Annotated in this window: 39 protein-coding genes (2 of these 39 cut by a window edge); 17 read left to right on the top strand and 22 right to left on the bottom strand. The window is 34.3% G+C overall.

All coding sequences use genetic code 11. From position 1 onward, the window contains the following. Together GR162_RS02760 and GR162_RS02755 are read left to right on the top strand one after the other, a co-directional pair. Window positions 1–247, top strand: the 3' portion of a protein-coding gene (locus GR162_RS02760; protein ID WP_008466716.1) for a hypothetical protein. 11 nt of this gene lie to the left of the window's left edge; the window shows 247 of its 258 coding nt (coding positions 12–258); its start codon lies off the left edge, out of view; its stop codon occupies window positions 245–247. 151 nt (window positions 248–398) lie between these two features. After that, window positions 399–2,420: a hypothetical protein gene (locus tag GR162_RS02755; protein ID WP_160780899.1), complete on the top strand. Its 2,022-nt coding sequence runs from the start codon at window positions 399–401 to the stop codon at window positions 2,418–2,420. A 234-nt stretch (window positions 2,421–2,654) separates the two neighbouring features. On the opposite strand, the gene GR162_RS02750 is transcribed toward GR162_RS02755, so the two are convergent. The 13 genes from GR162_RS02750 to GR162_RS02690 form a co-directional block, all read right to left on the bottom strand. Further along, window positions 2,655–4,883 (bottom strand): glycoside hydrolase family 3 N-terminal domain-containing protein, encoded by a 2,229-nt coding sequence (locus GR162_RS02750; protein WP_160780898.1) that lies wholly within the window; start codon window positions 4,881–4,883, stop codon window positions 2,655–2,657. Between the two features lie 11 nt (window positions 4,884–4,894). Beyond that, the gene (locus tag GR162_RS02745) at window positions 4,895–6,319 is read right to left on the bottom strand and encodes a glycoside hydrolase family 30 beta sandwich domain-containing protein (protein WP_160780897.1); all 1,425 of its coding nucleotides are present in this window, start codon (window positions 6,317–6,319) and stop codon (window positions 4,895–4,897) included. A gap of 2 nt (window positions 6,320–6,321) precedes the next feature. Then, window positions 6,322–7,161 (bottom strand): endonuclease/exonuclease/phosphatase family protein, encoded by an 840-nt coding sequence (locus GR162_RS02740; protein WP_160780896.1) that lies wholly within the window; start codon window positions 7,159–7,161, stop codon window positions 6,322–6,324. A gap of 255 nt (window positions 7,162–7,416) precedes the next feature. Then, the gene (locus tag GR162_RS02735) at window positions 7,417–8,493 is read right to left on the bottom strand and encodes a glycoside hydrolase family 16 protein (RefSeq protein ID WP_160780895.1); all 1,077 of its coding nucleotides are present in this window, start codon (window positions 8,491–8,493) and stop codon (window positions 7,417–7,419) included. A gap of 139 nt (window positions 8,494–8,632) precedes the next feature. Next, window positions 8,633–10,102 (bottom strand): glycoside hydrolase family 30 beta sandwich domain-containing protein, encoded by a 1,470-nt coding sequence (locus tag GR162_RS02730; RefSeq protein ID WP_160780894.1) that lies wholly within the window; start codon window positions 10,100–10,102, stop codon window positions 8,633–8,635. A 28-nt stretch (window positions 10,103–10,130) separates the two neighbouring features. Then, on the bottom strand, window positions 10,131–11,582 hold the full coding sequence (locus GR162_RS02725; protein WP_160780893.1) for a glycoside hydrolase family 30 beta sandwich domain-containing protein: 1,452 nt from the start codon (window positions 11,580–11,582) through the stop codon (window positions 10,131–10,133). 91 nt (window positions 11,583–11,673) lie between these two features. Then, window positions 11,674–13,128: a glycoside hydrolase family 30 beta sandwich domain-containing protein gene (locus GR162_RS02720; protein ID WP_160780892.1), complete on the bottom strand. Its 1,455-nt coding sequence runs from the start codon at window positions 13,126–13,128 to the stop codon at window positions 11,674–11,676. Between the two features lie 144 nt (window positions 13,129–13,272). Continuing rightward, window positions 13,273–14,148, bottom strand: a complete 876-nt coding sequence (locus tag GR162_RS02715; RefSeq protein ID WP_160780891.1) for a hypothetical protein — start codon at window positions 14,146–14,148, stop codon at window positions 13,273–13,275. 33 nt (window positions 14,149–14,181) lie between these two features. After that, window positions 14,182–15,690 carry a RagB/SusD family nutrient uptake outer membrane protein gene (locus GR162_RS02710; RefSeq protein WP_160780890.1) on the bottom strand — a complete coding sequence of 503 codons (1,509 nt, stop codon included), beginning with the start codon at window positions 15,688–15,690 and terminating at the stop codon, window positions 14,182–14,184. A gap of 13 nt (window positions 15,691–15,703) precedes the next feature. Next, a complete protein-coding gene (locus GR162_RS02705) occupies window positions 15,704–18,814 on the bottom strand; it encodes a TonB-dependent receptor (protein ID WP_160780889.1) in 3,111 nt (1,036 codons plus the stop codon). 1,047 nt (window positions 18,815–19,861) lie between these two features. Then, window positions 19,862–20,650, bottom strand: a complete 789-nt coding sequence (locus GR162_RS02700; RefSeq protein ID WP_160780888.1) for a hypothetical protein — start codon at window positions 20,648–20,650, stop codon at window positions 19,862–19,864. Between the two features lie 27 nt (window positions 20,651–20,677). Next, window positions 20,678–22,384: a RagB/SusD family nutrient uptake outer membrane protein gene (locus GR162_RS02695; protein WP_160780887.1), complete on the bottom strand. Its 1,707-nt coding sequence runs from the start codon at window positions 22,382–22,384 to the stop codon at window positions 20,678–20,680. A gap of 16 nt (window positions 22,385–22,400) precedes the next feature. Then, window positions 22,401–25,625 (bottom strand): TonB-dependent receptor, encoded by a 3,225-nt coding sequence (locus GR162_RS02690; RefSeq protein ID WP_160780886.1) that lies wholly within the window; start codon window positions 25,623–25,625, stop codon window positions 22,401–22,403. Between the two features lie 345 nt (window positions 25,626–25,970). Between GR162_RS02690 and GR162_RS02685 the strand changes: the two genes are divergently transcribed. After that, window positions 25,971–28,850, top strand: a complete 2,880-nt coding sequence (locus GR162_RS02685) for a triple tyrosine motif-containing protein (protein ID WP_160780885.1) — start codon at window positions 25,971–25,973, stop codon at window positions 28,848–28,850. A gap of 37 nt (window positions 28,851–28,887) precedes the next feature. On the opposite strand, the gene murF is transcribed toward GR162_RS02685, so the two are convergent. Both murF and gldJ read right to left on the bottom strand, forming a co-directional pair. Beyond that, a complete protein-coding gene (gene murF, locus GR162_RS02680; protein WP_160780884.1) occupies window positions 28,888–30,171 on the bottom strand; it encodes a UDP-N-acetylmuramoyl-tripeptide--D-alanyl-D-alanine ligase in 1,284 nt (427 codons plus the stop codon). 116 nt (window positions 30,172–30,287) lie between these two features. Next, window positions 30,288–31,973: a gliding motility lipoprotein GldJ gene (gldJ, locus tag GR162_RS02675; protein ID WP_008466671.1), complete on the bottom strand. Its 1,686-nt coding sequence runs from the start codon at window positions 31,971–31,973 to the stop codon at window positions 30,288–30,290. Between the two features lie 212 nt (window positions 31,974–32,185). On the opposite strand from gldJ, the gene porU reads away from it, so the two are divergent. The 9 genes from porU to GR162_RS22215 all read left to right on the top strand — a co-directional run bounded on the left by porU (window position 32,186) and on the right by GR162_RS22215 (window position 44,314). Then, window positions 32,186–36,022 carry a type IX secretion system sortase PorU gene (porU, locus tag GR162_RS02670; protein ID WP_160780883.1) on the top strand — a complete coding sequence of 1,279 codons (3,837 nt, stop codon included), beginning with the start codon at window positions 32,186–32,188 and terminating at the stop codon, window positions 36,020–36,022. Window positions 36,023–36,062: 40 nt separating this feature from the next. Then, the gene (gene porV / locus GR162_RS02665; protein WP_160780882.1) at window positions 36,063–37,268 is read left to right on the top strand and encodes a type IX secretion system outer membrane channel protein PorV; all 1,206 of its coding nucleotides are present in this window, start codon (window positions 36,063–36,065) and stop codon (window positions 37,266–37,268) included. Between the two features lie 81 nt (window positions 37,269–37,349). Then, window positions 37,350–37,832: a cytidine deaminase gene (gene cdd, locus GR162_RS02660; RefSeq protein WP_008466668.1), complete on the top strand. Its 483-nt coding sequence runs from the start codon at window positions 37,350–37,352 to the stop codon at window positions 37,830–37,832. A gap of 160 nt (window positions 37,833–37,992) precedes the next feature. Further along, window positions 37,993–38,991, top strand: a complete 999-nt coding sequence (gene pdhA, locus GR162_RS02655; protein ID WP_160780881.1) for a pyruvate dehydrogenase (acetyl-transferring) E1 component subunit alpha — start codon at window positions 37,993–37,995, stop codon at window positions 38,989–38,991. 4 nt (window positions 38,992–38,995) lie between these two features. Beyond that, a complete protein-coding gene (locus GR162_RS02650; protein WP_160780880.1) occupies window positions 38,996–40,636 on the top strand; it encodes a pyruvate dehydrogenase complex dihydrolipoamide acetyltransferase in 1,641 nt (546 codons plus the stop codon). Between the two features lie 91 nt (window positions 40,637–40,727). Then, on the top strand, window positions 40,728–42,575 hold the full coding sequence (locus GR162_RS02645) for a hydrolase/aminopeptidase (protein ID WP_160780879.1): 1,848 nt from the start codon (window positions 40,728–40,730) through the stop codon (window positions 42,573–42,575). Between the two features lie 233 nt (window positions 42,576–42,808). Beyond that, entirely contained in the window at window positions 42,809–43,339 is a 531-nt protein-coding gene (locus GR162_RS02640; RefSeq protein ID WP_160780878.1) for a carboxymuconolactone decarboxylase family protein, read from the top strand. A 96-nt stretch (window positions 43,340–43,435) separates the two neighbouring features. After that, a complete protein-coding gene (locus tag GR162_RS22220) occupies window positions 43,436–43,840 on the top strand; it encodes a hypothetical protein (RefSeq protein WP_237421275.1) in 405 nt (134 codons plus the stop codon). Then, window positions 43,841–44,314 (top strand): helix-turn-helix domain-containing protein, encoded by a 474-nt coding sequence (locus GR162_RS22215; RefSeq protein WP_237421274.1) that lies wholly within the window; start codon window positions 43,841–43,843, stop codon window positions 44,312–44,314. Here GR162_RS22215 and GR162_RS02630 read toward each other — a convergent pair. Then, window positions 44,311–45,555, bottom strand: coding sequence for a glycosyltransferase (locus tag GR162_RS02630; RefSeq protein WP_160780877.1), 1,245 nt, complete (start codon window positions 45,553–45,555; stop codon window positions 44,311–44,313). The two genes, GR162_RS22215 and GR162_RS02630, sit on opposite strands and share 4 nt — an antisense overlap. Window positions 45,556–45,668: 113 nt before the next feature. Between GR162_RS02630 and GR162_RS02625 the strand changes: the two genes are divergently transcribed. Together GR162_RS02625 and GR162_RS02620 are read left to right on the top strand one after the other, a co-directional pair. Continuing rightward, on the top strand, window positions 45,669–46,250 hold the full coding sequence (locus GR162_RS02625) for a tRNA-(ms[2]io[6]A)-hydroxylase (protein WP_066032854.1): 582 nt from the start codon (window positions 45,669–45,671) through the stop codon (window positions 46,248–46,250). Between the two features lie 47 nt (window positions 46,251–46,297). Further along, a complete protein-coding gene (locus GR162_RS02620; RefSeq protein ID WP_160780876.1) occupies window positions 46,298–49,054 on the top strand; it encodes an AsmA-like C-terminal region-containing protein in 2,757 nt (918 codons plus the stop codon). A 108-nt stretch (window positions 49,055–49,162) separates the two neighbouring features. Here the strand turns inward: GR162_RS02620 and GR162_RS02615 are convergent, their stop codons facing one another. The 3 genes from GR162_RS02615 to rplU form a co-directional block, all read right to left on the bottom strand. Continuing rightward, window positions 49,163–50,455: a hypothetical protein gene (locus GR162_RS02615; RefSeq protein ID WP_237421273.1), complete on the bottom strand. Its 1,293-nt coding sequence runs from the start codon at window positions 50,453–50,455 to the stop codon at window positions 49,163–49,165. 130 nt (window positions 50,456–50,585) lie between these two features. Next, a complete protein-coding gene (gene rpmA / locus GR162_RS02610; protein ID WP_008466657.1) occupies window positions 50,586–50,846 on the bottom strand; it encodes a 50S ribosomal protein L27 in 261 nt (86 codons plus the stop codon). A 24-nt stretch (window positions 50,847–50,870) separates the two neighbouring features. Next, window positions 50,871–51,308, bottom strand: a complete 438-nt coding sequence (gene rplU / locus GR162_RS02605; protein ID WP_160780875.1) for a 50S ribosomal protein L21 — start codon at window positions 51,306–51,308, stop codon at window positions 50,871–50,873. A gap of 273 nt (window positions 51,309–51,581) precedes the next feature. Between rplU and GR162_RS02600 the strand changes: the two genes are divergently transcribed. Continuing rightward, window positions 51,582–52,904, top strand: coding sequence for a pitrilysin family protein (locus tag GR162_RS02600; RefSeq protein ID WP_160780874.1), 1,323 nt, complete (start codon window positions 51,582–51,584; stop codon window positions 52,902–52,904). A 12-nt stretch (window positions 52,905–52,916) separates the two neighbouring features. Next, window positions 52,917–54,965, top strand: a complete 2,049-nt coding sequence (locus GR162_RS02595) for a pitrilysin family protein (RefSeq protein ID WP_202393888.1) — start codon at window positions 52,917–52,919, stop codon at window positions 54,963–54,965. Window positions 54,966–55,116: 151 nt separating this feature from the next. Here GR162_RS02595 and GR162_RS02590 read toward each other — a convergent pair whose 3' ends face one another. After that, window positions 55,117–55,983, bottom strand: coding sequence for a DMT family transporter (locus GR162_RS02590; protein ID WP_160780873.1), 867 nt, complete (start codon window positions 55,981–55,983; stop codon window positions 55,117–55,119). 102 nt (window positions 55,984–56,085) lie between these two features. On the opposite strand from GR162_RS02590, the gene GR162_RS02585 reads away from it, so the two are divergent. Further along, the gene (locus GR162_RS02585; protein WP_066032860.1) at window positions 56,086–56,463 is read left to right on the top strand and encodes a heavy-metal-associated domain-containing protein; all 378 of its coding nucleotides are present in this window, start codon (window positions 56,086–56,088) and stop codon (window positions 56,461–56,463) included. Window positions 56,464–56,768: 305 nt separating this feature from the next. On the opposite strand, the gene gldD is transcribed toward GR162_RS02585, so the two are convergent. Beyond that, window positions 56,769–57,329, bottom strand: a complete 561-nt coding sequence (gene gldD / locus GR162_RS02580; protein WP_160780872.1) for a gliding motility lipoprotein GldD — start codon at window positions 57,327–57,329, stop codon at window positions 56,769–56,771. Next, on the bottom strand, window positions 57,322–57,671 hold the 3' portion of the coding sequence (locus GR162_RS02575; RefSeq protein WP_160780871.1) for a gliding motility-associated protein GldE. 955 nt of this gene lie beyond the right edge of the window; only the last 350 of its 1,305 coding nucleotides appear in the window; its start codon lies beyond the right edge, outside the window; it ends in the stop codon at window positions 57,322–57,324. Before GR162_RS02575 ends, gldD begins: the two co-directional genes overlap by 8 nt.

Here is a 57,671-nt window from a genome sequence, read left to right as displayed (position 1 = left end):
TCCTTTAAAAAATTTTAATCAAAAGATTAGAAGTAAAATTCTAAATTCTTTTGGATTTGTTTCTAAAACCTATCTCTTAGAAGCTTCATTGAAATACAGTGAAGAACAGGAAAGAATTTTCAATGAGATGATTATTGAAACTGATGCGAAAAACAAAAAAGAAAAGCAAGAAGCATTCGATAAAGCTTTGTATGCTTCTTATAAAGGAATTGGCGCTATGGATTTTGTAAATACTGTTATAAAATAACCCTGTCCTGTTTATAATTTATAATGCAGCCTCACTTTTAGTGAGGCTTTTTTTTATTATAAATTTCACATCATTATGAAAGAAAATCATTATTTATTAATTATTTTAGCCTTTTTTAAAAAGTAAGAATATACCCCTATAGAAAAAGTACATGGAAAACATCATTGAATCAGAAAGCTACAAAATTCAAAAACCAGAAAGCTGGGCGCCTACAATTAACGACGATCAACTTATTGAATATATAAAAGAATCGGATTTCTCTAATAAACAAGTTGACGAAGGGCGTGATTTCTGCTATTTCTTAGATAAAGTTTATTATACAAGTGATACTGAAAACAGCGAATATGCCTGCGTTGCCTATACACTTAACGAACCATCAAACCTAGAAAGCGCTTCGGTAAGAGATGTTGTTGTCGAAGAAAATGAGACATATGTTATACACCGAATCAGCGTTTTGAGAGATGGCATTTTGATTGATAAAATTGCCGATACCAAAATTAAAGTTTTAGACAGCGAAAATCAAAGTGAAGGCGGTATTTTAAGCAGCAACAAAAAAGTAAATATTACCATTAAGGATTTACGTTTATATGATGTTTTAATTACTGAAGATTCTCGCACAAAGGTTTTTACAGATCGCGATTTTATGCGAAAAGAGTTTCTTAAATATGTATACGTTACACCAAGTTCGTATTGGGCTTATGGAAAATATAAATTTTCATTTATCAATGATAGAAAAGAAACAATCGCTTACAAAAAAACATTTTTCAGAAATGAAGAGGGAAATGTCATAGAACCAGAAATCAATTACCTGAAAAAAGGAGAGCGATTTGTAATCGAAAAAGAAAATTACATTAATTCGTTTGATGTTAATAGAGAAATTGCGCCTTTTATTGATTTTGCCACAGATCGAAATTGGATTGATTTATCTAATTATATTTCTCCACTTTATGAAGAAATCTATAGTAAAGCTTCTCTAAAAGAATTTGCTCCAAATCTTGTTGAAAAACTAGATGCCATTGCAGATCAAGACGAAAAGTTACAGTTTGCTATTGACTATGTTCAGAGCCATGTTTATTATATTTTTAATGCTGATGAAATGAACGGCCACAAACCGCAGGAACCATCAGTAACTTATGAGAATAAGCAGGGGGATTGTAAGGCAAAATCGGTTTTATTGAAAGTCGTTTTAGATTATATCAATGTTGATTCTTCTGTAGTATTGGTAAACTTCAACTCAGATCATTACATCAAATATTATCTTCCTTCTCTATTGACTTTTAATCACGTTATTGTAAAAATCAATTACAAAGGCGAAACTTATTTTGTTGATGCGACTTCGAGAGATGAATTTGGATTAATTGAAAACCGTGGCTACATCTATTTTATGCATTATTTGGAAGTGAAACCAAATCAGGAATTGGCGATTAAAGAACCTCATAAATTTTCTTATTATGGCATAAATGAGAAAGTCGATTTTAGTGCTCAAAATAATACAGGAAAGTTAAAACTGGTTACGACTTACAAAGGAAATCGTGCCAATTATATGCGTAAATATTTCAAAAACACCAACAAAAGAGAAATAATAGACAGCTGGAATAATTTCTTGTTTTATACTTTAAATTATTCTAACGATCGAAACGGAACAGATATCAGAACCATTTTTAAAGATGCAACAATTGAGATTGTAAGCGATGACAAAAAGCTAAACGAGTTTACAATTCAGTACAACACTTCGATTGAAAATCCGTATTTTGTCGATGCAGAAAAAAATCGTTTTTTAATGTATTTTGATCGAAATGTGGTTAAAAATGCAGCACGTGATTTTATGCACAATGACCTTTCGTTCTGGCATAATTTTGATAACGAGAAATACGAAATCAATTTAACGACAGATCAGAAGATAGACACCCAGGAAAAATATACTATTCAAGAAAGTACTATTGTAAATCCGTATTTTGATTATATAAGCCGTAAAAAAGTGACCAAAAACGGCGCTTCTATAAGTATTGATTATAAACCATTAATCAATCTAGAAATTCCAAGTGAGGATTTTGAAGATTTTAGAAATGCGCATCATGAAGTTGCTGACAGTAATTTCGGAATTGGAATCGACATTATTGAAGAAGGCTTGTTGAATATGCTGAAATACAGTTTTAAGAAACGTCTTAAATAATAAACGAAAAAAAGCGGGATTTTAAAATCCCGCTTTTTTTTATGCAATTCATTGTCTATAATTATTTTTCAATACATAGAAACATAGGCTATTAAAGACTTAAAAAAGGCGTTTCGCTATTTTAAATACACATATAGTTGCTATGTGTGGAAACTTGTTTCTTTGTTTTTTTTACTACACAAAAAATCTATGCTTCTATGTGTTAAACTTTGTTTTTTTATTTTACCCAATGAATTAATTTACTAATTCAAAATCAGATTTTAATTTAATATCTGCTGACGAAGCTCCGATCATTACTTCGAAATCTCCTGGCTCAGCAACCCATTCTAATTTATTATTGTAGAAAGAAAGTTTCTCTTTGTCAATTATAAATTCGATTGTTTTAGATTCACCTGCATTTAATTTCAATTTTTGGAAATCTTTCAATTCTAAAACTGGTCTCACAACAGATCCAAATTTATCTTTCAAATACAATTGAACTACTTCTTCTCCAGCAACTTTTCCAGTATTTTTCAATTGGAAAGAAACTTTAATTGTTTCGTTGCTTTTTATTTTATTTGAAGATAATTTTAGACCAGAATAATCAAACGTTGTATAGCTCAAACCGTATCCAAAAGGAAATTTTGGAGAATTTTTCAAATCGATATAAGCCGAAACATAGTTAGTTGAATTTTCATCTTTTGCAGGTCTTCCCGTACTGAAGTGATTGTAATAAATTGGCACTTGCCCTACTTCTCTTGGGAAAGTCATTGGCAATTTTCCTGATGGGTTGTAATCTCCAAATAAAACATTTGCAATTGCATTTCCAGCTTCAGTTCCTAACCACCAAGTGTACATAATTGCAGGAACATTGTCTGCTGTCCAATTGAAAACAAGAGGTCTTCCTGCATTAATTAAAACTACAACTGGTTTTCCTGTAGCCATAACTGCTTTTATCAAATCTTCTTGAACTCCTGGCAAATGAATATCGCTTCGGCTTTTTGCCTCACCGCTCATATCGTGTCTTTCACCAACACTTAAAATAACAACATCGGCTTGTTTGGCTGTTGCAACAGCTTCTGCAAAACCATCTTTATTGTCACCTGTAACCTCACAGCCTTTTGCGTACAATAATTTAGTGTTTTTGCCTACTTTATTTTGCAAACCATCCCATTGCGAAACTACCCATTTATCGTAGTTTACTTCTGGCAATTCAACAGCCCAAAATCCCATATTGGCTTTGTATTCTTTTACCATTGGTCCGATAAAAGCAATTGTTTTCGTGCTTTTTGAAATTGGTAAAGTTTGGTTTTCATTCTTTAATAAAACGATACTTTTCTCAGCCATTTCAAGAGCCGCTTTTCTATGCTCTGGATTGCTTAATGCTTTTTCTTCTCTCTTTGGATCTGAATATTTATAAGGATCATCAAATAATCCTAATTCAAATTTCTTGCGAAGAATACGTCTTACAGCGTCATCAACCAAATCTATAGAAACTCTGCCTTCTTTTAGTAATTCTGCTAAATTCTTGCGGTATGCATTACTTTCCATATCCATGTCGCTTCCTGCAGTAATAGCAGAATATGCAGCTTCTTTAAGATCTTTAGAATAACCGTGAGCAACCATTTCTCCAATTGATCCCCAGTCTGAAACTACGAATCCTTGAAAGTTCCATTTTCCTTTTAAAATATCTCTTTGCAGATGCACATTTCCTGTTGCAGGAATTCCGTTAATATCGTTGAACGAATTCATGAATGTCGCCGCTCCAGCGTCTAAAGCTGCTTTGAAAGGCGGCAAATACGTTTCCAAAAGCATTCTTTCGCTCATATCAACAGAGTTATAATCTCTTCCTCCAACACCTGCTCCATAAGCCGCAAAGTGTTTTACGCAAGCCATAACCGAGTTTAAATCTCCTAATTTATTTCCTTGAAAACCCTTTACTCTCGCATAAGCAATTTTAGAACCTAAATAAGTGTCTTCTCCTGCGCCTTCCATTACACGTCCCCAACGAGGATCGCGTGCAATATCAACCATTGGAGCAAATGTCCAATGAATTCCACTTGCTGCTGCTTCGGTCGCCGCAACACGTGCACCCAATTCAATAGCCGCTAAATCCCAGCTTGCTGCTTCAGCTAAAGGCAACGGAAAAGTGGTTTTGTATCCGTGGATAACATCCTGACCAAACAACAACGGAATTTTAAGTCTTGACTGCATCGCCAATTCTTGATATCCTCTGGTATATTTTGTTCCGATAACATTTAGCATCGAACCGATTAAACCTGCTTTTATTTCCGCTTGTTTGTTTGGATTTATGGTAATTGGTCCCGTAGCCTGATTATCGCCAGTATATTGATTCAACTGGCCGACTTTTTCTTCAATTGTCATTTTTTTCAACAGATCATTGACTTTCTGATCTATTGTCTGCTGTTGTGCCGACGCCAAAAGCGAAATCATAAACAGCGTAATTGTGGTTACTTTTTTCATAGTTTAAGTTTTTACCAAACGAAAGTAGCAACTGCACCTGCGCTTAGAGTGGTTGTGGTTTGTTTTTGGTTGTATTTAATATTAAATGTTTCTGCCGAAGCGCCATCATTTTCTACAATTAAAACGGTTTGTCCTGATGGAGTTTTGAAAGCCACATTATGTAAGTTTCCTGCAATATTACTTCCAATTCTTACCGAACCTTCTGGAACAAATTTAGAAGCATGTCCAATAATATAATATCCTACTTCTCTTTTGATGTTCTGATTTTGGTCAATCATCAAAGCTCCTTTACAAGTTGAACATCCTCCTGGCGTAAAAGGTTTGTAGAACTCATCATTTGCCAATCCCCATGAAAGTGCATTTTTACTCCAGTTTCTCATAGAACCAATTACTACATTTTTCACGCTCCATTTCAAATCCGTTTCAAAATTAGTTCCTGAACCAGTATATTGTTCGGTAAAATACAAATCTTTATTCGGAAATTCGTTATGAACAGTCGTTAAAGCGCTAATGTCTCCTTCGTATAAGTGAAAAGCTGATCCTGTTACATATGGATTTGCTTTTGGATCTCTTAAAATCGTCAAAGGATATTCTGGTTTGTTGCAGTTATGGTCATAAACAATAATTTTGGTTTTGATTCCTGCTTTCGCGAAAGCGGGACCTAAATGATTTCCAATAAAATCTGCCTGCTGTTCTGCCAACATTAACATACTTGGATTGTTTCCTGGATGCAACGGCTCATTTTGAGGTGTAATGGCATCAATAACAATTCCGTGCGATTTCATTGCCTGAATGTATTTTACAAAATACTGCGCATAAACTCCGTAGTATTTTGGCTGTAAGCTTCCGCCTTTAGAACTTCCATTGTCTTTCATCCAAACTGGAGGTGACCACGGAGATCCCATTATTTTAATCTTCGGATTTATAGCTAAAATTTCTTTTAAAACCGGAATTACATCGTCTAAATCTGGACCAAGATTAAAGTGCTCCAAATTCATATCGGTTTGTCCTTCTGGCATATCATCATACGAAAAAACTTTTTCATTCAAATCTGATGCTCCAATACTTATTCTTAAATAACTTAGACCAATTGCATTGTCTTTTCTTGAAAATAATTCCTGAAGTAACGCTTCTCTTTTTGCCTTATCTAATTTTTTGATAGCCTGAGCGCTTCCTCCTGTTAACGAGAATCCGAAACCCTCGATGGTTTGAAATTTCTCAGCTGGATTTACTTCAATAGTCTGATTTGAATTTGTTTCTGAGCTAAAAGCCAAATCAGTTTGTTTTTTAAGTTTTGAAGTTTCATCTGTAGTAGTAATCCAAGATTCTACTTTTCCAGAATTGGCAGTAACACTTTTTGAAGATCCACAGTTTAACTGCATCGCAATTAATGGCAGCAAAACTAGGATTTGAAGTTTTTTGTTGATGTTTTTCATTTTTAATCTATTTCTATTAAGACAGGCAAATGATCCGACGGATATTTTAAATCTTTAGAATCACTTAACACTGCGTGTTTTTGAACTTTTAAACCACTATTTTTTGAAATAAAAATGTAGTCTAATAATAAGGTTACGGGTTGGTTGTGTTTGAAATCATTGAAAGTTCCAGAAGGTCCAAAAGGTTTTTCTTTTGAAATATCTTTAGTATCATCCATCACTTTTTTAATTTCGCCAATTTGCGTTGTGTTTGGTTCAGAATTGAAATCCCCCATTAAAAAAGTGGGATAATTTTTAGTGTTCAATTCTTTTATTTTAGAAAGAACAAGCTGTACGCCTTTTACCCTTGCTTCTTCACCCATATGATCCAAATGCAAATTGAAAACCCAAAATATTTTTTTAGTTTTTAGATCTTTAAAAAGTCCGTAAGTACAAACTCTATTGCAAGCTGCATCCCAACCTCTAGAAACTACATTTGGAGTTTCAGACAGCCAGAAAGTGTTAGATTGTTCGACTTTAAAACGATCTTTTTTATAGTAAATCGTACAAGCTTCTCCCAATCCGCCTTCTTCTCTTCCTAATCCAAATCTGTTATAATTTGGCAGAGCCGATGCAATATCTAAAACTTGATTTGGCGTTGCTTCCTGAACTCCAAAAATTTCTGGACTGTAAAAACCGATCTGAGCTGTGAAATAATCCTTTCGTTTTGGCCACGCATTTTCTCCATCTGAAGCAACATCCAAACGGATATTATAAGTCATAATTTTTAAATTCTGACCATAAAATGAGTTCACGGCTAAAAGCAGCATCACTGCAAAAACAAGTTTGTTTATCTTTTTCATGTTAAAAAATTTTAATCTTGTAAAGCTAGTGTTTACGAGGCTTTAAAGAAAAAAATCTATTTAAAAGTTATGTTAATTAATCCGCTGGGAATAATTCTTTTAAACACATAGAAACATAGTTTTTACAACCGCTAAAAGGCATTTTATTTGCATTAATACACATAGCAAACTATGTGTTTTTTGATTTTCTATTTTGGATAAAGTAATAGCTATGTTTCTATGCGTTTATTTTTTTTTATTACACTCAAAGGTTTGTTAATTGTACACCCTTACGTAATCAATTTCATAAGTGGCACTTTTGAAATTTGGATCTACGGCTCCTCCGAAATTTCCTCCCATTGCTAAATTTAAAATCACAAAGAATTTTTGATTGAATGGTGTTGTACTTGAGTTTTTATAAGTGTAAAATAAATTATCATCTACATAAAATTTGATGCTTTCGGCACTCCATTCGGCTGCATAAATGTGAAACTCAGTTGTCGAATTTGGAACTGTTGTTGTTTTGGTATCTGGCGTATTTCCTGAACGTCCTGGAGAATGCAGTGAAGAATGAATTACGTTTGGATTGTTTCCAACTGATTCTAAAATGTCTATTTCTCCGCATGCTGGCCAGCCCACAGTACCAATATTGTCTCCTAACAGCCAAAAAGCTGGCCAAGTCCCGCCTCCAGCTGGTAATTTTGCGCGAACTTCTGCTCTTCCGTATTTAAAAGAAAATTTACCTTTTGTCAGCATTCTTGTCGAAGTGTATTGGCTTCCTTGATAATTTTCTTTGATTGCTGTAATCTTTAAAAGTCCATTTTCAATTTTTACATTCTCAGATCTATCAGTATAATATTCTAATTCGTTATTTCCCCAGCCATTGCCAGTTCCCAAATCGTAACCCCATTTTGAAGAATTAGGAGCTCCATCTGTATTAAATTCGTCTGCCCAGATTATTTTTCTAGCCACAAAAACATTTACAGATGTTGAAGTGCTTATATATTTTGTTCCATTATATGCAGACACAATTATAGGGTAACTTGCGTTTCCCGACGCTGTAAATTCATAAGTTAAATCTCCTGTTGTGGTTTCTTTAAGCTCATTATTTATCAATACTTTATACAATTGTGCATTTGTTGCATTGAAAGTTAGCTTTACTTTTCCGCTTCCATCTCCATTTTGATTTTCTGCTGTTTTCCCTACCACATCAATCTGAACAGAAAGATTGGCTGGTACAGCACTTTCAGGAGAGTCTCCAGTTGTATCATTGTTGCTGCTGCAAGACTGAAATACAAATAATAGGATTAAAGTAAATACTGCTGCTCTATTGGCAAGATTGATTATTTTCATCTTTTTATTATTTAAATGGTTTAGTCAATAAATTGAATATCAAGATAAATATTATTTCTTCTACTTTTTGTTTTTTTTTAATAACGAAAAATTTCAGGCTAGAAAACGAGTTCAAAAAAAAATTGAAATAGTTTTGTCTTTATTTCCAAGTATAGGTTCCAACCGATCCTGCTTCAAGTGAAGTTGTTACCCATTTTCCGTTAAATTTAATATTGAAAGTTTCTGTTGCAGAACCATCATTTTCAACAATCAGTACTTTAGAACCTGAAGGCGTAATAAAAGCCACATTTTGCAAGCTTCCGCCAGAATTGCTTTCAATTCTAGTAGATCCCATTGGAACAAATTTTGAAGCATGTGCAATAATATAATATGCCACGTTTCGCTCAAAACTATCGCCAGAAGTTATAGTTATAGCACCTTTGCACATGTTACAGCCACCATCTGTATGAGGACCAAAACTTGCATTATTTGCTAGATTCCACTCTAATGCATTTTTACTGTAATTTCTCATTGAGCCGATAATTACATTTCGAAGATGCCATTTTAAATCGCCTCCAAATTGTCCATCAGAAGAAGTCCATTGCTCTGTAAAATATACGTTTTTAGTTGGATAAGAATTGTACACATTGGTTAAAGCACTGATATCACCTGCATATAAATGAAAAGCTGATCCATCTACAAATGGAAATGCATCTGCATCTGCTAAAATGGTTTTTGGATAATTTGGATTATCGCAATTGTGATCGTAAGCAATGATTTTCACGTTTAGATTTGCTGTTTTAAAAGCCGGCCCTAAACTGTTTTTTATAAAATTGGCCTGATCTGTAGCAGACATATACATACTCGGGTTGTTTCCGTCATGCAAAGGTTCGTTTTGAGGAGTTACAGCATCGATTGTAATTCCTTCTGCTTTCATCTGCTGAATGTATTTTACAAAATATTTAGCATAAACATTATAATATTCTGCTTTCAACTTTCCACCTTTAAAACTAGCAACATCTTTCATCCAAATAGGCGCAGACCATGGCGTTGCCAAAATTAAAATTTTCGGATTAATGGCCAGAATTTCTTTTAGCATGGCAATTAGATTTTTATCTTTTTCTAAACTGAATTTATCCAGATTTAAATCTGTTTCTCCAGCTGCAAGATCATTATAAGTAAAAGGCGTTGCATTTAAATCTGAAGCTCCAATACTGATTCTGATATAACTTACTCCAATTGAGTTTTCTCCATTCCCGAATAATTCTTGTAAAAGAGCAGTTCTTTTTGTTGCGTTTAATTGGTTTATAACGTCTACACTTCCTCCTGTCAAAGTATATCCAAAACCATCAACGGTCTGATATTTTTGAGCTGCGTTCACTTCAATATTAGCATAAGCATTTGCCGTTGTGCCAAATCCTAATTTTACTGTTTGTTTCTCTAACAATGCACTTTGATTTCCTTTTGTCAACCAGAAATCAACATCATTTGCAACTACTACTGGAGGTGTTACTGGTGGATCTACAGGCGGATTTTCTACAGGATCACTTGACGAAGAGCATTTTACCTGAGCCATTACGGCTGCCATGAAGAAAAACGCTTTTATAATATTCTTTAAATTAAATTTCATTTTTTGTGGTTTTTAGTTAGTCTGACAATTAGTATACAATAGTCTGTATAGCATGTGCCGGAATGGTAATTGTGGTTTTTTCCGTTTGATTTTCTAAAGAATAAACAATCTCTTTTCCAGATTGATTCATTACAATCGTAATCAATTGTCCGTCAGAATTTTTAAAAGAAGTACTCAATAAAGATTTATCGCTTATGGTTTCAAGCACTCTTTTTGCGTTTGGTCTAATGAATTTTGAGAAATGCCCAATATAATAATACATTGGAGTATAAATTAATTCATCTTTTGTTGTATCAGCATGGATTGGCGCAAAACAGAAATTCCCAACATGATTTGGGCCTCCGTTCTGGTCCAATAGAATATTCCAGTCTGTCCAACCAACTGTTCCGTTATTAAAATCATGAATCATATTGATTCCGTAACGTTCTGCATTTCCCCAGAATTGATATTTTGAAGCATCAAATTTTTCGTTACATCCTTCTGTAAAAAGCAGATTTTTGTTTGGAAATGCTTCATGAACTTTTGCTACCGATTCAAATTGAGGCGGACCTCCATTCCAAGTTTCATACCAGTGAAATCCAATTCCCCATGCGTATTTAGAAACTTCAGGATCTGAGAAAACAAGATTGGCTCTTTTAGTTAGCATGTCTCCGCGGTTATGATCCCAGATAATGACATTTTTAGAAGCAAGCCCTTCTTTTTCTAAAGTTGGACCAAGATGATTTTTAAGAAAATCTCTCTCTGCTTCTGGAGTATAGATGCAAGATTCCCATCTTTGTTTGGCCATTGGTTCGTTTTGAACTGTCATTCCCCAGATTGGAATTCCCTCCTTTTCGTATTCTTTTATGAATTTGGCATAATACAGTGCCCAAGCAGATGCAAATTCAGGCAATAAAACGCCGCCGTGCAAAATATCATTATTGTCTTTCATGAAAGCTGGGGGACTCCATGGGCTAACAAATAAAGTTAGTTTCCCGCCGGCTGTTTCAATTGCTTTTTTGATTAAAGGAATTCTATATTTTCGATCGTGATCTATATTAAAAGTCTTTAAGTCTTTATCTCCTTCAGAAACATAAGTATAGCTATCACTGCTGAAATCACAGCTGTGAATGTTTGTTCTTGCCAAAGAATATCCGATACCTTTATTTTTATCGTAATAAGCATTTAAGAATTCCTGCTGTTTTTTTGGAGATAATTTTGCAAAGACTTCCGCGCTTGCATCTGTAATTGCTCCTCCGATTCCGAGGAAGGTTTGATCTGTTTTTTCAGTATTTACTCGAATAGATACTGTTGATGTCTTTTGTTGTTGAGTGTTATTTTTTGAAATCAAATCATTTGATAATGACAATTTCAAGTTGGTATTTTCAGCAGTAGTATAAACCTTTATTTTATTATTTTTTTGAGCTGTTATTTTTGAAGTAAAACAGCTTAATTGCATTAATACAAAGGCTGATAGAAATATTTGAGAGGTAACTTTCATGTTGCTTAAATAATCGTTTTAAAATTAAAAGCAAGAGAAGACTAAAATGGATGATTCAAATTAGTCCTCTACATTACTTTACTACAAAATATTAATAAACAAGTGTTTGTATAGCGTGCGGCGGAATCTTTACTTCTGCCTTTTTATCTCCAATAATCAAATTGTAGATAAGGTCGTTTGCAGATTGGTTCATAACAATAGTTGCCATTGTTCCGTCAGCATTTAAAAAAGAGGTGCTCAATAGAGCGCTTTTGCTAACTGCAGTACTTACTCGAGTAGCATTTAGACGGATAAACTTTGAAAAGTGTCCGATATAATAATAAGATGGCGTATAGATTAATTCTCCAGTTGTAGTGTCTGCATGTATCGGGGCGAAACAGAAATTACCAACATGATTTGGACCACCATTTTGATCTAAAAGAATATTCCAGTCTGTCCAAGCCACCGTCCCGTTATTGAAATCATGAATCATATTAATTCCATAACGTTCTGCATTGCCCCAGAATTGATATTTCGATGCATCAAATTTTTCGATACAGCCTTCAGTAAACATCAGTTTTTTATCAGGATAAGCTTCATTTACTTTTCCAACATTATCAAACATCGGTGCTCCGCCAGACCAAGTTTCGTACCAGTGAAATCCCATTCCCCAAACATATTTTGATGCTTCAGGGTCTGAGTAAATTACGTTAGCACGATAATTCATCAAATCACGGTTATGATCCCAAACAATGATTTTTTTATTTCCAAGATTCTCTTTTTTCAAAGTTGGTCCAAGATAATTTTTGATAAAATCTCTTTCGGCTTCAGCTGTGTAAATACAAGATTCCCAAGTCTGTACAGCCATTGGCTCATTTTGCGTCGAAGTTCCCCAGATTGGAATTCCTTCTTTTTCGTAGGCCTTAATAAATTTCACATAAAAGTTGGCCCAAGTCTGATAGTATTCAGGAAGTAGAGTACCGCCTTTTAATACATTTTTATTGCTTTTCATAAAGGCATTTGGCGACCAAGGCGCAGCGTAGGTTATCAATTTTCCACCTGCTTTCTGTATAGCTTGTTTTATTAAAGGAATACGAAATTGCTTGTCGTGATCAATAGAAAAAGTCTTCAGCTCTTTGTCTCCTTCTTCGATATAAGAATAACTTCCACTGCTAAAATCAGAACTTTGAATTGTTGTTCTTAGCAAAGAATAGCCGATTCCCTTTTGTTTATCGTAGTAAGCATCTAAGAATTCTGCTTGTTTTTCTTTTGGAAGTTTCGCAAATATTTCGGCACTCGCATCTGTAATAGCTCCACCGATTCCCATAAAAGTCTGAAACTTTTTAGATGGTTCTACAAAAACAGAAGTTTCAGTTTCTAGAGGCTGTTTTGCAGCAGAAAAAGTCAAATTATCTGTAGTAGTTAATCGTAACTTTGAGTTCTCTGCAGTAGTATAAACGGTTATTTTTTTGCCGTTGGCTGTAAATTCTTTTTTTGTTTTTGGCTGTTGTGCAAATGCTGCTACTGCAAACAAAAGACATAAAATTTTTAGGCTATTTTTTTTCATTCGCTCCCAATTATTTTTTTTAAATTGAAGTTTAGAAGAAATCAAAATAGAGTTCTACCTATGAAGGATTTAAAAAATAGCCCATACTCATAATGATTATGGGCTATTTACAACCAAACTTAAACTTAAACTTAACTTAACTTTTTATTTTCCTCGGAATTCAATTTTTGAAACTGTAATTCCGTCTTTAGTGAAAGTATTACCGCCAGAGCGAATCAATAAATAGATTTTTCCGCTTTCACTGAACTTCACAACATTTGAAACTGTACCTGTTGCATCGTTTTTCACACATCCAATTCCAGACAATCTACCTGAAAATTTATCTTTTGCGCAACCATCCCATGTACTTAATCCCATTACTTTATTGTCTTTATATTCTACTCCTGGTTGAGGTACCGATTTACCAGCATAAACTTCAAACCAAGTTTCATCAGAACCGCTTGGACAAGAAACAGTCATATCAATAGTATATTCTCTATCTTTAACAACCTCAATAGCTTGATAAATACCTTCTTGAGCCCATCCCCCTGGCGAATGAATTGTAGCGCTATTATTAGCAAAAGACCAAAAAGCTGCACCTGATGGACTTAATTGTGCACTAGTCCATTTAGCTTGATCTGTGGCTGTAGCAAAAGTTCCACCTTGTACCAAGTTTCCTTTCGCTGGATCTGTTTGTGCTACTACAATCTGTTGAGAAGAACTTGCCATTGCTGCTCCTGCACCAACAGCTGTATGTGTAACGGTATAGGTTCCCGCATCAGGTAAAGAAATCACTTGATTCATTTTTCCATTAAAAGCACCATCTCCAAGGTCCCATTTTGAAAAAATAACTCCTTTCGGCTGAGCAGTTAGCAAATAAGTATTCATAGCGCCAGCAACTGGTGTTATAGTAAAGGAAGCATCAACATTTGTTGCTACAAGAGGATTCTCATTAACATCTTCAGTACAGCTATTTAATGTTCCTAATGCTAAAACTAACATTAGGTATACACTTTTTCTGAAATATATATTTAGGTTCATTTCTTTTTGTTTTGGTTAATTGGTAAATAACTACTATTGGTAATTAGGATTTTGTTTCAATTTAGTACCGTTAAGTTCTGTGTACGGAATTGGGAAAATCTCATCTGTTCCGGCATCAAAACCTCTGTCAGATAATGCTGCTGCTGCATCTCCCCATCTTACTAAATCGAAAAATCTATGTCCTTCACCTGCTAGTTCCATTCTTCTTTCATGCTTAATAGCCGCTAATGTTACAGGCACTGAAGGCAATCCAGCTCTTTCTCTTACTGCATCTAGTAATGCTTGTGCTCTTGGTCCAGATCCTAAAGCTTCTGCTTCCATTAGATAAGTATCTGCAAGTCTGATTACATAAGAGTTTTGTTTGTAGTTCAATTCTGAGTTACCTCCTCCAGTACTAACATCTGACTGTCTTGGAAGATATTTGTTCAAGAAATATCCTGTATCTTGATAAGCTGGAATATAATCTGCTTTTCCTGCTGCTTTTAACGCTTTTAAATCAAGAATTGTAGCCGCTAAACGTGGATCACCTTGCATTGCATCATACAATTTTTGAGTCGCAACGTTGAAAGCCCATCCTGAAGGAAGATTTGGTGCATCAGAACCTGTTGGTCTAGAATAACCTCTAGGTCCAACCATAATGTTTAATGAGTTTCCTTCATCTCTACCAGATCCCCAGAATGACCAATCAGAGTTACCTGCGCTACTGTGAGATACTTCGATTAATGACTCTGCATTAAATTTGTTAGATGTTACCCATAAATCGCTAAAATTATCCAGTAATTTATTACCATATTGGTTTGTCTCGCCTGGTGTACCATTTACTTCTGCCAATACAGCTGCTGCCTGAGGTTTTTTACCTTCAAATAGGTACACTTTTCCTAAAAGCGCCTGAGCAGCTCCTTTATTAAATCTTCCAGCTTCTGTGTCCTTAATTACATTATTTGGTAAAACTGCAATCGCCTCTGTTAAATCTTTCTCTATCTGAGCATAAATTACTTCTGGTGCAACTTGCTCAGGAGTGTAGATTGTTTCTGTACTTAATGGTTCTAAAACTAGTGCAATGTTTTTGAACATTCTTACTAGGTTAAAATAGTAAAGCGCACGTAATGTTTTAGCTTCGGCAGCAAATCTGTTTCTAACCGCATCATTCATTGAAGCTGCAGGCAATTTAGACAACAAAATATTTGCTCTAGAAATACCTTGATAGTGATCATTCCAGTAACTACCTGGGATGGTAATTGACGAAAGTGAGTGTGTAGAGAAATTCTGGATTCCAGTTCCATCTGTAGAACTACCTCCACCAGCATAGAAATCATCAGAACCAGCATTTAACATGGCCACCATGTTTTCAAAACCTCCAGTATTTTTTCTCATTGGATCATACACACCAATTAAAGCAGCGTAACATTGCTGTTCATTAGAAAAATATGTATCTGTATCAAATTTTCCTTGTGGATTAATGGTAACAAAATCTTCAGAACAAGATCCTAGGACTGCCATTGCCACAGCTATATATATATATTTAAATTTTATCGTTTTCATGATTCTTTAATTTTTAAAATTGAACGTTAGCTCCAAACAGAATAGATCTTGCTTGCGGATAAACTCCTTTATCTACACCATAAACCTGACCTCCAATTTCTGGATCAAATCCAGTGTATTTTGTAAAAGTGATTAAGTTCTCTCCTGTTAAGTAAAAACGAACTTTATCAGCTCCAATTTTAGATGATAAATTGGTTGGCATTGTATACCCAAGAGTTACCACTTTCAAACGTAGATAATTTCCATTTTCAAGATAAAAATCAGACATGTTGGTGTAGTTTTTATTCGGGTCATTATTTGTCAATCTTGGGTAATCGTTTGAAGTTCCTTCTCCAACCCAACGCTCTAAAGCTTTAGTTTGATAGTTTGCATTCAACACATCCAATCTTCTTAAACCTTGGAAAATTTTGCTTCCCGCAGATCCTTGAGTAAATGCCATAAAGTCAAAGTTTTTGTAATCCAAGTTTACTGTAAAACCAAAAGTATATTTAGGCAAGTTTGTTCCTAAGAATTGTTTATCATCATCAGTAATTTTTCCATCACCATTAGAATCTACCCAACGGAAATCTCCAGGTCTAGCATTTGGCTGGATTAAACCTCCTGAAGCATTTTTATATGCTGCAACTTCAGCTTCGTTTTGGAAAATACCCGCAGTTTTAAAACCATAAAATTCGTTAAACGAGTGACCAACTTGTGTTCTTGTTACTGGCCCCATAGATTGGAAAGAAGCATCTCCAACAATGAAATTTGTAGATGATCCTACATATGTAATTTCGTTTTTCAAATACGCAAGGTTTGCGTTAACTCCTAAATTGAATTCTCCAAGTCTTTTCTTGTATCCTAATTCAACCTCAATACCGCTGTTATCCATATCAGCAATATTTGCAGATGGTGCATCAACGACCCCAACATATCCTGGAATTACGATGTTTCTTAAGATTCCTTTTGTTGTTTTTTTGTAGTAATCAAGAGTAAGAGAAAAATCATTAAATAATTTTGCATCTAAACCAACTGTCGTCTGAGATGTTTCTTCCCATCCTAAGTTTGCATTTGGAAGAGTAGAGTTTCCGTAGCCTGTAGTAATGCCTCCTGAAGTTCCTACAGCATAGTTATAACCTCCAACAACTGTTGCTCTATATTTGAAGTCATCAATATTATCGTTACCTACGACTCCATAACCTCCACGTAGTTTTAAAGTATTAACTACGTTATTTTCTTTCCAGAAACCTTCTTTTGAAACCACCCATCCTAAAGAGAATGAAGGGAAAACTCCCCATTTTTTGTTTTCGCCAAAACGAGTTGATCCATCACGACGAACAATACCTGTGAAAAGATATTTTTCCATGTAATCGTAATTAGCACGTAAGAACAATGACGATAATTTGTGCTCTGTAAAATCGCTCGCTCTATTAACTCTATCCGTTTGCGGGATATCAAAGTTAAATGATGCATCTTTATAACTTGTAATTGGCAATCCGAACATTGTTACTCCAATAGAACCCCCAATATTTTCAACATACGCACCTTGCCCAGCTAACACACTTACATTGTGATCTCCAAATTTGTTAGCATAGCTTAAAGTATTCTCCAGTGTCCACGCTAAAGATTTGTTATTATTTTGGCTGTAGTTATTTCTATCAGCTTTCATGTTTGGGTTTAAGAAGAATACTGGAGTAAACATTTGATCTCCCCAATAAGCTAACTTACCACCAAGTGTAGTTCTAAATTTTAAGTGGCTTGTAATGTTAGCCTCTAAATAAGCATTTCCAACAAAATCATCTGACCAGCTGTATCCTCCTAATCTTGTTTGAATATATCCAAGAGGGTTTGTCATCTCTTGTTGTACTAAAGAAGATATTCCGTAAGGATTACCATTTGCATCTCTAACTACATTTGGATTAGTATAGAACCCTGAATTTGCTACAGCAGGATCGGTAACCACTAGCGGAGTCAATGGATCTAAGTTGATTGCAGAGCTTAAAGGTCCACCAAACTCACTGTTTGTATTACCAATACCTTTTGTCTTTTGGTGTGTGTATCCAAAAGTCTGTCCAAAAGTAAAGTAATCAGAAATTTTGTGTGTAGAGTTTAATCTGAAGTTTTTCTTTGTATAGTTAGAAATATCTGTAGTAACGATACCTTCTTGATCTTGGATTCCGAAAGAAGCATAGAAAGTAGATTTTTCTCCCCCACCGCTAATACTTAATTCATGTGTATATCTGAAAGCAGAATCGTTAAAGATTGCATCTTGCCAATTTGTACCTTTTCCAAATGCCGAAGGGTTTGCATATTTAATAGCGCCTCCGTCATTCAAAGATTTCTCATTCATTAAAGTTGCATACTGAGTCGCATTCAACATATCTAATTTTTTAGCTGGAGCTGATATACCAGCAAAACCATTATAGTTTACAGAAATTTTTCCTGATTTACCTTTTTTAGTAGTAACTAGGATAACCCCCGTCGCAGCACGAGTTCCGTAAATGGCAGCAGAAGCAGCATCCTTAAGAACCTCGATAGATTCGATATCACTTTGATTGATAAAACCAATAGCATTTGCATCTACAGCGATACCATCAACAACCCATAATGGATCATTTCCACCTTCTCTAAATGTAGTGATACCTCTTACTCGAACTTTCGAGTTTGCACCCGGCTGTCCAGAAGTAGCGGCAACAGAAACCCCTGCTACTCTACCTTGTAAAGTCTGTTCAACTCTTCCGTTAGGTACTTTTTCAAGATCAGCTGCTTTTACACTAGAAATTGCTCCAGTTACAACAGATTTCTTTTGAGTACCATATCCAACAACGACAACCTCATTTAAAGTTTGCGATTCTGGTTTTAATTGAACTGTAATTTTTGTTCTTCCGTTTATAGCTTCAGTTACTGTAGCATAACCAATAAACGTAATTGTTAATGATCCGTTTGAAGGCGCCTGAATCTGGAATTTTCCGTCAAAGTCCGACGCAGTAGATTTTGTAGTACCTTTTAATAAAATTGTTGCACCTGGAACCGGCATACCATTTTCATCATTAATTATTCCATTTACTGTGACATCCTGAGCCACAGCTATAACCGAGAATAACAAAGATGAAATACAAAAAACAAGTAGTTTTGTTAATTTCATTTTTCTAAAAATTTTGGTTAATTAATTAGTAATTTGATGCAATACTAAAACTAAATTTTCACTTTTCACATCTTAAAGTCACTACAAAAACACATCAAATTGAAAAAAATAATATTATAAAAACACATCAAAAAAAGCATAATAAATTGATTATTAAATTATTAAAAAAACAAAAAATAGTACTAAAGAAAAGTTAATTTTAAAAAATAACACTACACTATATTTCTGTCTGAAAAGTTTATTAAAAATTACTAAAACTACAACGTGATAGTAGTACTAAATAATACATAAACAACTATACTAAAGATAATTACAATAACATTAAGCTCAATTTTAACAAAAATCAAAAAATAGAGAATATCATATTTTTACCCTACTTTTTTTACATTATTGACAATATTTATTATAGAAAGAAAAATCTTATTTTTGATAAATTAATAGGAAATAATTTACTTTTTAAGCGATTTGTAAATAAAAATTTGAAAAAAAATCACTTCAAAAAATGAATAAAAAAGATGTTTTTTAGTGAAAATAATGAAGGGATGGCCTTTTCTATAATATTCCAAAATTTTAAGATCTCTCAGAACATTGATAAACTTATAAAACAAGAGATGAAACAATTTATAATAATCATTCAAGAGAGATAGCAAAATGATCCTGCTTACTTCCCAAATTCTTTAGTATTGCTCTACACGAAAAGAATATAGAATTGTATCAGAATACAGTGCAGAAATTGAATTAGAGAAAAGATTTTACCTCTTTACATTCCTTCTTTACATTCCTTCTTTACATTCCTTCTTTACATTCCTTCTTTACATTCCTTCTTTACAGGCATATTTCACAGTTATTTAACAATTCCAACTAGAACAAAAAAAATAGCCCATAATCGAAATTATGGGCTACCCAGGCAATAAACTTAACTTAAACTAACCATAGTTTAAATCTTAAAATATGCTCGCATATCATGTAACGAAGCATAAATTGTTTGAAATTCGAAAAAGGAATCTTTTAGTCTTCCTTTTTCGAAATAACTAACACAAAATATTATTATTCGGGTTTGAAAACAAATGTCCAGCCTGTTCCATATGTTTCACTATTACTTAAATAAAGAATCATTTTATCTTCTTCAAGTGTAACGATAGTATATACTCCATCAGCATTTCCAGCTGCATAACCTAACATTTTTGAATTTATGATAGTCAATTGTTTATTTTTAATATCTAGTTTAAAGTTTCCTTTTGTTGGCGTAGCGCTTGCTGTTTCATAATGATTATAATTGGCCGCTCCATTTAAATCAAAATGCATTTTTCCTAATGCATCACTTGGAGGGCAGCAATCTCCAGCATTCCACCAGAAGGTCATAGCACTTTCAGCACTTCCATTTGGAGACATAAACCACCAAAGTTTACCCGATCCTTGCGTGCCATCAAAAACCCAAGTTTTGCCAGCAGCTGTATTAGTTCCAACTAAATCATACCAATCCTGATCCAAAGGAGTATCCAACTTATCAATCTGAACGTCAATAGTTTTAGTAAAAAACTCAGCGCCTAGAGTACCTACATAAGTAAATGTGGCTTTCCCTGGAATAGGATAAACGAATGTTACTTCATTTGTTAGTGCTTTATCTAAGCCATAATCCCAATATCCTGTAATACCTGGACTTGTCATATTAAGCGTGATCTTATTTCCTCCTGGCGTACTTTGAGTAGCTACTAATTTAACTCCGGCAACATCAGTAGAATTCGTTAAATGCTGTTCATCAACTATTGGATCGCATGCTGAAAAAGTCAACGTAAAAAGAGCCAAAAGGAGATATAATATTTTATTTATTTTCATATTTATCTATATTAAGATTGTTAAATTTTACCACCCTGGATTTTGCGTATAGACTCCATTTGATAGTCTAAGTTCTGTTTCAGGCATAGAAACCAAACCTTTAGTCTCTGGTCTATATTTTACGCTGTAATTTGCGGCAGTTCCTGAGTTTCTAACTGGAATAACGCTGTTATATGCGTCATTAACATCTCCCCAGCGAATTAAATCAAACCAGTGCAATCCTTCGAAAGCAAATTCATGCAAACGTTCTGCTTTAATATTATCAAGAGAATAACCAACTGGATCTAATTTTGCTCTCGCTCTAACAGCATTTAAGCCTCCTGCTGTTTTAGTAATCTCAGAATGCATTAATAATACATCGGCATAACGCATATAGATAAAATCCTGAGCATGCATTAATTGCATATCGGTATTAGACCAGTTATACAATTGAACAAACATTCCGACCGTAGATCCTGTCGCATTAGGATATTGTAGAGAAATATATTTTTTATTAAAATATCCTGTTTCATGATCTCCTTTGTCAGGTGCATAACCAGCTGTTCCTTGGTCTGCTTTACCAACTTCAAGTATAGAACCTCTTTTTCTTACGTCACGTTCTTCCCAATTACTATATAAACTTGGATTTACTGTACACCAACCCCATCCTTCTCCAAAAGGAACTAATGAGTTACCACGTAATGCAGAAAACAGACATAATCTATTAGTATAAATATTACCATTTGTCCAAGACCAATCTCCAAAAGAGAAACGCTGAACAAACATTGTCTCATAATTTCCAGTCCCAAATGTTGGACTAGCACCGTCTTGTCCTACCCATGACAGACCTTCTGCTGCAGCCCATGGTAAAACATTGTTTCCAGAAGCTTTATTAACATAAGAATAAGGCCAAAGATTTCTAAAATCAGAAACAAGAGCGTGACCACTATTAGTCATACAGTCGGTTAAATAACTTGCTACTTGTGTTGCATTTAAAGATCCTCCTTCTGCCAAAGGCAATTCCTCAGTAGTTTGCTTCTCAATATTAGTCATATAACCTGTATAAAATAAAAACACACGTGCTATATAAGCTTCTGCAACCCATTTATTAGCATGACCATATCTAGATGTTGGAATATTGGGAAAAGGAGTTGCCGGCATTGTTTCGATTGCCTTTTTTAAATCTGACGCAATCTGTGCAAATGTTTCAGTATAAGTATTTCTTGGCCCGTCTTTTTTCCCATCAATACTTGTTATTAATGGAACTCCACCAAAAAATTTAGCCAATCTGAAGTAGAAAAACGCTCTCATGAAATAAGCTTCACCAATTGCTTGTTGCTTAAATTGCTCAGCCTCGGCAGGAGTATTAAAATAAGTCTTAAAGTCTGCTGCAGGTGTTTTTTCTATAATTGCATTTGTTCGAGCTATACCTCTATACGATTGAACCCACAAATCTAAATAGGTATCATCTACAGGGTCTTCAAAATTATCAACCCATTTAGCAGTTTTATCATCAGGACCACCTCCTCCTAGCATCATATTATCCATCAGGTTAGCCGCAATCTGCTCTTCACTATGCACATTATTGGTATAAATAGCGTTGTAAACTCCAGCAGTTGCTTCTTCAATATCTTGAGGTGTCTTATAAAAATTCTCTAAACTCTTTTCTGTTAAATTATCAGTGTCAAGATAATCATCACAGCTTGTTACCATAAATACAGCCGAAATTGCTACTAAATATTTTATTTTTTTCATTGTAATTGTATTTATATTAAAAATCAGCACTTATACCAAACATCACCGTTCTAGCTTGTGGATACAAACCTAAATCAATTCCTGAAGCCCATGGAGCATTTGTGTTATCTCCTGACCAACGAACTTCTGGATCCATACCATCATATTTAGTAAATGTATATAGGTTGTTTACTGCAACATAAAATTTAAGATTAGTGATAAACTTGAAATCTTTTAATATTTCATTGAAGTTATAACCTACCGTTAAGTTATTTATTCTTAAATAATCTGCATTTTGCATGTAGATATCCGATAAAAACTGTGTATTTCTATTTGAAGTTGAACTTAATCTAGGCATTTTAGTAGATGTGCCTTCTCCATGCCAACGATCAAAAACATCAGAAGTATAATTCTGAGCAGGACTATCTGCAAAAGATCTGTATGACTGCATAACCTGCATACCAAATTTACCAGCCATAGTAGTATTCACATAAACATTTTTATATTCAAAATTTAATTGAATCCCCAATTCAAAATCAGGATTTGGATTTCCTAAGTAACCTTTGTCTTTTTCATCAATAACACCATCATTATTTTGGTCAACAAAACGAACATCTCCAGGACGTTGATCGCTAAAGTAAGGCTGTCCATTTGGACCTACGTATTCGTCAACTTCTTTTTGATTCTGTAAAATGCCCGCAGTCTTAAAACCATAGAAATACCCTAATGGCAGTCCTACTTGTCCTCTTGAAATCTCCCCAGTTCCTTGCGATAATACGTTAGAAGGACCATGTAATATTCCGTCAGCATTTGCAATTTTAGTAACTTTGTTTTTATTGAAAGCCCCACTTACAGTAGCTCCATATTTAAAGCCTCCAACTTTATCACTCCAATTTACAGAAAACTCAAAACCTTTGTTTTCGATATCTCCTCCATTAATATACGCTGGCGCTGCTCCATCCGTTCCTCTTCCTGCTGCTAAAACCAGCCAGTCTTTAGTTGTTTTATTATACCAATCAAGAGTTACGTTCAATCTTGAATCGAACATACTCGCGTCAAGACCAAAATCTAATTGCTCTGATGTCTCCCAAGTTAAATTAGGGTTCGTAACTCTAGCTGGGTAAGCCGTTGTTCCTGAAACTGGCTTTGTATCTCCGAAGAAGTATCCTGGAAAAACATAAGCGATATTTGAAGAATAATAAAAATTAGGAATATCTTGGTTACCGTTTTGCCCCCAGCTTCCTCTTAATTTTAATGAATTTAGCCACTTAGAAGAGCTTTCCATAAAATCTTCTTTTGTAATTACCCAACCTGCAGAAAAAGAAGGAAAATATCCCCATCTTTTTCCTTCAGCGAAGTTAGAAGAGCCATCGGCACGTATTGTAGCTGAAAGAAGGTATTTTTCTTTATAATCATATTGTGCTCTAGCAAAATACGACATAATACCACCCCCTCCAGCTGAAGTATCCATTCCATTAGTTGAAAGATCATTAATTGTTTTTGGAGCTGTATTGTTTAAGTACGCATATTTTGGATCTTCTCCAAATGTTAAATTGTTTCGTGAACCACTAACATTGTTATTCACCAAATATTGAATTAACTCAGTTCCTGCAACAGCAGATATATTATGATTTCCAAATTGCTTTTTATATGAAACCGTATTTGTCCAAGTTGAGTTTGCTCCAATGTACGAATATTGAGATGCTCCATTGTTTAACTTTGAATAAAGTACCCCCAACCCATATGATGGGCTCATAGATCTACCATACCCAAACCATGAATCAATTCCATAAACTGTTTTAAATTTCAGATCCTTAATCGGTTCGATTTCTAAAAATGCATTCCCAGTAATTCTATTATCTTTTGGATAATTATAATTACTTCTGTAATACATCACTGCTAAAGGATTTGTTTGCCCAGTAGAAATTCCTTCTAAAGTTGGAGTAAATCCGAATTTGTCAATATTTCTATCAATAGAAGTCTGCCAATAAGCTGGTTGCAAAGGATTTGCAGTTAATGCATTATGCAAATCATTACCATAGATATTACCATTAGAAACTCCTCTGTTCTCAGAATTAGTATAAGTAACATTTTCTCCTATTGTAATAATGCTGTGGCTTTCATTCTTTTTTAAGACCATTTGAGTATTTAATCTAGCAGTCAGCCTTTTAAAACCAGCATCTACAAGATTTCCTCCTATAATACCGTCTTGATCAAAATAAGAAACTCCAAATGCATAAGTTATGTCTTCACTACCACCAGTAATATTAAGAGAATGATTCATAATAGGAGCGTCTTTTTTACTCATTTCATTAATCCAGTTTGTTCCTGTCCATCCGTTTTGCAACATTTGCCAAACGTCATTACCCAATTGGGTATCAGCACCAGGGTATTGAGTCCTTAACCAAGAATTATTACTTAAAACAGTTTTCCAATCTTGACGAGGCATTCCGTCATTTACCCTTCCTTCATCCATAATATACATGTACTCTTGCGCATTCAAAGGATCTAAATTTTTATAAATATTCTGGATACCATAGTAACTATCGTAGCTAATTCTCGCCGCTCTTCCTTTTTTTCCTTTTACCGTTGTCACTAATACAACACCGTTAGCTGCTCTAGATCCGTAGATAGCTGCTGAAGCCGCATCTTTTAGCACATCAATAGATTCTATATCTGAAGGGCTCAAATAATCAATATTACCAACAGAAATACCATCAACGATATACAAAGGATTTGAATTTCCATTTGTACCCAATCCACGGATAGTCACTTTAGTACCAGCACCAGGCGAGCCATTTGTTCTTGTAATACTGATACCGGGAGCTATACCTTGAAGTGCTTCCATCGCAGATCCTGTATTTAGCTCCTTAATCGTTTCTCCTTTAAGATTTGTTGAAGCACCAGTAATCAGACCTTTTTTCTGAGTACCATAACCTACTACAACAACCTCGTTCAGGTTTTGAGATGTTGCTGTAAGAAGCACATTAATCTTTGTCCTTCCATTAACAGCCTCATTTAGTGTCTTAAAACCAACGAAACTAATTGTCAAAGTTCCATTAGAGGGAGCACTAATCTGAAATTTCCCATCAAAGTCAGATGCAGTTGCTTTATTGGTTCCCTTTACTAAAACCGTCGCACCTGGGACGGGTAATCCACTATCGTCATTAATGATTCCATTTATCGTCACATCCTGAGCAAATGCGACAACAGAAAACAGCAAAGACGAAACACAAAAAATAAATAATTTTGTTAATTTCATTTTTCTAAAAATTTTGGTTAATTAATTAGTAATTTGATGCAATTATACTGTTAAATTTTAATAAGTATTAGATTAAATTTCTTTACAAAAACACTTCAAATTAAATTTTAACACACTACAAAAACACAACATTTATTATATAATTAATTAATTTACAAATGTTTAATTATGAAAAAAAAATGTTACAAAAATGTTAATTAAAAAAAACGTATATTACATTAGTTTAACAGCAACTGTTACGTTATAAATTAAAAATAATTTAAAAAATATGATTTATTCTGATTGATAAATCAACAATTTAAAATCAAAATAAAGCATTTATAATAAAAATATATTTAAAATTTTATGAAATCCGTAGTTAGATCTTTCGCATTGTTTTTGTTATTTTTCTTACAAACGAAAAGTTTTTCTCAGGTAAAAAATATCGGAATTCCTGATATAAAAAATTATAAAAGATCAGAGTACAAAGGTGGAACTCAAAACTGGAGTATTGACCAAGATAAAAATGGTAATATTTATTTCGCAAATAACAGCGGGCTTATCCAATTTGACGGCTCAAACTGGCATAAATACTCTTTACCCAACAAATCTGAGATCAGAAGCTTGAAGATTGATGCTTTGGGAAGAATATTTGTTGGAGGAAATAACGAATTCGGATATTTTAAAAATGATGAAAAGGGAATCTTAAAATATCATTCTCTATATAATTTATTAAGCCCGATAGATAAAGAAAATATTAATCTCATTTGGAGAATTCATATTTTTAATGGAGAAGTTATTTTTCAGTCCTTTAGTAAAGTATTTTTTCTAAAAAATGAAAAAGTTACCACTCTAACCGCCCCTCACAAGTTTCAATTTTCTTTTTTGGTAAACAACCGTTTGTATTTTCAAGATAAAACGTTGGGCGTGCTTGAATACAAAAACAGAAAACTTACCGCAATAAAAGGCACAACTGTCTTTAATGATAAGGAAATATGGTCTCTTTTTCAATTGCCAAACAACAGATTATTATACGCTACTTTAGAAAAAGGGCTATTCATATCTGAAAATGGCATAATTAAACCGTGGGCAACAGAAGCCAACGAGTTTGTCAAGAAAAACACTTCTCTTGGCGGATCAATCATCAAAAACAAATTTATAATTCTTAATTCTGTATTGGACGGAGCGATAATCTGTGATTTAAACGGAAAAATAATCCAGCATTTAAATCGTCAAAAGGGAATTCAGAACAATACGATTCTCGCCTCTTTTGTTGACAAAAAGAGCAATATCTGGCTTGGGCTTGATAATGGTATTACCTTTATAAATGAAAATTCGCCTTTTTCTTATTTTGATTACAGTTATAACATCGGTACGGTATACGCCTCAACAACGCATAACGGAAACCTTTATGTAGCCACCAATCAAGGGTTATTTTACCATCCTTGGGGAGCTTCATTTAAAGACAGTCCATTCTCAAGAGTTGAAGGAACCATTTCTCAAGTTTGGAATATTCAAGTCTTAAATAATGTTTTAGTATGCGCCAGTAATAGTGGAGCATTAATTATTGAAAACAATAGAGTTTCAAAAATACTAGACAATAAAGGTTATTTCGGATTTAAAAAAATACCAGATCACGAAAATTATATTATCGGAGAAAGCTATAATGGATTCTCTGTTTTTAAAAGATCAAGTACTGGATATGATTATCTTCATCAAGTAAAAGGGTTTGATGAAACGACCAATAATTTTTCTGTAGAAATTGACGCAAATTATTTATGGCTGAAAAAAAATCCGTTTTTATATCAAGTAAAGTTATCCGAAGATTTAAAAAGATTTGATTTCATAAAAAAGCATGTTAATATTTCAGAAAAATTTAAAGGAATAAACAGTCTCCAAAACATTAACGGTAAGGTATATTTCCAAGTAAAAAATCATTTTTATAGATATTCTGTCGAACAAGAAACGTTTTTTGAAGATAAAAAAATAACGAAATTATTTGACGGAATACCTACTATCAACACCCTAATAGAGGATTCAGCAGGAAACCTTTGGTACGCGTTTAATGAATCTCTTGGTGTATTAGTCAAAAATAAGAATGGAACTTTTACCAAAAAACAAGCCATATTCTCCAACCTGACTGGGAATTTGGTGAATAATTACATTTCGGTTAATGCAATAGATCCACAAAACATTTTCATCGGTTTGACAGATCGTTTGGCGCATTATAATTCAACTATTCCAAACACGTTCATGACAAAGCCGAAAGCTTTTATTGAAAGCTTTACCAACCCTGGAGATACGATTTTAACTGGAAATCTAACAAATAAATTAGAATCATACAGCATACCTTACAAATACAATCGTGTCAAATTTACTTTTGCATCTCCAACGTACGAAAATCAGGAAAATGTAATGTATTCTTATAAATTGGAGCCCTTTGAAGAGAATTGGCGCGGCTGGTCGTCTACAGCTATCAAAGAGTACACGAATTTAAGGGAAGGCAATTATGTAATGAAACTAAGGGCCAGAAATAGTTATGGCATAGAATCGAATATTACCGAAGTCGAATTTACGGTATCGCCTCCTTGGTACAGACATTTTTTGGCTTATTTATTTTACTTGGTACTCATTTTGCTTGGCGCTTATTTAATCTCAATCCGAATCAAACTGAAGATTAGAAAAAACAGGTATTATGAAACTATAGAACAAAGAAGATTGTATCTTGAAAAGGAAGCGAAAATAAGACACGAACAGCATGATTTGGAAAAAGAAATTGAAAAACTGAAAAACGACAAGCTCCAAATCAAAATTTTAGCAAAGGATAAAGAACTAGTAAACAATTCTCTACAAGTTGTAAAAAAGAATAAAGTTTTAAATGGAATCATTCATAAACTAAAAGATATTGATACTGGGATTCTAGATGAAACCACTAAGGCCGAATTCAGCAAACTGCATAAAAGCATTGTAAAAGAAGTAAATACAGACAAGAGCTGGAAAGACTTAGAAAAACACATTAAAAATGTGCATTTCGAGTTTTTAAAGCGTTTAAAAAGCCAATACCCTACTATTTCTCCTAGAGAATTGGATTTATCAACTTATTTGTTAATGAATATGTCAACCAAAGAAATAGCAGAAATTATGAACATTTCGACAGGTGGTGTTGAGTTAGCCCGCTACCGCCTAAGAAAGAAATTAGGATTAAACAAAAAAGAAAACCTAATTGGATTTTTAATGAGTATATAAAAAAGAAAACCATTCAGTTTGAATGGTTTTCTTTTTTTTAAATATAATCTAAAGTTCGCTCTAAGGCCATACCTCGCGAACCTTTTATCAATATCATATTGGAATCAAATTTGAAGGTTTTTAGAAATTCTGCAAAGGAATCAAATGTCTCAAAAAACTGAATATTTTCATTTGAAATCTTATTGGCAAAAAATGATTTTCCTATTAAGAAGCATTGTGTCTGTTTTTGATCTGCCAAAGAATCAACAATAACCTTATGCTCATAAAGGCTTTCGTCTCCCAATTCAAACATATCTCCAAGAATCATAATCTTATTTTTCTTGTCTAACTGTAAGAAATTAGCAATGGCAACAGCCATACTGCTCGGATTGGCATTATATGCATCTAAAATGATCTCATTTGATCCTTTTTTCATCATTTGAGATCTATTGTTGGCAGGGATATAATTTTCAATAGCGCTCTTTATATCGCTCTCTTTTACATCAAAGTATTTTCCAATTGCTGCAGCCGCATTAATATTATTTGCATTATAAAGTCCAATCAAATGTGATTCTACAGAAAAATCATTATAGTCAATAGCTACAAAAGGATTAGCAGCAATATTTTGAATATTTAGATTAGCATTTTCCTTTTTTACCCCGAAAGTAAATGATTTTATTCCTCCTGATTTCTCAATCTGAATAGGATCTTCAAGATTTACAAAAACAGTTTTCTGGTACGCTGCAAGATATTGATACATTTCACTTTTACCAGCAATCACCCCTTCAACTCCTCCAAAACCTTCCAAATGCGCTTTTCCGAAATTGGTTATGTAGCCAAAATCTGGTTGTGCAATCTGGCATAGAAATTCGATTTCTTTTTGGTGATTGGCTCCCATTTCTACAATCCCAATTTCTGTTTCTTTGGTAAAAGAAAGCAAAGTTAATGGGACGCCTATATGATTGTTTAAATTGCCTACAGTCGCTTTTGTTTTAAACTTTTTTGACAGTACAACATTGATTAATTCTTTTGTAGTTGTTTTTCCGTTGCTGCCCGTTAAGGCAACAATTGGTAGAGCCAAATAAGTCCTGTGAAATTTTGCCAATTCTTGAAGCATTTTCAGGCTGTTTTCTACCAAAATCGTTCTATCGTCGATAAAATAAGATGCATTATCAATAACAACAAATAAAGCACCTAAATCTAATGCTTCTTTAGCAAATGTATTCGCATCAAAATTCTCTCCTTTAATGGCAAAGAACATTGAATTCTTTTCGATTTTTCTTGTATCAATAGACAGGGAACTGCATTGTAAAAACAAGTTATGAATGTCTTGAATATTCATTTATATATTTTTTAATAAGTCATAAAAGTAGAAAAAAACAATAAAAAAATTCCAAATTCCAGACTGAATATTCAGCTTTTGGAATTTGGAATTTTTAGTATTTGAATTCCTAAATCTTAGTTTCTAGGAGATTTTCTTTTTTCAGATTTTGAACCTACTCTAGACATTGCACATCTGAAACCAATATAGTCAGTTGCCATATCTTGAGGGAAATATCTTCTTTGAGCTGGATCTAACCAGTAAGCTCTATCTCTCCAAGATCCTCCTTTGTAAACTCTTACTTTATCATCGATTAAAGTTGTACGTTTACTAGAGTTATCATATTTTCTAATCATTTTTCCTAAACTGTCTGTTGTAACATTGTGTTTAGGAGAGTTGTACATTGCCTGATCTGCTTTTGGCCCAGACTCTGAATCACCAAAATCGAAAAATCTAGAAGATTGCTTATCACCATCTCTGTAGTTGATGTTATCGCTTTGGCTAAAATTTTGTCTTAAATAAGTTTCTTGTTCGTCAACTGGTACTTGAGCAATTTCTCCTGGAAGGTTTCTTGCAATAACTTTACCGTTACTTAAAGTGTCATATTTAATTGTAGATGTTGTAACAATTTCAATTTTACCATCTTTACCAATTTTGTTTTTAGCATATTGGTTACCTCTATAGTAGTTGAAATCATTTGCTTCGTTATCAATGATAGGTCTGTAAACGTCAGCTACCCATTCTGCAACGTTTCCTGCCATATCGTATAGACCGAAATCGTTTGGCGCATAACTTTTCACAGCATTTGTGATATCTGCTCCGTCATCTGACCAACCTGCAATTCCACCGTAATCACCGTTTCCTTGTTTAAAGTTAGCCAATTGGTCACCTCTGTTTTTACGTTTGTTAGAACGTGTGTAATCTCCAGACCAAGGATATTTCTTTTGTCCTTTGTAGATATTGTATTCTCTTTGTCCAACGTCAGCTGCAGCTGCATATTCCCACTCAGCTTCTGTAGGAAGTCTATATTCTGGTAAAATAATTCCAGATGAACGTTGTGCGTAAACATTTTTCTCTTCTGGCACAACACCGTCTTTACCAGCTTTAGGTCTTCTTCCAGTTGGATTTTTCTTTAAAACGATTTCTTCGCTTGCACCACGTGATGTACTTGGAGACATTAAGTATCCTTCTGTATTAAATGCATTTTCAGCATTAACATCATTTGTTTTAGCGCCTTTTTTAAGATATCCGTTTTTCTCTAAAACAGCCTCGTTAACACGGTCTGTTCTCCATTTACTAAATTCAACTGCTTGAATCCAGTTCACACCAACTACAGGATAGTTAGCATAAGATGGGTGTCTTAAATAGTTGTTAGTCATCGTTTCGTTGTATCCTAAACGATTTCTCCAAACTAATGTATCAGGAGATGCTCCTTCGTAAATGTTTTTGTAATTTTCTTCTGTTGGCGGGAAAACTTTCTTTAACCACTCTAGGTATTCTAAGTACATACCGTTCGTAACTTCAGTTTCATCCATATAGAATGATTGAACGTGTTGTTGAGTTGGTGTGTTATTCCAATCGTGCATAACATCATCCTGTACTTTACCCATAGTAAACGTACCTCCTTCAACAAAAACTAAACCAGGACCAGCCTGTTGTTTTTTACCTGCATTTCTGGCAGCAGTTCCATTCTGACTATCTACATCCCAGCCAGTAGCTCTAGAAGCGTGAGTGGAACTCGATTTTTTGCTACAACTAGCCGTGCCCAACATCAATACCATTGACATCATTAACTGCAAGACTACAATTTTGTTTACTTTCATACTCATTCTTAGGTGATAAATTTAGGTGCTGCAATATAATAATTAACATTTAATTAGCAACATCTGTTCTAATAATTTTATTTAGCTGTTTTTTACCAGAAAATAACCTTTAGTTACGAACGCAAAAATATACTTTTTATTATTACTATAACATGAAATACTATATTTTTACTTACTAATTATTTTTTAATTAAATTTCGCCTTTTTAACAGATGAAGCAAGCATTTCTAATTTACATTTTTTTAATCCCAATTCTCTCATTTTCACAGCTAAATGGGACGATTACAATCGATTGGCAAAATAAAAAAGAGGTAAATTATGGCGAAAACAAATTTATAATTCCGCACTTCTCAGGAAGCAGTTTCCGCTTCGACATTACAAAAAAAAGCATAACATTGCTTCAAAACTTAAATCAGTCTGGCGTTTCAAACGGCAGTTCAGCACAAATTAGCAACGTAGTCTACGAATCAATTTCTCGAGCTGATTTGGGAGATTTAACACTTGAAAATATCCCTGCAAAGCCAAATGAATCTATAATAATTACAAACGCAAGGGATATAAAATATTCTTTTCTCTCTTTATCTCCTATAATTAAGGAAGGAAACAGCTACAAACGTATAAAATCCTTTTCTTACTTTATTAGCAATTCAAACGCACGAACTGCATCGACTTCTTCATTTCAAAAATCGGCAGCAATTGTAAATTCTGTTTTGGCCTCTGGCGACTGGTATCGGTTTTATATTCAGAAATCAGGTGTTTATAGAATCGACAGGTCTTTTTTACAAAGTTTAGGATTTGACGCTTCTAAAGTTGACCCACGAAGAATAAAAATTTATGGAAATGGCGGAAGAATGCTTCCTCTTGCCAACAGCACTTATTATCCCAATGACTTAACAGAAAATGCCATACAGATAGCTGGCGAAAACGATGGTGTTTTTAACAATGAAGATTATATTCTTTTTTATGCCGAAGGAACTGACAATTGGAATTCTGAAAGCCAGACCAACTTAAATTTATATGATAGCAAATCCTACTATTATATTACCGCTTCTGGAGGAGATGGAAAACGCATTCAAAATCTAAATCAGCCGACAGGAAACAGCACTTTAGAGTTAAACACGTTTGATGACTATCAATACCACGAAATTGATCAAACCAATATTGTGCATCTTGGACGCCAGTGGCTCGGAGAATCATTTGATATTAACCAAGAACAGGAATTCTCCTTCAGCTTTCCAAACCTCGACACTTCTGTACCTGTAAAAATGGAGGTAAGCGCAGCAGCTGCATCATTAACCACCACTTCTTTTGCCATAACAGCCAACGGACAAAATGCAGGTTCGATAAGCTTTCCGCCGTTAATAGCCAACTCTGACACCAAATACACAACAGGCAAACTTCCCTCAAATGCAGAATTTACTGGAACAGACAATATAAAAATAAAACTTACCTATAATAATAATGGTGTTCCAGGATCAAAAGGCTATTTGGATTACATTAACCTCACCGCAAAACGAAAACTTTTAGGCACAGGCAAACAATTTCATTTTCAATACAATGCCGCAGGCTCTACAGGTGGAATTGTCAATTATACTATTGGAAACGCATCAGGAATAGCACAAATCTGGGACGTTACAGACCTATATAATATATCTAAAGTTGAAACTGCAAATCAGTCTTCTTTTAGTTTTAAAGCTAATTTAGGAGAGGTTAGAAAATACGTCGCCATAGATCCTTCTGATTATTATGCCCCATTAAAAGAAAATCAATCAAAAATTGCCAACCAGAATTTAAAAGGAACACTTTTCAGGAACAGCCAAAATGTTTTTCAAGATATTGATTACGTTATAGTGACACCAAAATCTTTAGCGTCTCAAGCCGAGCGATTAGCCAATTTTCATAGAACAAACTCTGGTTTAAACGTAAAAGTTATTTCTTTGGAAAACATCTATCAAGAATTTTCTTCTGGCAAACAAGATATTGCAGCCATTAGAAACTGTGTTAAATATATTTACGACAATGCTTCTTCATCAGACAAAAGAGTGCGTTACTTAAATTTATTTGGAGATGCTTCATATGATTATAAAGACAGAATTTCGAACAATACCAATATTGTACCTATATATCAATCTCTAATAAGCAATACTGTAGGCGAAGCTTCATTTCCGTCTGATGATTTCTACGGATTAATGGACTCTAACGAAGGAGTTATTATTCCGTCTCTTGCTGGGATTGACATTGCCTTAGGAAGAATGCTGGTTTCAGACAATGCACAAGCTCAGGAAATGGTAAACAAAGTCATAGATTATCATGACACAAAATCTTATGGAAATTGGAGAAACAATATCGTTTTAATTAGTGATGACTCTGATAGACCTGGCGATCAGACTTTACAAGCAAACCAAAATGCTCTTGCAGATCAAATTGCGACTGAAAAACCTTTTTTTAATATTGATAAAATTTTTCTGGACGCCTATACACAAGAAGCTTCTGCAGGCGGATCGCGATATCCAAAAGCGAGAACGGATTTTTTTAATGCTTTTGAAAAAGGCGCTCTAATATTTAATTATTTAGGGCATGGTGGCGAAGATGGACTGGCCAGCGAAAGAATTTGGGAGAAATCTGACGGGCAAAACCTTGCAAATCAGTACAAATATCCGCTATTCATTACCATTACATGTGAATTTTCCCGTTTTGACGACCCAACAAGACCAACAGCTGGAGAATACGTGTATTGGAATCCAAAAGGAGGCGCAATTTCAATGCTGACCACTGTTAGAGAAATCGGACAGACAAATGCTGAAGAATTCAACAAAACAATTAGCAAAAGTCTTCTTTCTTATGGCTCAAATCAATATAACACTATCGCCGAATCTTTAAGAATATCCAAAAATGAAAATCCGAGCTCTTCGAGCAATGTTGTCTTCTATATAGGCGATCCTGCTTTAATGCTTGCTATTCCAAAACCACGAATTAATTTAACGAAAGTAAACGATATTGTGATTTCGCAAACTATTCCTGATTTAAAATCATTATCAAAAATTAAAATTTCGGGAGAAATCACAGATGAAAACAACACTCTTTTAAGCAATTACAATGGAGAGTTAGCCACGGCTATATTTGACAAATTAATTACAAATACTACTTTAAACAATGATGGTTTTAGTCCTCCAATGCAATTTAAAACACTTGGAGAAACCATTTTTAGAGGAAATGCATCTGTTACCAACGGACAATTTGAGTTTAGCTTTGTGGTTCCTAGAGACATTAGAATTCCAGTTGACAACGGCAGAATCAGTTTTTATTCGAAAAAAAACGAATCATTAGAAAACCAAACTGGTTACAATAACACCATTAAAATTGGAGGAATTAACGAAAATGCGCCTCAGGACAATATAAGTCCAAAAGTGAAGTTATATATGAACGATGAAACTTTTGTGTCGGGAGGAATTACAAATGAATCGCCATTTCTTTTGGCATTTCTAGAAGACGAGAACGGAATTAATACAGCAAGCGGAATCGGCCATGATATTGTCGCTATTTTAGATGGAGACGTGAGTAATCCTTATATTTTGAACGATTACTATCAAACAAAATTAGATGATTATACCAACGGAAATCTACGTTTCCCATTCCGAAATTTAGCGCCTGGACTGCATACCATAAGTTTTACTGCTTGGGATGTTTACAATAATCCCGTTACGAATGAAATTCAATTTACAGTTGTAGGAGATGATTCCTTGACATTATCACACGTTCTTAATTACCCAAATCCATTTTCAACTTATACACAATTTTGGTTTTCTCATAATAGACCTTATGAGCCACTAGACGTGCAGGTTCAGGTAATGACCATTACAGGAAAAGTAGTTTGGACAAAAAATCAAACCGTTACGACAGAAGGATTTTTATCAAGAGAAATAACATGGGACGGAAGAGATGATTTTGGCGATAGAATCGGAAAAGGAGTGTATATTTACAAACTGACTGTAAAGTCTAATTTAACAAATAAAAAAGCAGAAAAATACGAAAAGCTTGTCATCCTATAATATTATATATATTTGCATCACCAAAACACTAATCCAATAAATGAAAAAACTATCACTTTTATTAATTTGTATTTTTAGCATTTACACTTCAAACGCTCAGGAATCAAGACCTATCGTCACTGGAGTGCCATTTTTATTAGTCGCTGCTGATGCTAGAGCAGCAGGTTTGGCTGACCAAGGTGTTGCCACTTCTGCAGACGTTTTCTCACAACAATGGAACCCTGCTAAGTATGCATTTTCTGAAGATGCACAAGGTCTTTCTATCAGTTACACTCCTTATTTAACAGATCTTGCCAATGATATTTCATTGGGTCAGGTTACGTATTACAACAAAATCAACGAACGAAGCGCCTTTGCAGGAAGTTTTCGCTATTTTGGTTTTGGAGGAATCGAACTAAGATATACTGGAGATCCAAATGAAGCTGTAAGAGAAGTAAATCCAAATGAATTTGCTTTAGACGGATCATATTCGCTTAAACTAAGCGACAAATTCTCTATGGCAGTTGCTGCACGTTTTATTAATTCAAATTTAAAAGTTGCTTCAGAAGAAGTTGATGCCACATCTGCAAGCTCTTTTGCTGTTGACGTGGCTGCTTTTTATCAATCGGAAGAAATTGCTTATCGAGATTTCAACGGAAGATGGAGAGCTGGTGTTAACCTTCAGAATATGGGGCCAAAAATCAGTTACGACAACGACAATGTAAGCTCAAACTTCTTACCTGCCAATTTAAGATTGGGAGGAGGATTTGATTTTATTTTTGACGATTACAACAAACTTACTTTAAGTGCCGAACTTACTAAACTTTTAGTTCCAACACCTCCGGGAATCGGAACGCCAGTTGACGTAAATGGCGACGGAGACTATGACGATCCTGAAGATATTTCGCAACAAGAAGCAACAGATATTGGTTATAGAAATTATAACGATATTGGCTGGTTTGAAGGAATGTTTAAATCTTTTGGTGATGCTCCAGGCGGATTTAAAGAAGAAATGAAAGAGGTAACTTATAGCATTGCTGGAGAATACATGTATCAGGACGCTTTTGCTTTCCGTTTAGGATATTACCACGAAAGTCCAGAAAAAGGGGCTAAGCAATTCTTCTCTTTAGGAGCAGGATTTAAATACAACATCATGAAAATTGATGTTTCGTACCTATTCTCTGCGTCTAAAATAAAAAATCCTTTAGAAAACACGCTTCGTTTCTCTTTAACGTTTAACTTTGGAGACAAATACGACAATTACTAAAGAAAAAAAATTACAACAAAAAATAATTCAATCCAAATTCCGGCATTTTAGGAATTTGGATTTTTTTTCCCTTATTAACAGATGAAAGAAATCAATATAACCTCTTCATTTACAATATTTGATAATTTAAATGAACTTCCAGCCGAAATTCAGGATTTAATGAATCAAGCTGTAGAAATCAGAAAAAAAGCTTATGCCCCTTATTCAAAGTTTAAAGTTGGCGCTGCTTTACTTCTAGATAACGGAAAAGTTATTTTAGGTTCCAATCAAGAAAATGCAGCATATCCGTCTGGACTTTGCGCAGAGCGAACTGCTATTTTTTATGCGGGAAGCACTTATCCCGAAGCAAAAATTCTAAAAATGGCAATTACAGCAGCTTCAGATACCAATCAGACTACTGCCCCTATTCCGCCTTGCGGATCTTGCCGACAATCAATAGCAGAATATGAGATAAAACAAGACACTCCGATAGAAATCTATTTTATGGGAGAAATTGGTGAAGTTTACAAATCATCTTCATTAAAAAATCTACTTCCGTTGATGTTCGATAAAAAGTTCTTATAAAAAAAAGCCAAAAAGTAGCGTTTAAATTTTAGTTCTTAAATGTAATGTCTTATTTTTGCATCCCGAGCTTTCGGGCGCAAATTTGTGGGAGGAAACTATTTTGCGTTACAGGCAACAATAATCGATAACACAAACAACTTTAGCAAAAGAAAGAATTCAGATGAAAGAAGTTACAAAAGAGGTATATTTAAAGTGGTATGAAGACATGCTGCTTTGGAGAAAGTTTGAAGACAAACTTGCAGCATTATACATTCAACAAAAAGTTAGAGGTTTTCTACACTTATATAATGGTCAGGAAGCTGTATTAGCGGGTGCTTTACACGCTATGGACTTGACTAAAGACAAAATGATTACTGCATACAGAAACCACGTTCAGCCAATCGGTATGGGAGTTGATCCTAGAAACGTAATGGCAGAACTTTTAGGAAAAGCAACAGGAACTTCTAAAGGTATGGGAGGTTCTATGCACATTTTCTCTAAAGAACATGGTTTTTATGGCGGGCACGGAATCGTAGGTGCTCAAATCCCAGTTGGGGCAGGTATTGCTTTCGCAGACAAATATTTTAACACTGGCGGTGTTACCCTAACTTATTTTGGTGACGGAGCTGCTAGACAAGGTTCTCTTCACGAAGCTTTCAACATGGCAATGTTATGGAAACTTCCGGTTGTGTTTATCGTTGAAAACAACGGTTATGCAATGGGAACTTCTGTAGAAAGAACTGCAAACCACACTGACATCTGGAAATTAGGTTTAGGTTACGAAATGCCTTGCGGACCTGTTGACGGAATGAACCCAGTAAAAGTTGCTGAAGCAATGCACGAAGCTATCGAAAGAGCACGTCGCGGAGATGGACCAACTTTCCTTGAAATGAAAACGTACCGTTACAGAGGACACTCTATGTCTGATGCACAATTATACCGTTCTAAAGAAGAGGTTGAAGAGTACAAAAAAATCGACCCGATTACTCAAGTTCTTGATGTAATTATGGATCAAAAATATGCTACAGAAGAAGAAATTGAAGTAATTGACCAAAGAGTTAAAGACTTAGTTGAAGAGTGTGCGAAATTTGCTGAAGAATCTCCATACCCAGATTTAAAACAATTATACGATGTAGTATACGCACAAGAAGACTATCCATTTACACCTCATAAATTATAATATCATGGCGATTAAAGTAACAATGCCTCGTTTGAGCGATACTATGACTGAAGGAACGGTAGCAACTTGGCTTAAAAAAGTAGGCGACAAAGTAAGCGAAGGTGATATCTTAGCTGAAATTGAAACAGACAAAGCAACAATGGAGTTCGAATCTTTTAACGAAGGAACTCTTTTACATATCGGAATTCAAGCTGGAGAAACTGCTCCTGTTGATTCATTATTAGCAATCATTGGTAAAGAAGGAGAAGATATTTCTGCTCTTTTAGCTGGTGGCGATGCTCCTGCTGCTGAAGCTCCAAAAGCGGATGCTCCTGCTGCTGAAGCAAAAACTGAAACTGCTGCTCCTGCAAAGGCAGCTGAATTACCAAAAGGTGTTATAGTAGTAACTATGCCACGTTTAAGTGATACAATGACTGAAGGTACAGTAGCAACTTGGTTGAAAAAAGTAGGCGACACTGTAGCTGAAGGAGATATTTTAGCAGAAATTGAAACTGACAAAGCGACTATGGAGTTTGAGTCTTTCAATGCTGGAACATTATTATACATCGGAATTCAAGAAGGAAGCACTGCTCCTGTTGACAGCTTATTAGCTATCATCGGACCTGCAGGAACTGACATTTCTGGAGTTGCTGATAACTTTACTGCTGGTGGCGCTGCAACTGCAAGTGCTCCTGCTGCTGAAGAAACAAAAACTGCTCCTGCTGCTACGCAAGCTACAGAAGCTGTTGCTGAAACTTCAAACGGAGGAAGAATTTTAGCTTCTCCATTAGCTAAAAAAATTGCTTCTGACAAAGGAATTCAATTAAGCCAAGTTAAAGGATCTGGAGAAAACGGAAGAATCGTAAAAAGCGATATCGAAAACTTTACTCCATCTGCTCAGGCACAAACTGCTGCTTCAGCACCTGCTGCTAAACAAGAAGCATCTGCTCCTGCTGCACCAAAAGTATTCGTTCCTGCTGGTGAAGTTTACACAGAAGAGATCAAAAATTCTCAAATGCGTAAAATCATTGCAAAACGTCTTTCTGAATCTTTATTCACTGCGCCTCACTACAACTTAGTGATCGAAGTAAGTATGGACGAAGCTATGCAAGCTAGAGCTGCTATCAACAGCGTTCCTGATACAAAAGTATCTTTCAACGATATGGTAATCAAAGCTTGTGCTTTAGCATTGAAAAAACACCCAAAAATCAACTCTACTTGGAAAGAAGATGCTATCATCATCAACCACCACGTAAACATTGGTGTTGCTGTAGCTGTTGAAGACGGATTAGTAGTTCCTGTATTGAAATTTACTGACGCTATGAGTTTATCTCAAATCGGTGGTTCAGTAAGAGATCTTGCTGGAAGAGCTAAAAACAAAAAATTAGGACCACAAGAAATGGAAGGAAGTACTTTTACAGTATCTAACCTTGGTATGTTTGGTATCACTGAATTCAATTCAATCATCAACCAGCCAAACTCTGCAATCCTTTCTGTAGGTGCAATTGTTGAGAAACCAGTAGTTAAAAACGGTCAAATCGTAGTTGGAAACACAATGATGTTATCATTAGCTTGTGACCACAGAACAATTGACGGTGCAACTGGAGCTCAGTTCTTACAAACATTAAAACAATACATCGAAAGCCCAGTTACAATGTTGGCGTAATCGTTGTTACTTTTATAATTAAATCCCGTTTTGTTTATTCAAAACGGGATTTTTTGTTTAATTTTCATCCTCAAATTCAAAACCTCACAAAATGAAGAAACTAATTCTTGTCGCTTTATTTCTGACAGCAATTGCTTGCCAGAAAAAAGAGCAAACAGAAAAAACTGTCACTGTTACAGACGAACACAGTTATTCTAAACCAGAACTTGCTGTTGTAAAACATCTTGATCTTGATATCAAAGTTGATTTTGACACACAAACTATTTCAGGAAAAGCATCTTGGACAATTGACAACATCAGTAAAGGAAACGAAATTATTTTCGACGAAAACACTTTAAACATTACTAAAGTAACTTTAGGCGACGAAGAAAAAGAAACTAAATTCGAGCTTGGTGCAGCCACCGAATTTCACGGAAAACCGCTTCATATCACTATTGAGCCAAACACAACTAAAGTAAACATTTACTACAACACGACTAAAGATGGTGTTGCACTACAATGGCTTAAACCAGAACAAACTGCAGACAAAAAGAAACCTTTTGTTTTCTCTCAAGGTGAAAGTGTTTGGTCACGCACTTGGATTCCATGTCAGGATTCTCCAGGAATTCGTTTTACTTATAATGCAAAAGTTACGGTTCCTAAAGATTTATTGGCGGTTATGAGCGCAGTAAATCCGCAGAAAAAAAATGATACTGGAGTTTACACTTTCAAACAAGACAAAGCCATTCCGTCTTATTTGATGGCAATTGCAGTTGGAGATATCGAATTTCAAGCGATTGATAACAGAACTGGAGTTTATGCAGAACCATCTGTTTTAAAAAGCGCAGCTTATGAATTTGCTGAACTTGGAAAAATGGTAAATGCAGCAGAAAAATTATACGGACCATACAGATGGGGACGTTATGATGTTTTGGTTTTACCCCCAAGTTTCCCTTATGGCGGAATGGAGAATCCGAACTTGACTTTCTTAACTCCAGGAGTATTGGCTGGAGATCGTTCGCTTACGAGTTTGCTAGCACACGAATTAGGCCACAGCTGGAGCGGAAACTTAGTTACAAACGCTACTTGGGATGATATTTGGCTAAACGAAGGTTTCACAACTTATGTTGAACACAGAATTGGAGAAGCAATTTTCGGTAAAAAGGAATTTGATATGCAAAACGTTATCACCAACAAAGAATTGACTGATAATGTTGCTGAATACGGAGACACAAATCCAGATACAAGATTAAAAGTTAGTTTAACAGGAAGAAATCCTGACGACGGAATTAGCATGATTCCTTATGTAAAAGGATATTCTTTTTTAAGAGTTATTGAAAATGCCGTGGGTCGCGATAAATTTGATCCGTTTATCAAAAATTATTTTGATTCTCATGCTTTCCAATCTATCACAACAGAAGATTTTGTAAAATATTTAAACGAAAATTTAATTAAAGGCGATAAAGCTCTAGCAGACAAAATCCAATTAGACAACTGGATTTACAAACCAGGAATTGCATCAAACATCGTTCCTGTAAGTTCAGCAGAATTTGATGCAATTGACGCCATTCAAAAAAGCTGGAGAGAAACTGGCGTTGCAGGTTTAAGCAAAAAAATCACCACAACTGCCGAAAAACAGCATTTTATAGATCATCTTCCTGCTGATATTACAGCAAAAGAAATGGAAGCAATTGATAAAGAATTCAATTTTACTAAAGGCGGTAATTTTATCATTAAACGTCAATGGTTTGTTCAGGCAATTCGTCATCAATATAAAGCTGCTGATCCTGCAATTGAACAATTCTTAATTGGAAGCAGCAGAACAGGTTCTGTAATGATGCTTTATAAAGAAATGGTCAAAACTCCAGAAGGAAAAGTTTGGGCTAAAAAAGTTTTTGATAAAGCAAAATCTGGTTATCACGCTACAACAATTCAGGCTGTTGAAGGCGTTTTGAAATAGTATTTTGTTTTCAGTCACAGTAAAAACAGTCTGCAATCTGAAAACTGAGACTGAGACTTAAAAAAATCCCCGATTACACAATGTAAATCGGGGATTTTTTTTGCTTTAAAAAGTCTGCAGGGAAAATTATCCATCACATAGCGTACATTCTCCATGTTCTAAATTCTGTAATCGTCGCAACTTTGTAATGTCAAGAGACAACAACAAATAGCAACTTTAAAAAATTAAATAAAATGGCACGATTAACAGCATTAAACCCAGAAGAAGTAACAGGAAAAACTAAAGATTTATTCAACGCAGTTCAGGCAAAATTAGGCGTTGTACCAAACATGATGAGAACAATGGGAAATTCTCCAGCGGTTTTGGAAGGATATCTAAACTTAAGTGGCGCTTTGAGCCACGGAAAATTAAGCGCAAAAACAGGAGAATTAATCGCTTTAGCAGTTTCAGAAAGCAACTCTTGCGATTACTGTTTAGCAGCACACACTTTTATTGGAGAAAAATTAGTAAAAGCAGATCCAGCAGTTTTAAAAGCAGCAAGATCTGGAAATTCTGATGACGCAAAAACAGAAGCGATTTTACAATTGGGTAAAACATTAATCAGTAAAGGCGGTTTAGTAAACGATGAAGATGTAAATAAAGCTAAAAACGCTGGAGTTTCTGATGCTGAAATTGCAGAAACTATTGGTCATGTTGCTTTGAATGTATTGACAAACTACTTTAATAATGTAGCAAATACTGAAATTGATTTTCCAACAGTTTAATCAAGATTCGCACAATCACTATAACAAAAAACAATTTATAAAGATAGCTGTGAATTTATTTCATGGCTATCTTTATACTTTCAAAAACAAAAACTCATGAGTTCTCAAAATGTTTTTACTTTAATCAATCCGCAGAACGGTAATTTGGCTTTCAAGATTCTTCCTTTCGATGATAACAGCCATTTCGACCATTTACAGCGAAACAATTATTACTCTTTAATTTGGGTCACTAAAGGAAAAGGCAAAGTAAAAGCCGATTTTGCTGAACATCATTTTGAAGAAAACTCACTTCTCGCCTTTTCTCCGTATCAACCTTTTATGCTTTGTGTGAATGAACCGATCGAAGGAATTGCAATTCATTTTCATCCTGATTTTTATTGCATTCACATGCATCAAAAAGAGGTTTCCTGCAACGGCGTTTTGTTCAATAATATCTATCAGCCACCTTATGTTCAAGTGACAGAACAAGCGGAACAAACTTTTAAAATGGTGATTGAGTAAATGAAAGCTGAAATTCAGAATGCAGAATTAGCACAATATGAACTATTGATTTCTTATTTGAAAATATTTTTAATCACTGCTTCTAGATTAAAAACAGAACAATTAGAAGAAATGAAATCGGTTCCAGATTCGAAAGAACCTCTCATTCTTCAAAGCTTGAAAGATGCAATTGAATTGAATTTTAAAACCAAACATTCGGCTGGAAATTATGCTGAATTATTGAATATTTCTTCAAAAGCATTAGCCAAAATATCTAAAAATTATTTCAATAAAACTTTGACTGATTTAATCTCGGAAAGAATCATTATTGAAGCTAAAAGAGAATTGTACTTGACTAATAAAACGGTAAAAGAAATCGCTTACGAACTAGGTTATGACGACGAACATTATTTCAGCCGTTTCTTTAAAACGAATGCTGATGTTTCCCCTCAAATTTATCGTGAAACTGTAGGATTTGGTAAAATGGAAGCTTAATTTTTGTTCTTCGCTTCAATCCACTTTGACATGTACATTGTGCTTTTGAACGCATGATGCTGCAACAGATTTCCCATAAAATTATGAAGACGATGGCTTTTTGAATCTATCAAAAGTGAGTTTACCAGTGAGATTAATTCATTTGAATAATTGCTTTTCTGATAACACTTATTGATTATTTCGATTCCGTTTTTTTGAGACTGCTTCCAAAGATTTTCATTTTGATACAGCGCAATAGCTTTTTTAGCAAATTCTACTGCATCATCTTCAATAAAACCATTCCAAGGCAGACCGCCGTGCATAGCTTCAGAACCAACAGATGTTGTTGCGCTTGGCGTTCCGCATTGCATAGCTTCTAATAATTTTCCTTTCAGACCTGCTCCAAAACGTATTGGCGCTAAAACCACTTTTGCATTTTGTACTATTTCATTGGCATCTTCTGCCCTTCCCATAATGTAAAAACCATTTTTAGGCTGATGCAACTGCAATACTTTTTGCGAAGGATAAGCTCCATAAACCTTCAAAACTGCTTCTGGAAAATCTTTTTTTATAGAAGGCCAAATGGCTTCTTTTAGATGTTGAACAGTATTCCAATTCGGCTCGTGAAGAAAATTTCCAATAAAAACAAAATCATTTCGGTTTTCAAAAGAAGGCAATTGTAGCAAATCTTCTTCGTTCATTTCATCAACCAAAAAAGGAAGATAAAAGAGCAAGTCTTCATTGATTTTAAAAACCTCTTTCAGAATATTCATTTCAAATTCTGATATAATCAAAGATAAATCGCAACGTAAAATACTGGCAATTTCTCGTTTTGCTACTTCTTCAGACAGTAAATCCTGAAGCTCAAAAGCTCGATTTTCTTTAAAAGCTTTTTGCCTTGCGGTTCGCAGACAATGCAAATCTTCCGTATCTAAAATTCGAATTGCATTTGGGCATTTTTCAACAACTCGCCAACCAAACTGTTCTTCGACCATAAATCGGTCAAATAAGACAACATCTGGATTTAATTCGGCTACAAAATCATCAAAACTTGAAGAATTAAGTTCAATGCTTTTTTTTATTACTCCAAATTCAGACAAATCAACCATAAAATCGCTGTCCTGAGCCGCGCTTGCAAATGTGATTTCAAATCCATTTTCCTTAAAAATAGAAATCAATTGCATCATTCTTCCGCCTGCTGCAGAAGACTTTGGCTCGGGCCAGACAAACCCAACAATTAAAAGTTTTTTTATTTGATTCATAAACTTTGTTTCACATTACAAAATAATGCTTTTTTCCGCGGATTTGCACCCAATTTCCTGAAATTCGGTCGCAAAAAAACACTAATTTTGCAAAATCTAAATGCTGGGAAATTATGTTGGGATTAAAATTAGCTACAGACCCTCGCTGGGTAAATATCGTTGAGTCAAATATCGAAGAAATTTTAACGGATCACGCCTGGTGCGAACAAAAAGCGGCTTCAAACGCGATTAGTATCGTCACTTACAACTCTGAAATTGAAGAATTGGTAACCGAAATGCTTGAAATTGCCAGAGAAGAACTGGAACACTTTCAGATGGTTCATAACATTATAAAACAACGCGGACTTACTTTGGGACGCGAACGAAAAGATCATTATGTAAATGAGCTTTTTAAATTCATGAAAAAAGACGGAAGCAGAAGAGATGCTCTTTGCGACCGATTATTGTTTTCGGCAATGATTGAGGCTAGAAGTTGCGAACGTTTTAAAGTGCTTTCGGAAAATATAAAAGATGAAGAATTGGCTAAATTCTACCGCGATTTAATGATTTCTGAAGCAGGACATTACACTACTTTTTTAGGATTTGCCAGAAAATATCAAGACAACATAGATATTGACAAACGCTGGAAAGAATGGATTGAATATGAAGGTTCTATCATTACCAATTATGGTAAAAGTGAAACCGTTCACGGATAAATTACGCTCTTTTTTCAACTTTTAATATTTAAAAACCACAATTCGCTATGCAGAAAAATAAATCCAGATCAATCGTTTTTAAAATTGCGAAGTATACCGGAATAACTTTCGCGGTAATTATAGGATTATTATTTTTAACGCCTATCGTTTTTGAGGATCAGATTAAAGAACAAATCAAGAAAACAGCTAACGAAAGGTTAAGCGCAGAACTGAATTATTCTGATGTTTCGGTGTCATTTTTTCATCATTTCCCTTCACTTACTTTAACCTTAGACAACCTAAGCCTGAATGGTTCGGCTCCGTATACCAACGAAAAATTCATTACCGCAAAAGAAGTTTCTTTCGGAATAAATGTAGCAAGTCTGATTTTCAGCAAATCAGTAAAAATTGATCAGATTTATTTATCGGATTCTTTTATAAACGTCAAAGTAAATCCGGAAGGAGAAGCGAATTACAACATTTATAAATCACAAGAACAAGCTTCTAAAGCCAAAGATAGCAGCGATACAGCGCTAAAACTGGAACGAATCGAGATTTTAAACAGTAAAATTGTTTACGATGACAAATCGACTAAAGTCCATTTTGATGCATACGGATTCAATTATTTAGGAAAAGGAGATTTAAATAAAGCTGTTTTTGATTTATATTCTAAAGCAAACATCGAAAAATTAAATATCGTTTACGAAGATGAACCGTATTTAATGAACAAAAAGGTTGATGCCGATCTGATTACAAAAGTAAATATCAACTCGCTTTCTTTCTTTTTCCAGCAGAACAACCTTAAAATCAATCAGCTTTTGGTCGATTTTAAAGGGAAGTTTGACATTTTAAAGGACGGCTACAATATGGATTTTGTTATTAAATCTAATAACAGTAAACTTTATGATGTTTTTACGGCCTTACCTCCAAAATACATTACATGGCTTTCTAAAACAGATTTAAAAGGAAATACAGATTTGCTTTTTACATTAAAAGGAAAATATATTACTTCTGAAAATATAGCTCCAGATCTGAATTTGGACGTAAAAGTAACCGATGGTTTTGTGAATTATAACAAAAGTGCATTTCCTGTTTCCAACCTTAATTTAGACATCAAAACAACTGTTCCTTCTCTAAATCCAGATTTGGTAATTGTTGACGCAAAAAACTTATCGCTAAACATCAATCAGGATTATTTAAAATCGAAATTCTTGGTTAAAGGTGTGAACACGCCAGATATCAATGCTGATTTTAAAGCCAAAATCGATCTTGAAAAATTAATCAAAGCACTTGGAATTCCAGATATTGAATTAAAAGGAACTCTGGCGGGCGATGTAAAAGCAAACGGAGTATTTGACCAAAAGAACAAGCGTTTTCCTGTTACAAACGGAACCATTAATTTGGACAACGGTTATTTAAAAACGCCATATTACCCAAATCCAATTACCAATATTACAATTAAATCGAAAATAGAAAACCAGAAAGGAACATTTGCCGATCTGAAAGTTAACTTACAGCCCACACAATTTACTTTTGAAGGCAAACCTGTTTTCGTGCAAGCCGATTTAAGCAATTTTGACGATTTGAGTTATGATGTAAAAGCCAAAGGCGAATTGGATATTAGCAGAATTTATAAAGTTTTCTCTCAGAAAGGTCTTGATTTAGATGGTTTTGTAAAAGCCGACGTATCTTTAAAAGGAAAACAAAGTGATGCTGAAAAAGGCAATTACAGCAAATTAAACAATAAAGGAACGCTCGAATTAAGAAATATCGGAATTGCATCTGAATATCTTCCAAAGAAATTTATTATCAAAGAAGGAATTTTTAAAATCAATCAGGATAAAATGTCTTTCAACAATTTCCTTGCTGCATACGGACAGTCTGATTTTAAAATGAATGGATATTTACAGAACGTCTTCAATTATGTGACAACCAATACAGGGGTCTTAAGAGGTTCTTTTAAAGTGACTTCGCGATACATCAATGTTGACGAATTTATGTCGGAAACCACTCCAGGAACTTCCGTAACAGAAACTACTAAGCCAAAAACAGAAACAAAAACAGAAAACACACAAACTGGTGTAATTGTTATTCCTACCAATCTGAATTTAAACTTTACTGCTAATGCTCAAAAAGTAAATTTTGACAAATTAAACCTTCAAAACGCTGTCGGAAACTTAAGCATGAATAAAGGCAAATTGACCATGCAAAACACAGGTTTTGACCTAATTGGATGCAAGGTTAGCATGAACGCCAATTATCAAGCAGTTACAACGAAAAAAGCTAATTTCGATTATGCAATCAAAGCAACCGATTTTGATATAAAAAGAGCATATAACGAGATTGAAGTTTTCAGAAAAATGGCAAGTGCCGCAGAAAAAGCACAAGGAATTGTTTCGCTAGATTACCAACTTAAAGGGCGCGTAAATGCAAACATGGATCCTGTTTATCCTTCACTTGTTGGAGGCGGAACTCTTTCTGTAAAAGACGTCAAAGTAAGAGGATTGAAAATGTTTAATGCCGTAAGCAAGCAAACCAATTCTGAATCTATGAAAAATCCAGATCTTTCTAAAGTTGATATCAAAACAACGGTTAAAAACAATATTATAACTGTAGATCGCTTTAAATTTAAGTTTGCTGGCTTTAGACCAAGAATTGAAGGGACAACAAGCCTAGACGGAAAATTGAACTTAAAAATGCGTTTAGGATTACCTCCTTTTGGTATTTTCGGAATTCCGCTAACTGTTACTGGAACTCAAGATAATCCGAAAGTAAAAGTAGGCAAGAAAACAGAAGATCTGGAAGAAACTAAGGATACTGAATAATTAAATTCTAAATTTTAAAAATCCAAATCGGAAGTCCAAAATACCAAATTCTAAAATATAAAATATAATTACACATAAAACCGAAGCTTATGCCTCGGTTTTTTTATTCTAAACCTGGTATATTATTTTAGAAACATTCAAGATTCCTTTGGCTAATAACCACAATAAAACTGCTGTTCCAAGCAATTTCCAAGCCCATGCCTTACTTCTTTTCCAATCTGAGAAAAAGGAGAATATTTCAAAATACTTTATAATGATATAAATACTTGTTCCAATCAGCGAAAACCACACGATTTCGTTTAGACGATTATTAAAACCATACCAAAAAGCTAACCCTAGAAAAAGCGCCGTAATCAACTGTAGATAGTAATAATTTCTGAAATCATATCTGTAATTCATTTTTAAAGACAAAATCAAAAATGATATGGCCAGTAAACTCATTAAAGCCGATATCACATTACAAAAAAGAAAATTCTCTTGAAAAATGAGCACAACGATTGCTCCAATAGCAATAACCGTACATCCGCCGAGAGAGTTTATTCCGCGCGCTCTTGTATCATTTTTAAAAGGAAACAAAACCGGATATAAGTATTTTTCTAAATTACGCCAAAACGGTAAAGCATAGATTGTAGCAATTCCCGACAATACAATTTCGTAATTATAAAAAACATCTTGAGGAATTGTATACAATACATATACAAGTGCAAGTGTAAGACATAACGCAGGCAGAGAAATTGTCTTTACTGCTTCCCATGAGCTTTTGCTCCAAAAATCATCTTCTATCCTAACAATATATCTTTTAATTAGATATTCTTTAGTAAAAATTGCCGTAGACTGACTCCATAACAAACACAAACCAACATGAACTACAACCGTGCGAAGCACAAATTCTTCTATACAAACTCCAAAATAAACACAGAGAATTCCAGCGATTAGCAATTCGTAAGTCAATAAAATCGGAGAAAATAAAAACCTAAACAATGGCGCCAAATTTTTAATTACAAAATCAACCAGCAAGTTCCAATATCTTTTAAACAAGGCAACGACAGCACAAATAGCAATAAATGCCGAGAGATAAAACATCCAATTTGCCAGCGATTGCGCCTGTATCCAGAATTGGATTGCCGAATCTTTTGGCGGAGTATAGAGTATTTGAGAATTAGCAAAAATTTCTAAGGCCAATTGATCTCTTACTTGATCATCCAATTTTGGAAATTCATTTTTGTGTTTCATCCAAAATTCGTCGGCACTAAAACCATTCTTCTCCAAAACTGCCAATTCGTACAAAATCCTTTTCTGTTCCTCATTTAAAGAACTCAAATGACTGCTGACACTATCTGAAACCGTTTTTGCATATGTACTGAAACAACACAGCAGTATGAGCACTATTATTTTTTTCAACTTTAAAAATTTAAGAAATATAACACAAATTCTAAAAAGCAAATGTAAGTTTTAAAGTCTTATAAAACATACAAAATAAAAAACCCGATCTTTTCAGAACGGGTTTTTTATAAAAAGTAATCTATGATTATTATGCCTCGAATGGGATAATAGATACATAAGATTTGTTATCTCTTTTCTTTTGGAACTTAACAACTCCATCAACTTTAGCATGTAAAGTGTGATCTTTACTGATGTAAACGTTTTCACCTGGATTGTGTTTTGAACCTCTTTGTCTAACGATGATGTTTCCAGCAATAGCAGCTTGACCACCATAAATCTTAACGCCTAGACGTTTTGATTCTGATTCTCTACCATTCTTCGAACTACCGACACCTTTCTTGTGAGCCATGACGTATGAGTTTAAATATTGTTATTATTCTTTAGTAGTCTCTTTTTTTGCTTTTGGAGCTGCTTTTTTTGCTTTTGGAGCTTCTACTTCTTCAGTAGCTGCTTCTTCTGCTACAACTGCTTTTTTAGTCGCCGCTTTTTTTGTTCCTCCTGCTGCAGTAATACCTTCAATTACAATTTGAGTAAGATATTGTCTGTGACCATTTCTTTTTTTGTATCCTTTTCTTCTTTTCTTTTTGAAAACGATAACTTTATCTCCTTTTAAGTGTTGTAACACTTTAGCTTCTACTGAAGCACCTTCTATAGCTGGGGCGCCTAAAGTTACATTTCCATTGTCATCTAATAAAAGAACTTTGTCAAAAGAAACTTTTGAACCTTCTTCATTAGCTAAACGGTGAACATAAACCTTTAAGTCTTTGCTTACTTTAAATTGTTGCCCTGCTATCTCTACGATTGCATACATATCAAATTGATTTATTGAATTTTAAGGTTGCAAATATACAACTAATAATTTACTATGCAACCCATAAAAGCAAAAATATTTTCTACTAAAAAAACCTTGTTTTTCAAGCAGTTCCACACACAAAACAAAATTAATTTAAAGTAAAAGATTGTTAAAATAGCATTTATTTGAAAACAATTCTGCAATACATAACTAAAAAAAACTATTTTTGGTGTAACCAAAATCAACTCTTGTCTACCTACTCTTGTTGATATTTTAAAATTATTAATCTTTATGAAAAAATCAATAATGATGTTAAGTGCAGCATTAATGCTTGGCGGAGTGGCTCATGCCCAAAAAGTAGCTTTTGAAGAATACGATTTAGACAATGGATTGCATGTCATTTTACACAATGATCCGTCTGCTCCTGTTGTTATCACGTCGGTAATGTACCATGTTGGATCAAAAGACGAACGTCCTGATAGAACTGGATTTGCGCACTTCTTTGAACATCTTTTATTTGAAGGGACCCAAAATATTAAGCGTGGAGAATGGATGAAAATTGTTACGGCAAATGGTGGGGTAAATAATGCCAATACCACTGATGACCGAACATATTATTATGAAGTTTTTCCTTCTAACAGTTTAGAACTTGGTTTATGGATGGAGTCTGAAAGATTGATGCATCCCATTATTAATAAAATTGGAGTTGATACTCAAAACGAAGTCGTAAAAGAGGAAAAAAGAATGCGTTACGATAATCAGCCGTATGGAAACATCTTGGCAGAGGTTAAGAAAAACATGTTCAAAAACCACCCTTACAGATGGACGACTATCGGTTCAATGAAAGATTTGGACGCAGCAACTCTGGAAGAATTTCAGGCTTTTAACAAAAAATTCTACACGCCAAATAATGCCGTTTTGGTAGTGGCTGGAGATTTTGAAAAAACGAAAACAAAAGAGTGGATTCAGAAATATTTCGGACCAATTCCGAAAGGCGAAGAAGTTAAGAAGCAAACCTTTACTGAAGAACCAATTACTGAAACCATTAAAGCAACTTACGAAGATCCGAATATTCAGATTCCGATGATTGTAGCTTCGTACAGAACACCTTCGATGAAAACTAGAGATGCGAGAGTTTTAGACTTAATTTCTTCTTATTTGAGCGATGGAAAAAGCTCTAAGCTTTACAAAAAAATAGTTGATGACAAAAAAATGGCGTTACAGATTGGCGCAGTAGGATTTAGCCAAGAAGATTACGGAACATACATTTTGTACGGCCTGCCGATGGCTCCCTACACAATCAATGATATTTTAAAAGAAATGGATGAGGAAATTGTAAAAATCCAAACCGATCTTATTTCTGAAAAAGATTATCAAAAATTACAGAACAAATTCGATAACAATTATGTAAACGCCAATGCAAGCGTAGAAGGAATTGCAGAAAATCTTGCTTCGTATTATTTACTTTACGGAGACGTTAATTTGATCAATACCGAAATCGACATCTATCATTCAATTACAAGAGAAGAAATTAGAGAAGTTGCCAAGAAGTATTTGAACCCGAATCAGCGTTTGATTTTAGATTATATTCCGACAGCCAAATCTCAAAACTAAGAATATCGAATCATGAAAAAAATACATACTTTTTTAATCCTTATTTTCCTAACTGGAATTATGCAAGCACAAGATCGTCCACAACCCAAACCAGGAAATGCCCCAGTAGTCAACATCAAAAAACCTCAGACCTTTGTTTTAGCAAACGGCATGAAAGTTTTGGTTGTTGAAAATCACAAATTGCCTAGAGTGAGCTATACACTTACTTTGGACAATGCTCCTTTTACTGAAGGCAACAAAAAAGGGGTTGATGAATTGACCAGCAGTTTAATTGGAAACGGAACTAAAAAAACAACTAAAGAAGCTTTTAACGAAGAAATTGATTTTTATGGAGCTAATATCAATTTCACTTCTCAAGGAGCTTATGCAAGTACATTATCAAAATATTCTGGACGTGTTTTAGAACTTTTGGCAGAAGGAGCATTACAGCCAAATTTTACTCAGGCAGAATTTGACAAAGAAAAAGCAAAACTTTTGGAAGGATTGAAAGCCGACGAAAAAAGCGTTCCTGCCATTTCAAATAGAGTTGTAGATGTCTTAGCTTTTGGAAAAAACCACCCTAATGGGGAATATCTTTCTGAAGAAACTGTAAAAAACGTAACGCTTGCAGATGTTCAAAACAATTACAACACTTATTTTGTTCCAGAAAACGCTTATTTAGTCGTTATTGGCGATGTAAAATTTAAAGAGGTAAAAACAGCTGTTGAAAAATTATTCAGCGGATGGAAAAAACAAGCTGCTCCAAAAAACACTTATCCAAATCCGACGAATGTTTCAAACTTGCAAATAGATTTTGTTGACGTTCCAAACGCCGTTCAGTCTGAAATTTCATTGGTGAATACTATTAATTTAAGAATGAGCGATCCAGATTTTTTCCCGGCAGTTATTGCCAATCAAATTTTAGGAGGCGATTTTAATAGCTATTTAAACATGAATCTTCGCGAGAAGCACGCATGGACTTACGGAGCTAATTCAAGCATTGGAAGCGGAAAATATGTAACTAAATTTAAAGCTTCTTCGGCTGTTAGAAATACGGTAACAGATAGTGCAGTTGTTCAGTTTGTGAAAGAAATTAAAAGAATTAGAACCGAAAGAGTTGATCCAGAAGTTTTAAGAAATGTAAAAGCAGGCTACATTGGTAGATTTGTAATGCAGGTAGAAAAACCTCAAGCTGTTGCACGATATGCCTTAAATATTGAAACAGAAAAGCTTCCTGCAGATTTTTACGAAAAATACATTCAAACTATTAACAATGTTACTGCAGACGATATTTATCGTGTTGCCAACAAGTATTTCTTACTAGATAATATGCGAATTGTTATTGTCGGAAAAGGAACTGATGTGCTTCCTGGTTTAGAAAAATTACAAATTCCGATTTCGTATTTCGACAAATATGGAAATCCAGTTGAAAAACCTTCTACAAAAAAAGAAGCTCCAAAAGATATTACAGCAAAAACAGTTTTCGAAAACTATATCAATGCAATTGGAGGAGAAAAAGCAGTTACAGCCGTGAAAACATTATACATGAACGGCTCGACAACGATTCCTCAAGCTCCTACTCCATTGACTTTTACATCTAAATTAGATTCAAAAGGAAAAATGATGGTTTCGCTTTCTATGGGAACGATGAATTTAATGAAACAGGTAGTTAACGAAAAAGGCGCTTACGTTGAACAGCAAGGGCAAAGAAAAAACCTTGAAGGCGAAGATTTAGCTGAAATGAAAGCCAATGCAGCTCCTTTTGAAGAATTGCAGCTTGTAAAAAGAACCGATCTAAAAGTAGAAGGAATTGAACCAATTAACGGAAGCGATGCCTATGTCATTAAAGACGGCAAAACAAAATATTATTACGACGTTAAATCAGGATTAAAAACAGCTGAATCTAAAGTTCGCGAACAAGGCGGAAAATCAGTTGAACAAATCACTAATTTCAACGATTACAAAGAAGTAAAAGGCGTTAAAGTTCCTTTTAACTTAGTTCAAAATGTTGGCTTTGAATTGGATATTAAAATGTTTGATATCAAAATTAACGAAGGAGTTTCTGAGAAAGATTTTTTATAAGACGCTAAGATACTAAGGTACTAAGATTTTAAGGCTTTGTCAAAGTTCGAAACTTTGACAAAGCTTTTTTATTTCATCATGTTTGTCAGGCTGAGTGGAGTTGAAGCCAATCCACTTATAACTCATTAATTTATAATTCATAATTCAAAAATCACTTCTTAGCCGACAGATAAACTCCAATCAAAATAATAAAAGCACCAACAGATTGAATTGGCGTCAGGAATTCATTATCCAATAATCCCCAAAAAAATGCCACGATCGGAATTAAATACGTTACTGATGTTGCAAAAACTGGCGATGATATTTGAATCAGCTTAAAGAACAGAATGTTCGCGATTCCTGTTCCTAGAACACCTAAAATTGCCACAAAAAGTATAGAATGCTGGGTTTCTGCAAAATGTATTTTCTGGCTAATATCGGTTGTACTTAAAATGATTAATGCAGGCAAAAGTAAAACCGCAAAATTTCCTGTTGTTATACTCACCGAATTTAAATCGTGTAGATATTTTTTAATCAGATTTACATTGATAGCATAACTAAGCGTTGCTATAACCACTAGTAAGACATAGAAATAATTTTGAGTTCCACTTGCAGAATCTCCACTTAAAACCAAAAGCAGACATCCTAGAAGTCCAACAAAAACGCCCAAAACTTGTCGTTTTTGAAATTGAATTCCAAATGCTATAATTCCTAAAACCAAAGTATTTAAAGGCGTTAGCGAATTTAAAATCGCCACAATAGAACTATTTACCTGAGTTTCTGCAATAGCAAAAAGATACGCTGGCATAAAAGTTCCGAAAAGCGAAGTTATGGCAACAAATTTCCATTGACGGCGTGAAATCTTTTTTAGACTATTAAACCCTACAATCAGCAAAAACAAAGCAGCAAAAATAATGCGGAACGATCCAACTTGAACAGCGGTTAAACCAACCAATCCTTTTTTTATCAGAATAAAAGAGCTTCCCCAAATAAGAGAAAGAATCGCTAAGTAAATCCACTTTAACTGTTTTGTTTCCATAAATTGCATTTTACTGCAAATTTGTAATTATTTTACGAACTGACCTCTCTCTTTTTATTAATTTTGCAAACAAGTAATTAGCAATCTAAAATTTAATATATAATGAAAATTTCAAAAATCTTATTCGCTGCAGCAATCACCGGTTTAGTGTTCGTTGGCTGTAAAAAAGCAGAAGACAAAAGTCTTGAAGTTGTAAATAAGGAAAAAAGTGCTCCAAAAGAACACAAACCAATCGCCGCTGAAAATCTTCAAACTGCGAGCTTTACAATTGACGGAATGACTTGTGCTGTTGGATGCGCTAAAACCATCGAAGAAGAATTAGCAAACCTTGACGGAGTTGAAAAAGCAACTGTGGATTTTGACAAAAAAACAGCAACGGTAAGTTTTGACAAAACAATTCAAAATCCAGAATCTTTAACTAAAGTGGTTCAAGAAACTGGAGACGGAAAAACATATAAGGTTTCGAATTTTAAGTCTTAAATTCGAACTTCAAGGAAATAAAAATGGCTGTTTCAAAAATAGAAACAGCCATTTTTATTTTACTCTACACTGTTCCGTAGGAACATTTCGTTGGTAGAAAATTATATTATCATGGATTTTTACGTTCCGTCGGAAACGTCTGGTTTTGACATTTTTTTTACAATTCTGTATATCAAACGTTCCTACGGAACGTAAAATATCCGGTTGATTTTTCTACCAACGAAACATTCCTACGGAATGAAACCCTAATATTAAAAATGAAAAAACAATTGCGATAAAAAAAGGAATCCAATTGGATTCCTTTTTTATTTCCATTTCAACGTTTCCATTAAACGCTGCATATCGTTCTTAACATAACTCGCAGCAGGCATAATCGAATCGAAGTTTGGTTTTGCATAAAAGTACATCGAACCAATTAAAAAGTGTTTTGTACTGTCTGTAACGTAAAACTGAGAATTTGTCGCTGCATTTCCATCAACCTGATAAAACATTCCGTAAACCTTTTTTTGAGGATTTAAATACGGCTGTTCTAGAATATCATCGGCTTTAATAACGTGCTCATACGTTAGTTTTTGAGCGTCGCGCAGTAATTTATCAATATTGCCATTTACTGGCTTGTACGTCAAATAAATCGTCGCTTTCATCTTTGGATACGTGATTGCAAAACCGCATTCTTTTTCGCCTTTTATAATAGCATCTTCATTCATTTGAAAAGTGAACGGGCAAGTGTTTTCAAAATTCACATATTTTGCTTCTGGATAATCTAATCGCAGGAAACTAGCTGGTTTAGGCAGAACATCATTTTTACAGCTTATAACCGTTAGAGCAAGCAAAATTGTTGTTATTGAAAGTATTTTATTAAGCATTTTTATTTATGGTTACTTTTATTTGTTTTACACGCTTTTTGTCTACTGTTTCTACGGTGAAAATACAGTTTTCAAAAGGCACTTTTTGATCTTTTTTCGGAAAATTACCTAAAATTTCCAGAATAAATCCAGCCAATGTTTCAGCTTCTCCTTTGTGAGCCTCAAAAACATCTTCGTCAACATCTACAATTCTGTAGAAATCTTTCAGGTTTATTTTTCCTTCAAAAAGAAAATTATTTTCATCAATTTGCGAGAAGTTCAGATTTTCATCATCAAATTCATCACTAATATCGCCTACAATTTCTTCGATAACATCTTCTAAAGAAACCAATCCAGACGTTC

It is taken from the genome of Flavobacterium sp. HBTb2-11-1, assembly GCF_009826975.1.
In the GTDB taxonomy this organism is placed as follows: Bacteria; Bacteroidota; Bacteroidia; order Flavobacteriales; family Flavobacteriaceae; genus Flavobacterium.
The sequence above is the reverse complement of the archived record's forward strand: the minus strand, read 5'-3'. Positions and strand labels throughout refer to the sequence as shown.

What these genes read in the sequence shown, in the direction of transcription:
- GR162_RS02585 (WP_066032860.1), top strand. Translation starts at nt 56,086, where the DNA reads ATGAAAATTTCAAAAATCTTATTCGCTGCAGCAATCACCGGTTTAGTG.
- GR162_RS02595 (WP_202393888.1), top strand. Translation starts at nt 52,917, where the DNA reads ATGAAAAAAATACATACTTTTTTAATCCTTATTTTCCTAACTGGAATT.
- GR162_RS02690 (WP_160780886.1), bottom strand. Translation starts at nt 25,625, where the DNA reads ATGAAATTAACAAAATTATTTATTTTTTGTGTTTCGTCTTTGCTGTTT.
- GR162_RS02720 (WP_160780892.1), bottom strand. Translation starts at nt 13,128, where the DNA reads ATGAAAAAAAATAGCCTAAAAATTTTATGTCTTTTGTTTGCAGTAGCA.
- GR162_RS02645 (WP_160780879.1), top strand. Translation starts at nt 40,728, where the DNA reads ATGAAGAAACTAATTCTTGTCGCTTTATTTCTGACAGCAATTGCTTGC.
- GR162_RS02600 (WP_160780874.1), top strand. Translation starts at nt 51,582, where the DNA reads ATGAAAAAATCAATAATGATGTTAAGTGCAGCATTAATGCTTGGCGGA.
- GR162_RS02730 (WP_160780894.1), bottom strand. Translation starts at nt 10,102, where the DNA reads ATGAAATTTAATTTAAAGAATATTATAAAAGCGTTTTTCTTCATGGCA.
- GR162_RS02590 (WP_160780873.1), bottom strand. Translation starts at nt 55,983, where the DNA reads ATGGAAACAAAACAGTTAAAGTGGATTTACTTAGCGATTCTTTCTCTT.
- GR162_RS02700 (WP_160780888.1), bottom strand. Translation starts at nt 20,650, where the DNA reads ATGAAAATAAATAAAATATTATATCTCCTTTTGGCTCTTTTTACGTTG.
- GR162_RS02695 (WP_160780887.1), bottom strand. Translation starts at nt 22,384, where the DNA reads ATGAAAAAAATAAAATATTTAGTAGCAATTTCGGCTGTATTTATGGTA.
- GR162_RS02640 (WP_160780878.1), top strand. Translation starts at nt 42,809, where the DNA reads ATGGCACGATTAACAGCATTAAACCCAGAAGAAGTAACAGGAAAAACT.
- GR162_RS02620 (WP_160780876.1), top strand. Translation starts at nt 46,298, where the DNA reads ATGCAGAAAAATAAATCCAGATCAATCGTTTTTAAAATTGCGAAGTAT.
- GR162_RS02650 (WP_160780880.1), top strand. Translation starts at nt 38,996, where the DNA reads ATGGCGATTAAAGTAACAATGCCTCGTTTGAGCGATACTATGACTGAA.
- murF (WP_160780884.1), bottom strand. Translation starts at nt 30,171, where the DNA reads ATGAATATTCAAGACATTCATAACTTGTTTTTACAATGCAGTTCCCTG.
- rplU (WP_160780875.1), bottom strand. Translation starts at nt 51,308, where the DNA reads ATGTATGCAATCGTAGAGATAGCAGGGCAACAATTTAAAGTAAGCAAA.
- cdd (WP_008466668.1), top strand. Translation starts at nt 37,350, where the DNA reads ATGAAAGAAATCAATATAACCTCTTCATTTACAATATTTGATAATTTA.
- GR162_RS02710 (WP_160780890.1), bottom strand. Translation starts at nt 15,690, where the DNA reads ATGAAAACGATAAAATTTAAATATATATATATAGCTGTGGCAATGGCA.
- gldD (WP_160780872.1), bottom strand. Translation starts at nt 57,329, where the DNA reads ATGCTTAATAAAATACTTTCAATAACAACAATTTTGCTTGCTCTAACG.
- rpmA (WP_008466657.1), bottom strand. Translation starts at nt 50,846, where the DNA reads ATGGCTCACAAGAAAGGTGTCGGTAGTTCGAAGAATGGTAGAGAATCA.
- GR162_RS02755 (WP_160780899.1), top strand. Translation starts at nt 399, where the DNA reads ATGGAAAACATCATTGAATCAGAAAGCTACAAAATTCAAAAACCAGAA.
- GR162_RS02685 (WP_160780885.1), top strand. Translation starts at nt 25,971, where the DNA reads ATGAAATCCGTAGTTAGATCTTTCGCATTGTTTTTGTTATTTTTCTTA.
- porV (WP_160780882.1), top strand. Translation starts at nt 36,063, where the DNA reads ATGAAAAAACTATCACTTTTATTAATTTGTATTTTTAGCATTTACACT.
- GR162_RS02735 (WP_160780895.1), bottom strand. Translation starts at nt 8,493, where the DNA reads ATGAAAATAATCAATCTTGCCAATAGAGCAGCAGTATTTACTTTAATC.
- GR162_RS02740 (WP_160780896.1), bottom strand. Translation starts at nt 7,161, where the DNA reads ATGAAAAAGATAAACAAACTTGTTTTTGCAGTGATGCTGCTTTTAGCC.
- pdhA (WP_160780881.1), top strand. Translation starts at nt 37,993, where the DNA reads ATGAAAGAAGTTACAAAAGAGGTATATTTAAAGTGGTATGAAGACATG.
- GR162_RS02630 (WP_160780877.1), bottom strand. Translation starts at nt 45,555, where the DNA reads ATGAATCAAATAAAAAAACTTTTAATTGTTGGGTTTGTCTGGCCCGAG.
- GR162_RS02725 (WP_160780893.1), bottom strand. Translation starts at nt 11,582, where the DNA reads ATGAAAGTTACCTCTCAAATATTTCTATCAGCCTTTGTATTAATGCAA.
- GR162_RS02625 (WP_066032854.1), top strand. Translation starts at nt 45,669, where the DNA reads ATGTTGGGATTAAAATTAGCTACAGACCCTCGCTGGGTAAATATCGTT.
- gldJ (WP_008466671.1), bottom strand. Translation starts at nt 31,973, where the DNA reads ATGAAAGTAAACAAAATTGTAGTCTTGCAGTTAATGATGTCAATGGTA.
- GR162_RS22220 (WP_237421275.1), top strand. Translation starts at nt 43,436, where the DNA reads ATGAGTTCTCAAAATGTTTTTACTTTAATCAATCCGCAGAACGGTAAT.
- porU (WP_160780883.1), top strand. Translation starts at nt 32,186, where the DNA reads ATGAAGCAAGCATTTCTAATTTACATTTTTTTAATCCCAATTCTCTCA.
- GR162_RS22215 (WP_237421274.1), top strand. Translation starts at nt 43,841, where the DNA reads ATGAAAGCTGAAATTCAGAATGCAGAATTAGCACAATATGAACTATTG.
- GR162_RS02705 (WP_160780889.1), bottom strand. Translation starts at nt 18,814, where the DNA reads ATGAAATTAACAAAACTACTTGTTTTTTGTATTTCATCTTTGTTATTC.
- GR162_RS02745 (WP_160780897.1), bottom strand. Translation starts at nt 6,319, where the DNA reads ATGAAAAACATCAACAAAAAACTTCAAATCCTAGTTTTGCTGCCATTA.
- GR162_RS02750 (WP_160780898.1), bottom strand. Translation starts at nt 4,883, where the DNA reads ATGAAAAAAGTAACCACAATTACGCTGTTTATGATTTCGCTTTTGGCG.
- GR162_RS02715 (WP_160780891.1), bottom strand. Translation starts at nt 14,148, where the DNA reads ATGAACCTAAATATATATTTCAGAAAAAGTGTATACCTAATGTTAGTT.